The following is a 57671-nucleotide window of genomic DNA, read 5'->3' on the forward strand; positions in this document are numbered from 1 at the left end:
CAGCAGCTCTTGCCCCGAGAGGGTCATGACCTTGCGGCGATCGCCGTCGCGGTAGTCCTTGTAGCTCAGCTCAACGGCGTCCCCATCGAAGTGGAGCAGGCGGCTGTCACTGAGGGCGGTGCGGTGGCTGTAGCGCCCCAGATAGTCCACGACCGTCTCGGTGTGCACCAGGCAGGGCTTGGAGTAGACCACCCACTCGGTGCCCATCAGGCTGTCGAGCACCCGGTCGATCTCCTTGGGGTCGCTCAGCCGCGGCAGGCGCCCGGCCTCAACGGCCCGGCGCAGACGGCTGACGAAACCGCCGCGGACGTGTCTGGACAGCGCCCGGACTGGGAACAGATAGGTGCTCTTGGCCGGATGCCATTCACCTGTCGCGGAGCAAGCCCCGCCGGGCACCAAGCAGTGCAGATGCACATGGCGCGTCAGCGTCTGCCCCCAGGTATGCAGCACTGCGGTCATGCCGAGTTGCCCATCCAGGCGTTTGGGATCGGACCCGAAGGCCGAGAGGGTTGCCCACACGCTCTCGAACAGCAGGTCGTAGATCGCCTTGGGATGGACCTCGACCCAGCCATTGAGCATCGAAGGCAGGGTGAACACGACATGGTGGTAAGTCACCGGCAGCAGCGCCGCGCGTTGTTTCTCGCACCAGTCCAAGGACGCTCGGCGCTGACAGCGTGGACAGTGGCGATCGCGGCAGGCGTGATAGCAGACCGCCTCGGCCGCGCACTGATCGCAGCTCAGCGCCAAGCCGCCGAGGGCGGCGGTGCGGCAGTCCTGGACATGGTGACAGACTTGCCACTGGCGCGGGCTCAGGGTCTGGGTGGTGGCCAGATCGTCGAGACAGGCGCGGATCACGGCTTGCAAGGAGGCCGGCTTAGTCATGGGTCACCTCCAACTGGGCGATGATGTCCAGCGCCCCTTCGCCCTCACGGGCACTGGGCAGCCAATGCACGTAGCGCAGCGTGGTGTGGATGCTCTGATGCCCGAGCAGGCGTTGCAGACGCTGCACCGGTAGGCCGGCCGCGAGCTGATGCGTCGCATAGGCATGGCGCAGCCCATGAATGCCACCGACCTTGTGCACCCCGGCGCGCTGCTTGGCCTGCGTGAACGCCTTCTGCAGCGTGGTCGGTGAGAGCGCCGTGCCGCGACGTCCGGCAAACAGCCACGCGTTCGGGCGATAGGCGCGCCAGTAGGTGCGCAATTGCGTGAGCAAGGTCGGCGAGAGTGGAACGAATCGATCCTTGGCGCCCTTGCCCTGCTCCACGCGCAACAGCTGGCGCTCCCCGTCGATGTCGGCGACCCGCACCGCCAGCACCTCGCTCAGGCGCAGCCCGCAGCCGTAGCAGAGCGTCAGCATCATGCGCTGGCGCGCATCGCGACAGGCTCGCAGGATGGCCGCGACCTCTTCGCGCGTGAGCAGCTCCGGGATGCGCTGCGGGCGCTTGGGCAGCGTCACCTCCAGATTCACCGCGGGCCAGTCCAGGACCTCCAAATAGAAAAAGCGGATGCCGTTGTAGAACAGCCGCACGCTGGCCGGAGCCAGTGCACGCTCGCGCACCAGGTGCTCGAAGTACGCGCGCAAGTCCTCCGGTGCAAGGCAATCGGGCGCGCGGTGGGTGAACTTCGCCAGATCCCGCACGGCGGCGAGATCGCTCTCATGGGTGCGCGGGGAGAAACCATGCATCTGCATGGCCACGATCATGCGTTGACGCAACGCTGTCATCGTCCGGTCCTCTGGCAACGACCCCGATTGGGGCATGGCGAGTGTGGACGACGAGGCGTGGAAGCGCTGTCAGGCGCGGGCGAGTGATGAGCGTCCGCAAAGCCCCGCGGAGCGGATTAGTTCAACGACGCTTATGCTGCGCGCGGCATAAGCGTCGTTGTTGGTGAGCGGCCACTGCGGATTCTCCAGCACCCGGAAGATCGCCTCCCAGTCGTTCCACAGCTCGACGGCCAAGGCGCGCGTCTTGGCGTGACGGTGCCCGAGCAGACGCACGCAGGCGGCGTGCAGCTCGGCGAGCAATGCGGCATGGATTCGCGGCAAATCGCCCGGCGGCCCCTCACGCGCGGCATGGATTGCGCCGATCAGGGTATCGAAGGCGTCTTGAACCTGATGCCCGAAGGCTTGCGCCTCGCGATCGTCGCTATCGATCAACCCCTGTGCTTTGCGCGTGAGGTGCGCCCAGCAGCGCAACCGCTTGGGCAGATGGCGGTAGGCTTGCCAGCCATCGCTCATCAGCCAGCCGTCGAAGCCTGGCAGCAGGCGATCGAGCAGCGCGCGCCCACGCTGGGCGACCATGAAGAGGGTGACGGTGGTGCTGGTGAAGACCCACAGCCAGAGCAGCTCGGCGCCTTGCCACCAGGAGGTCTCATCGGCATGGAGAAGGTCGCTGGCGACGACGGCGTCGATCAGCTCGGCTTCGAGCGGCGTGACGGCCGCGGCGGCCTCGCGCAGGGTTTGATCCAGGGTGCCCACGCTCACGCTCAAGGCGAGCCAGTCGTGGAGAAACTCGCGTATGCGCCGGCGCGACATCCGAAAGCGCAGGTGCAGCGCGACGATCAGCGTCGCCAGTCCTGGCCCGACCAGACGCCATTCGCTCAACGCCGCCGGTTGCAGGGTCGGATCCTCGACCTGGCCTTCACCAGGGCGGGCGCGGGTATGGTGAGCGCAGGCACAGCGGGTGTCGAAGAGACGATGGTCGGTGACCTGCAGGTGCAGACCCGGTTGCTCGGGATCGCCCCACACCAGATCGACCGATTGGAAGCCCGCGTAGGCGACACTCGCCGCCTCTGCCGGCAGGGCCTCGCCGCACGCCGCGCAGACCTCGGGACGATGCTCGCGCGTGCGCTGGGCCTTGAGAACCTGGGTGCGGCCGACACCCGGCGCGCCGGGTTGCTTGCCGGCTTTGCGCTTTGGCTTGTCGGTGTCGGCCGAGGCGGGCGCCGCATCGGAGGACGCGGCAGGCGCCTGCGCCGATGAGTCTGCCTCGGCGCTTGTCTCCTCGGGCGGCTCGTCGGCGTCGTCCGCCGCGGTGGTCGCCTCGGGGCTCGTCTCATCCGTCTCATCCTCATCCGACGACGGGCGATCCCAAGGCGCACGACTGCTCGGCGGACGAGAACTGTTACTGGGGTTCTGCCGCAATCGCTCGCGCGCTTCCTTCAGGTCGTCCAACAGCCGTAGCGACAGACCACGCAGCTGACCCTCGTCCAGGCTCTGGACGTAGGCTTCGTCAAGCTGGTTGAGGCTGTGGTCGCTCAGGTGCATCGGTCAGGGGCGCGGGATGGTGGTGCGGTGACTGGCGCGAACATCCTGATCCGAGCGGGGGCTGCCGGTCAAGAGGGGGGTCTCTGAACGCTTACTCTCGTTGATATCACAGTTCACGGATTTTCGCGACATTGCGGAAACACCCCTTGAAACGGAATGAGCTGCCTGTTCTAGCGCTTTGAACAGGACAATCCGGATTGGTAAGAGCGTCCGCTCGCAGGGCGGAACGACCGCCAAGTTAGGCGCCGCGAGCGGCTGCTTAGCTGAGTTTACATGCCGCTTGAGCGATTTGGCCAAGTGGCCGGTCATGGGCCGGAACGACCGCCGAGGTCGCTGTAGCTAGTGACAGCTTTCCGATGCTTACCGGCCACTGGAGCGGTTCGGCTCGGTGACCGCTCCTGGCCGACTCCGGGCGCTGAGCCCCCAGACGCCGGCGACCGGTAATGGGGCGCAGCCGTCACTCAGCGAAGCGGCTCGATCGGCCGGTAACCGCGTTTTGCAGTCTCCATGCGTCGGCTGTAGATAGGTTGGTTCGTTTCGCCGTGCTCCCGCGACGCCCGCCCCCTCTTGAGCTGGTAGGAAACAGTTACTCCAATCTTCCGCTGCGGATACAGTGGGTTACCGCTTCGTAACAGTTACCGACGAATTATAAGACACGCCTGCTTGTTCTACTCCATCCTAGAGGCGTCGGATGCCATCGGCACGGCGGCCGCCGAGATCTCCTCCGGCCTCTCGTGCCGTCGGCCCGAGATTCAGCGGCTTCGCTGGGCGGATGGCGCGCGTCATCGTCGCGGACGACGCGCAATTTTCCTCAGAGTCCGACTTCGATAGCCGTTTGGGTCGCCCCGGCGCGCCCGCTGAAGACCTCCAGGTCTTCGCGAATGAAGCCGCGGCAGCGCTCGCCGAGGGCGTCGCTGGGGCCAGTCAGCTCGGCGCGCAGATGGAGCTCGGGCTCGAGCAGCCAGATGCGCAGCCAGAGCCGGAGCGTCTTTGGCTCCGGCTTGCCCTTTGTCTCAAGGGTCAGCGTGAGCTCGAAGCAGGCCGTTGAGAGCCGTGGGCGGCCCGTCTCGATACGCGCCAGACTGCATCCCGGGTCCTGGCAGCGCAGTCTCAGGGCATAGCCCAGCTCACGGTCGCAGAGGAGCAGAACCATGTGCTCGATCTCGGCCAGGTGCCGCTGGGCGTCGCGCACCCTGTGCGGTGTCTCCACCTCGCTGCGGATCTGTGCACGCAGCACTCCGCGCAGGCGATCGAATGCCTTGGGCAGGGTGCCCGAATGGAAGCCGCGCCGCAGGAAGCTGCGCAGGGTCTCGCCATGGCTTCCCACCACGGCCGGCTCGACCGGGGCCTTGGCCAGGTCGACCCGCGTCAGGGGCTGGAGGCCGCGTCCGAGCCCGAGGTCTGGCTGAAGACCGCCGTGATTGGCGGCGTAGACCTTCCAGTTCTCCTTCAGCTCCCAGACCAGGAAGCCGCCCAAGCCCGGCAGCAGCAGCACCGTCAGGGTGACGAAGGGCAGGGCGATCCACTTGGGCAGCACCGGCTCCAGCACGCCCACCAGGAAGCCCGTGATGAGGGGCAGGAAGGGCAGCATCAGCTTGTGGGCGATGGTGACCACGGGAAAGTGCTTGATGGGGTTGATCTGGGGCTCGACCAGCACGGTGACATAGAACTGGATCAGAGATTCCAGCAGACGCCAGACCGGGACCAGCAGAGACTTGAGGACGAGCTGGAGTCCTGATTCGCCCAGGTAGTGACTGAGCCGCTCCTCGATGCGATGGAGGCCTTGCTGGAAGCGCCGCGTCAGCTCTTTGAAGAAGCGCATCAGCTCGTTGATCAGGCCGAGCACCAGGGTCTGGTTGAGTCGGCGCACGAAGCGGGCGGAGGCGCTCGCCATGTCGTCCAGGAAGCGCTTGCCGGCCGGCGTGTTGCGCACAAGCACGCCGAGCGCCAGGGTCAGCGCGACCATGGAGACATTGGGCCGGATCCATTCGCCTTCGATCAGGCTGGCCAGCCCGAGCACGGGCAGCATGATGACGGCTCCGATGAAGAAGGGCCGCAGCAGATTGCGGTCCAGGCCCCGGACGAGCTCCGTATCCAGCAGGCGGCTGACTGGGCGCCAGCGGAGGAGGCGGCGCAGCCCGTCGAACAGCAGTAGGCGCAGTCCCCACCAGAGTCCATGCAGGAGGCCACGCACGCCGATGCGTCCGATGCGCGTGTAGGCGATGGCGTTGAGCGCCAGCGCAATGCCGGTGACGGGGAGCAGGCCCGCGAAATGAAAGTCGGGCTTGCCCGACGAGAAGAGCGCGACGACGACGTCGAGCGTCTTGAGTCCGAGAAACGACAGCCCGAGCGGCAGGATGAGGTGGCGCAGCAGGAGCCGGCCTGGCGGGGTGCCGAAGAGCGGGGCGCTGAGCTGCTGCAGCCCCTTGATGTAGAGCTCGCCGCGCTTGTAGACGCCAGGGAGCGCCCGCGCCGCGCAGCGGTCGAAGCGCGCCAGGCGGTCGCCGCGCAGCAGCTCTCGCAGCGAGAGGTCGGGCAGGCGCAGGACGTTGCGCGCGACGATGTCGCGTGTGTCGGTGAACTTGAGGTGGCGCCGGTGCCTGATCACGTCCAGCAGCTCATGGAGCAGCTTGTTGAAGGCCACTTCCTCGCGGTGGGCGCTGGGCGCGAAGCCGGCGTCGCGCAAGGCGCGGCTCAGGTGCGGCTTGAGCTGCTGCTCCAGGTGGTCGGAAATGCGGCTCGAGAGTGTCCTCAGGGGGGCGGCGGATTGCTCCAGCTCGGCAATGGGCCAGCCGAGGCGCTCGACGCGGGCCAGCGCCGTGTCCAGGGCGCGCAGGGCTTTTAGGCTCGCCTGAAAGGGCAGGATCTGGCGGATGTGCAGCCGTCCGAGCGTCATCAGCGCGGCGAAGGGGCGCAGCTGATAGTAGGTCGTGCGGCTCTCGTGAAGGACGCGGTCGAGGTCCCTGAGGATGGCGCGACGGGTGCGCGCGCCACGCGAGCCGAGCATGCTCGTGCCGAGCCGCTTGACCAGGGTGCCAAGGGCGTCGCCATCCTCCGGGCTCAGTTTCCATTTGGCTGCGAGCAGATCGCTCAGCGCCTGCTCGGCGCCGAGTCTGCGCTGGGCAAGGGCGGCACGCACTTGATGTGCCTCGGGCGCGCAGGGCTCGCCCATGGCCTGAAAGCGCCGCTCGGCGACGGCGAGGTAGCGGATGGCAGCGGCGTAGTGGTCCGCGAGCTCGGCGCGCTGGGCGCGCCGGACCGCGTGCCTGAAGAGCAGCAGATAGAGCTCGAGCCTGAGACCGCGCGCCGGTTTGGGCGCGGCAGCGCCTCGCCGCGGCAGCACGCGCAGCCCGAGCAGGACTTCCAGCAGAGGTGCGAGCGCGCCGAGGAGCCAGTCGCGGACGCGGATGCGCAGGCCGGTCCGCTGGAGCTGAAGCCCTTGGCGCAGGGCGGCAAGGCAGCGCGCCTCTGGCGCTCCCCTGTCCCGCGGCGCGAGGAGCGCCGGGTCGCCTGCGGCATCGGCCAGGCGCTGCTCCTCCTCAATGTCCCAGGATGAGCCCGTCGAGGCGCCCCTGGCCTGGGGCGGGCGAAAATCGGGATCCGAGCAGCCGTAGGGCAGTGCTTCGGGCAACAGCGGGTAGCGCGTCGGGTGGCCGCAGCGCTGCTCCGGGCGGGCATGCTCCAGCAGCTGGGGCAGGCGCCCCTTGGGCTTGGGCGGCGGGAGACCCAGACCGCTCGCGATCAGCCAGGCGTCCAGCTGACCCCAGTCGCGAATCGCGGGGAAGAAGAAGCCGCGGGCTCCGGGACAGAAGTAGCGCAGCCGCGTCACCAGCGCCACGAAGGCGCGGCAGAGGGTGGCGTCGTCGAGCCCGGCCGGGAGCACGTTGTCGCGCTCCAGGACCTCGCGGATCTCGGCGAAGCCGATGTCGCCGATGCGCGCGCGCAGCCCCTCGGGTCCATAGGTCTCACGGTCTTGGTTGTCGCGCCGCGCCATGTCCCAGGCGCGGCCGATCTCGCCCTCGAAGCGGCGCGCCCAGTAGTCGCGCAGCAGCCGGGTCATGCTGGCCTCGTCCGGCCTCAGGTCGACCGGCATGGGCAGCAGGATGATCTGCTCGGGGAGATTCAGGCCCTCGATCACGGCGAGTGCCTCGGGATTCTCCGACTCCAGCCCGCGCAGGAAATCCGGGCAAGGCATCAGGTAATAGGGCAGAGGCGGGACCGAGCCGCTGTGTCCCAGCGTCTCGAGGTGCTCCGCGATGAGACGCTCCATGGCGCGCGGATGAAAGAGGAAGACCCCTTCCGCGGGCTTGAAGATGCGTGCGCGAAAGCGCCGCATCGCGGATTCACTGGTGGGAGCGGAGGGCTGTGCAGACACGTGCTCAGGGGCTCTCGAGGGCAGGGGTCGGTGTTGCGGCGGTGCGCCTAAGATGTGCGGGCTCGCCGGGGCTCTGCCGGATCATGTCGTGGTGATCCGTTTTCGCTATGATCCGGAGGGGAGTTCCGGGTTATACTCGCCAGCTTCGGTGGATTTCGGGACGAATCGCACCCGCAACTGAGACGGGGATCATAGCACGCTGTCTGCGGATCCCTGGTCGGCAGCCTGCCCCGCCATCGCGGCGGGATGCTGCATCCGCGGCTGCCAAGCCGTGCGTCGGCGGTTGTGATGCGTCTGCCAGTGAGATGTCGATGAGAGACCGCCCTGACGTCTCTTCCGCATCAGGCTCGAAGGTGACGAGTCACCCGTGCTTGAGCGGGAGCAGCGATCGATCAGCGTCTCTCTAGAGGATGCACCGAGTCGATCTTTACGGAGCCTTGACCCTCGACTATGCACTATCGCGTCTTTTACTTATTCGACCGCTCTGGAGATTCGCTCTCGTCGGCCAGCGCCGTTGAGATGAGCGCCAAGGCCATCTGTGAGCAGCTGCTACCGAGGCTCCAGACCGAGGACGATTATCTGGGGATCATCGATGCCCAGGAAAATGTCTTGCAGGTGCTCTGCGAGCCCGCTGGGGGACGTTACTGGGTCGAGCTTCCCATCGATGCCGCGAAGGCCTCTTACGGCCGCTATCTCAGCATCGACGAGCTCAAGGGGCTGATGATGGAGCTTCCCGAGGTGTTCGACCGCGAGGCCATCCCCGGCCTCGAGTATCGCCCCTGGTAGCCTTTGCACCTAGGGCTCTTGAGCCTGCTTCATCTCGCCTCTGACCAGGCGGACGCGACCGCTCTGCGTCTTGCCGGCCCGATAGTACTGCCCCCCGAAGAAGCTGACGCACCAGGCGCGATCCAGGCCGCCGGTGTCCGTGGATGACGACCAGAAGAGACCCGACGGGGTATTGGGAAAGACCTGGGGGTTGATCGCCGGCCCGAAGTGGCAGCGCTCGACGATTGTCAGCAGCTCCTCGCCGCGCGGCAAGCGCCACTCTCCCCCCGCTTTCTCCGCAAGCTCCCGCGCCTTCTCCCATGAGACGGATTTGGCCCGTCCTCGGCAGCCGTTCGCCTCGGCTTCCCAGCGTTGTCCCTCGGCGCAGCGTCTCCACTCCAGTGTGGTCTCCTCGTGCCGGATCACCGCGCCATCCTCCAACAAGCCAAAACCTTCCGAGGGCGTGGTTTCCTTCTCACCAGGTGCGCAGGCGTCCGTCGCGCTGGGGATGTCATCCGCGGCTAGGCACCAAGGCGGTAGCGCGGCGATCAGGAGGGTCAGACAGGCTCGGGGGAATAGGGCAGCGCTCGACATTGGGCTGTGGATCCTCGGGGATTCGTGACGGATGAGGTTGCGCCGGACTCAAGCCTGGCTTGCGCCGGCTTCGTGGCGGATCCAACATAGCGCGACCGGCTCGCCAGGGGAGGCCAATCTTATGTCTCGCGTCTTCATGTCTCGCGATTTTGCTTCGCACGCATCGCTGCAGCCGGGATCTCGCCAGGACCTGCTGGCCTGGTGTGGGGCCATGCTTCTAACTCTGCTTCAAATCGCGGCTCCGGCCAAGGGGCAGGACGCTGCCCCGCCAGTGGGGGCCGAATCGCCTTCTGCTCAGACCACCGAGGTCGCGATTCCCCCTGCGCTGCGTCCCTGGGCGACCTGGGTGCTGGAGCAAGACCCCGAGGGCGAGGACCGGCGGGCCTGTCCCATCTCGGGTCCCGAGGGCGCGCGGATCTGCGCCTGGCCCGGGCGCTTGCGGCTGGAGCTGGATGCCGCGGGCGGCCGTTTCGAGCAGTCCTGGCGGCTCTATGCGGAGGATTGGGTGCCGCTCCCCGGCGATGCGGAGACCTGGCCACTGGACGCCCGAGCCGGTGCTGCCGCGGTGCCCGTCGTCTGGCGGGACGGGCATCCGGTCGTTCGGCTCCCTGCGGGCCGCCACGCCCTGAGCGGCGGATTCAGATGGAGCCAGCGACCCGAGTCGCTGGTTCTGCCGAAGGAGGTCGGACTCGTCGATCTGAGTCTGGACGGCCAAGTCCAGCCAATGCCCAGGCTGGGGCGCGACGGCCGGCTTTGGCTGCGCGAGCCGGGGCAGGCCGCCGGCGCGGCCGAGGGCGATGCACTACGCCTGGAGGTCTATCGGCTGATCGAGGATCTCATGCCACTGAGGGTGCGGACGCGGCTGGAGATGGAGGTGTCGGGGCGCGCGCGCGAGGTCCAGCTCGGCCCCGTCACGCTCGCCGGCGGCATCCCGCTCAGTCTCGCCAGCGAGCTGCCGGCGCGTCTGGAGCCCGACGGCGTCTTGAGGGCACAGGTGCGGCCCGGGCGCTGGCAGCTGGCGACGACGAGCTATCACGTCGGCGATGTCACCGAGCTGTCGCCTGGTCCGCTGACGGAGCACTGGCCGGAGACCGAGGTCTGGGCCTTCGAGCGTCATCCCGAGCTGCGCCAGGTCGAGATCGGCGGCGTCACGCCCATCGATCCTAGGCAGACGCGCCTGCCGCCGGACTGGGCCAAGCTGCCCGTCTATCTGGTCGCTGCGGGGGATCGCATGCGCTTGGTCCAGCAGCGGCGCGGCGACGCGGACCCCGAGCCGGATCGGCTCGAGCTGTCGCGCGAGCTGTGGCTGGATTTCGACGGCGAGGGCTATAGCGTTCGCGACCGCATCGGCGGCCAGCTCACGCGCAGCTCCCGCCTGGAGGCGACTCGGCGGCTAGAGCTCGGGCAGGTGCGGATCGACGGGGTGCCCCAGCTCATCACCCGGCTGGGGGACGCGCCCGCCTCGGGGGTCGAGGTGCGCCAGGGAAGGCTCGATCTGGTCGTGGACGGGCGTCTCGAATCCGACCCAGGCCGCGTGCCTGCCTCGGGCTGGGCGATGCCTTTGGAGGCATCCCGAAGCCGCCTCCACCTGCCACCCGGGTGGGACCTGCTCGCCATCTCCGGCGTCGACAATCTCCCGGGCAGCTGGCTCTATCGTTGGACCCTGCTCGACCTCTTCCTCGTACTCATTCTGACCATGGGTGTCGGCCGCATCTGGGGCTGGCCCTGGGGCGGGCTGGCGCTGGCGGCGCTGGCACTGACCTGGCAGGCACCAAGCGCGCCTCAGCTGGCTTGGCTGCATGTGCTAGTGGCGGCCGCCCTGCTGCGTCTGCTCCCCGAGAAGCCTGAGCAGACCGGGCTGGCGCGCCTGCGCTGGCTGGTGCTCTGGTACCGGCGGCTGAGTCTGGTGGCCCTGCTGGTGATCGGTCTGCCCTTCCTGGTGACCGAGGTCCGTAGCGGCCTCTATCCACACCTGGATCGTGCGGCCTGGGGCGGTGGCGGTGCTGCCAGCTGGCATCAGGCCGGTGGCGAGGCGACTGGTATGGGAAGCCTCGCGGCGTCAGGCTACATGGCGGATGAGATCGCGGCCGAGGCTGAGCCGAGCCTCGCCAAGCGTCGTGTCGAGGCGCCGCTATCGCGCCCCCTGGCGCCTGCGCCCAGTCCCCTGGAGAGGCTCGACCCCAAGGCCCAGGTACAGACCGGCCAGGGGATTCCCACCTGGCAGTTCAAGTCCTTCGAGCTCGTCTGGAAGGGGCCGGTCGACGAGGCCGAGCAGGCGCGCCTGTGGCTGCTCGATCCGACCGGGAATCTCGTGCTTTCACTCGTCGGGAGTCTGCTGGTCGTGCTGCTGGCGCTGCGCCTGGCCGGCGTGCTTCGCGCGCCCGGTCGGGCGGCGGGCCTGCCGGCGGTGCTCATGGCGTGCGGCTTGGCCGCGCTGGCCCAGCCTGGCCCGGCGCAAGCCCAGGACTTCCCGTCGCCCGAGCTGCTTCAGGAGCTGCGCGAGCGTCTGCTGCGGCCGCCTGAGTGTCTGCCCCAGTGTCTCGATCTGCCTCGCCTGGAGATTCGCGCCGAGCCCGACCGTCTGACGCTCGAGCTGACGCTGGACGCCATGGTCGGCCTGGCTGCACCTGTCCCCGGCGGTCTTGGCGGCTGGTCGCCTGTCGAGCTGAGCCTGGACGGGAAAGCCATCGACCAGCTCGGGCGGGCTCAGGACGGCGGTTTGCTGGTGCCCATCCCGGCGGGGCGTCACCTTGTGGTCCTGAGCGGCGCCCTGCCGCAGGCCAGCAGCGTGGATATCCCGCTTCCGCTGGCGCCGCGGCTGGTGACCTCAGGGGCGGAAGGGTGGCGCATCGAGGGGCTGGACGAAGGCGGGCGTCCGGGCCAGCAGATCCAGCTCTTGCGGGTTGCCGAGAGCCAGGATGCCATCGAGCAGCCCTTGGTCCAGACCGCCTTGCCGACCCTGCTGCTGGTGGAGCGACAGCTGCGCATCGGCGTGGATTGGCGCGTGGAGACACGGATTCGACGTCTGTCCTCGCGCGACTTCCCCGCGCTGCTGCCGGTTGCGCTGCTGCCGGGTGAGCGCGTCCAGACCCCTGGGGTGCAGGTGGACGCCGAGCTGGTGAAAGTGGCGCTGGCGCCTGGTCAGATAGAGGCCGGCTGGGTCTCGAGTCTGGAGCCGGTCTCGGATCTCGAGCTGGAGGCGACGCGCGATCGGCGTCTCACTGAATCTTGGCAGCTGGACCTGAGCACCCTGTGGCATGTCGAGACCCAAGGCATTGCGCCGGTCCATCAGCGCGGCGATGCCAACCGCTGGCTGCCGAGCTGGCGCCCGCTGCCCGGGGAGAGGCTGCAGCTGCACTTCACCCGTCCGGAGGCGGTGCCTGGGCCGACGCTGACCATCGACCGTGTGGACTACCGGGTCGAGCCCGGTCGGCGGGGCTCGGACGCGACTCTGGAGCTGAGCGCGCGCAGCAGCCAAGGCGGCCGGCATGGGATTCGCCTGCCCGAGGGCGCGGAGCTGCGGGAGATCGCCATCGACGGGCGCCGTCTCCCATTGCCGGCCAAGACCGCGGAGATCGAGGTCCCGCTAGTACCGGGCGCGCAGCAGGTACGGATGCGCTGGCACAGCGATCAGGCGCTCACGGCCAGCTTCCAGCCGCGCGTGCCGGACCTCGGGACCACGGCGGTCAATGTCTCGGAGAGCCTGACCCTGCCGCCCGGACGCTGGGCGCTCTTCGTCGCTGGTCCGGAGGTCGGACCAGCGGTGCTCTTCTGGGGTGTGCTCATCGTCATGGCCGGGCTCGCACTCGTGCTCGGCCGCAGCCGGCTGACGCCCCTGCGCGCGCATGACTGGCTGCTATTGAGCATCGGTCTGACACTGGCTCAGGTCTGGGTGGTGCTGCTGGTGGCCGGTTGGCTCTTCGCCCTGGGTCTGCGGCGGCGCCTGGACGAGACCACGGCGCCTTGGCGGTTCAATCTCACCCAGACTGGCCTAGCCTTGCTCACCATCCTGGCGCTCAGCGCCCTGGTCGGGGCGGTGCAGCAGGGGCTGCTGGGGAGTCCCGACATGCAGATCGTCGGCAACGGCTCCTCCGGGCGCTTCTTGAGCTGGTACCAGGATCGGGCTGGGCCGCTGCTGCCGGACGTCTGGGTGCTCTCCGCGCCCATGTGGGTCTATCGCGCCCTCATGCTGGCCTGGGCGCTGTGGCTCGCCTTCCGTCTCCTGGGCTGGCTGCGCTGGGGCTGGCAGGGCTTCTCGCAACCGCAGTTGTGGCGCGAGCGCCTCAAGTCGAAGGAGCCGCCGCGCTCGAGGAAGGGCCGCCGAGGACAGGAGAGCGAGGAGCGCCCTTGGAGCCCAGACTGAGCCTCTGGCTTTGAGGGCGGTCCTTCCACGCTTGATGAGACATGGGCTTCTGGCGCCGCGGCCATGACTCAAGTCAAGGCCGCGGCGCTATGCCGTCAGCAGAATCCGTCCATCTTTTTTCGTTCCGGGGTCGTCTTCCGCAATGTCTTCTGTCATCAAAGATTCCTTCACGCATGACCACCACCGTTGCGATCACCTGCTCGCGGCCGCCGAGACGCGGGTCGAGGCCGGGGATTGGCCGGCGATCGCCACCTCGGCCGAGGGTCTGCTCGCCGCCATGCGGGAGCATTTCCGCGTCGAAGAGGAGCAGCTGTTTCCGCAGTTGGCCAAGGCCTTTCAGCCTGCATCCAGTCCGATCGAGGTGATGTGCTCGGAGCATGCGCAGATGCGCGCGCTTCTCGATGACCTCCGCGCGGCGGTGGAGTCGCGCGATAAGCAGGCGTGTACCGGCATCCTGGAGACGCTGCATTTCCTGGTGCAGCAGCACAACTATAAGGAGGAGACCGTGCTCTATCCCATGGCCGACGGTGCGCTGCGCGAGGCGGGGGAGCGGATCGCGTCACAGCTGCCGGCGGAGTAGGGCATGGCGCCGCGGGTCTTGGATGTTCGCCGGCTTGCGCCGCCCGAGCCGCTCGAGCAGGTTCTCGACGCCTTGGCCGATATGCCCCGCACCGAGCGCCTTTGGGTTCTGCATCGGCGCGAGCCCTTTCCGCTCTACGACCTGCTCAAACGGATGGGCTACGGCTGGCGCACGGAGGGCGCGGACGAGCGTTTCGAGATCCTGATCTGGGCCAGCGAGCATCCGCCCACCGAGGACGAGCTCTCCAGGGGAATGCCTTGCTGAATACCGCGGGACTGAGCCTGGACCAGGCGCCGCCCATTCAGGTGCCCTTCGCCTTTTTTCGCGTCGCGCCGCTCTTCGCGGCCCTCGCCGGTGCCGTCTTGCTGTGGGACGGCGATGTGGTGCTCATCTCGCGCTGGTCGGCGCCCGCGCTGGCCGTAACCCACTTGCTGGCCCTGGGCTTTCTGACCCAGGTCATGTGCGGTGCGCTCTTCCAGATGCTCTCTGTGCTCGCCGGCGCGCCGGTGCCTCGGGTGGTCTGGGTCGGCCGTCTAACCCAGCTCGCGCTGGTGCTGGGATGCCTGACGCTCAGCTGGGGGCTGTACTCGAATGGTCGGGCCTGGCTGATGCTGGGCGGGTTGCTGCTCGGTCTCGGGCTCGCCGCCTTTGTCGTTGCGGTGGGCGTCGCGCTGACTCGGGCGCGTGGCGTGCCTCAGACGCTGCGCGCCATGCGTTTTGCACTAGCCGGCCTGGTCATGACCCTGGTCTTCGGGCTGGTGGTGCTCGCGGGGGTGCTCGGGGCGAGGATTCCCGGCCTCGCGGGCTGGGTGGATCTGCACTTGAGCTGGGCCTTGCTCGGCTGGGTCGGCATGCTCATTATCGGGGTCGGCTACCAAGTGGTGCCCATGTTTCATGTGACGCCGGCCTATCCGCGCTGGCTGACGCGGCTGGCGGCACCTCTGGTGCTGGCGGCGCTGCTGGCGTCGACGACGCTGGTGGGGCTGGGCAACGTCGGGCTTGCGGTCTGGGCGCTCTTGCCGGCGATTCTGGCGCTTGGTGCATTCGCGGTCGTCACCCTTGTGCTGCAGCGCCGCCGTGAGCGCCCTCGGGTCGATACCACCTTGCTCTATTGGTGGTCGTCGATGGGGCTGATCCTGCTGTCGTCCGCTCTCTGGCTGTTGGACGGGCGAGGTGAGGTCCTGGGTGTCCTCTTGCTCGCGGGGATTGGCGTCGGGCTGCCCACCGGGATGCTCTTCAAGATCATGCCCTTCTTGAGCTGGTTTCACCTCCAGCACCGTCAGGTGACCGCGCGGCGCTTCGATGTCCGTCTGCCGCACATGCAGGTCTTCATGCCGGACGGCGTCGCCCAGGCTCAGTTCGGGACCTTCGCCGCCATGCTGGTCCTGCTGACGGCCGCCGGCTTCTCAGCGGGTCAGCCCTGGGGCGCCTACCTGGCGCGGGCCGGCGGCGCAGGACTGATCGCGGCGGCCTCCTTGCTGGCCTGGATGCAATGGCGCTGCTATCGAGCCTATCTGGACATCAGCCGGCAGCTGGGGTGATCTTTCGCCAGCGATGGCTCTCCTCGATCCGCGAGTGCAGGATGTCGACGAGCCCCGGGTGATCGCCGACGAGGGGCGAGACATGGACCTGGAGGCCGGGGTGGCGTGCCATGACGCGCTCGCGGGTCTCCGCGATGTCTCCACCGGGTCCCGCATGGCGGCCGGCGGAGAGAAAGAGCATGGATAGGCTGACGGGCCGCGTTGCATCCTCCTCCGCAAGCCGTCCGAGCAGATCTTCGAGCAAGGGCCCGTTGAAGTCGTACTCAGGTCCTTCGCGGCGCTCCATGACGGCCTGCTCGAGACGCGCCCCGGAACCCAGGCGCTCCTGCAGCCGATCCGCGAGCCAACGGCGCACGGCCGTGACCTCAGGTATGGGCGAGCCATGATCGACCAGAATCAGGCGTTGCGGCGCCGTGCTGTTCGCCGCGCCCGTGCTTTGCAAGTTCTCCTTGAGGATGTCGACGAGCCTGGGCTCGCCCGCTGGCAGGGGACACAGCGGTGGGGCGACGTGCAGGGAGAATGCGTCAAGGTCGCCCGCGACATGCGCCGCCGTCTCCGGCACGAACTGGCTGAGCGCGCGGCTCGGGCCGAAGAAGAGCGGGATGATGACCAGCGCTCGATGCCCTTCGCTCACCAATCGCCGCAGTGCGGGCTCCAGGGTTTCCGCCGGCCGGCCATCGAGGTGATCGGCTGGAATGCGGTTCGAGTGCAGGAGTGAGACGGGATGGACTTGCGCGCTGGCGCGCTGCGACAGAGCCGCCGCGAGTCGTCTGAGATTGACTGTCGACTCGGGTCGCTTCGAGCCATTGTCGGCTAGGATGAAGGTCGGCATGGCTTAGCGTGATCGGCTGGCGGCGGGTTTCGAGGCAGGGCTGTTCCAGCTCCCGGGATCTAGCCTGACCGCGACGCTGGTCGTCGACTTGGGCGGCCCTTCCGGGCGCCTAGCGATCCAGGTCGCGACCGTTGCCAAGATTGCGCCGACCAGCAGGCTCAGCGGCCAGCCTGGGGAGAAGACCAGGAGCCAGATCGAGAGGCTTCCCGCCATGCCGAGGACCGCGGCCTTCTTGCCGGTCCGGCAGATCTCGCCACGCTCCAGGAAGCGTCGGATCGATTCGCCGAAGCGCGGGTGACCGACCAGGAATTGAACCCTGTGCGGGCGGCTGCGCAGCCACAGCCAGGCGGCGCAGATCCAGAAGACGGTGGTGGGCATCAGCGGCAGCAGGATGCCGATGACACCAAGCCCGAAGCAGATCCAGGCGAGGATGTTGTAGAGGTGGTGTCGGCGCTGATGGATGCCCGCTGTCTGGGGCTCTCTTGGCTGTGCGCTGGGCTTCATTTGGGACCTCCGGCTCAGGCTGTCTGGTGGAGGCTGGGTGCTTGGCTCCAGACTCTCGGCGGCTGGTGTGATGCCTTGGCGGTGGTCTTGCTCGAGACGGCACGCGCCAGGCCGGCGCATCATAGCCGAGCCCTGGGTGCGATTTCTTGCGGTTCTGGTGAGGAAATCCGCCTTCGCCTCAGCCTAGAGGCAGCAACGTGAGCCGTAAAGGATGCGAAGGCTAGCACGGGCCGGGCCGATGCACGGCATGTGCCCGAGGCGGAGCCCCCAGCCGCGATGAAGCTGGCGGCTGGGGGCTTCCTGAAGAATCAGCGATGCACGCCGCGATCCGCGAGCCATTGCGTATCGAGCTGCCAGTCGACCCTGTCGACACCATCCTGCGCGAGGATGAGCCCCATGGCCCGTTTCTGGTGGTCGATGAGGTCTTGTTGGGCGGCGATCATCTCGGGGTCGTCCTGGGCCTTGCCAGCGAGCTTGGGATGGATGATCTCGAGGAAGCGAATCGCCGGGATGTCGAAGGATCTGGGGGTGGAGATGACGGCAGTACCGTCCTCGAAGCTTCGTACGCGGAACTGATAAGGGTAGTCGATCAGAGTGGGGTCTGAGGTCAAGACCTCGTCGAGCTCCCAGACCTTGGGCTGCCAGACTGACTGAGCCCAGAAGAATAGCCCGATGATGACGGCTATACCGAGCAAAATACTGTAATTTCGTGTAAAACGATCCATGCGTTGTCTCTCGCTGGCTGGGGTGCCGAATTAAGGAAGTAGTTGCAAGCTGCCCATAAGGTGATCAAGTTTCCTGCGAAACCGCCGAAAAACCCATGAAGAATGTCAATTTCTTGCCGGACGGAATGCCTCGCGGTCATGCAGCACAAAGATAAGCAGTTACTCCTAGCCGGGGTGGCCGGGGTCGTCGAAGAGGTCTACGGAAGAGCCGCCGCCGGGCGATTGGAGGCGACGTTGAGCGAGCGGCTAGGCGCACAGGTCGAATCATTGATGCAGAAGTCACATCCCATCATTGGCACCCAAGCGACCATCCTCATCGCGGATTTGCGCGGCTTCTCCGCCTTGATGGAGTCGCTGCCGCCGATCCAGATGGCGGATATGCTGAACCGATTCTTTTCGTTGATGTCGCAGGTCGTCGAGCGGTATGGCGGCGTGATCGACAAGTTCATGGGCGATTCGGTCATGGCCTTGTTCGGTGCTCCGGTGCGGCGCCCGGACGACTTGCTGCGTGCCTTGACGTGCGCGGTCGAGATGCAGCAGACGATGGCCGACCTCAATCGGCACAGCGAGGCGCGGGGGGAGCCGAGGCTCTATGCGGGGATCGCCGTCAGCTCGGGCGAGGTGATGGCCGGCAGCTTCGGCTCCAGTCTCTACCACGAATATACGGTCATCGGCGCGCCGGTGAATCTGGCGGCGCGGATCGAGTCCTATGCGCTGCGTGGCCAGATTCTGATGAGCGAGCAGACCTATCAAGCCGCGCGGGACCATATCGAGGTCGGTGCGGTGAACGAGGTTATGGTCAAGGGGCGCTCGACACCGGTCAAGCTCTACGAGCTGAAGGCCGTGACGCATCCGAAACTGATGGCGGTGCCCACCATCGAGGTCCGCAAGTCGCCGCGCATCCTGGTCGATTTCCCCGTCGTCTTCCGGCGTGTCGAAGATAAGCGCATCCATGCCGAGCGTTATGTGGGCAAGGTGAACGATCTGGGCTACTACGGCATGAGCGCGGATCTGCCCATGATCCTGCCGGCCTATTCGGAGATCCTGATGTCGCTGTCCCCAGAGCTTGGCTCCGACAAGCCGGTGGAGGTCTATGCGCGCGTGCTGCGGTCGCGCCGCAACAAGGGCGGCTACCGGACCAACCTGCAGTTCACGACCATCGACACGCCCGGGCACAAGAAGGTCAAGCAGTACGTGGACTTCGTGCTCTGGGGCAAGTAGCGGCGCTGCCGCGAGGCTCGCTGGCCGAGAGCGGCGACTCGGGCTTCTTCACCGCGGTTGGCCAAGTCCCTCGAGGAATCTCAGGATTCTCCCTTCGAGCCAATAGACCGGCCGCCAAGGGCGGCTGCCCGCAACGAATCCGACATGACCGCCGCGTGTCGCGACCTCCAGTGTCACGCCCGGCCCCAGCTCATGCTCCCAGGGCAGCGTCGTCGGGAACATGAAGGGGTCGTCCGCCGCTTGAACGACCAGGGTGTGGGTCTCGATGCGCGGCAGGTACTGACGGCAGCTCGCCTGGCTGTAGTAGTCGAAGACCCCTTTGAAGCCGTTGAGCGGGGCCGTGATCTGGTCGTCGAAGGTGTTGAAGTCGTCGATCCTTTCCGGGTCGATGCGCAACGGGAAGGGGCGGTCCGCGAATTTGCGTCTCAGCGCGGCCTTGAGCTTGCTCAGTAGATAGCGGCGATAGATTCGGGAAGCGCCCAGATCCAGTCGCAGCATGGCGTCGCGCAGCACGAAGGGAGCCGAGACCGCCACGGCAGCGCGGACGCGCGGCCGTGGCGTTTCGCCGAGGTACTTGAGCAGCAGGTTGGCGCCGAGCGAGAAGCCGATGGCGGCGATCGGCTCACCTGATTCGTCCGAGCGGAGAGCCTCGAGAACCTCCGCGAGGTCCTCGCTAGCGCCCGAGTGATAGGCGCGATCCAGCCGATTAGGCTCCTCCGAGCATCCGCGCAGGTGCATGAACAGGGGCTGGAAGCCCGCCCGATCAAGGGCCGCGACCAGGTTTCCGGCGTAATGGGAGTCGAGACCGCCTTCCAGGCCGTGCAGGATGAGTACGCGGGGTCCGCGGCTCCGCCCGACCGCCAAGTCGATGAAGTCGCCGTCGCCGAGCTCGATGCGCCGCGCGGTGAGATTCAGCCGCGGGCGGCGTCTCGCGAGGCTCGGCCAGAGCGTCTGCAGGTGCGGTCCCGGAAGCCACCAGGCCGGCTTGAAGTCGCTGGGGACCATGCGCCCCCGAGCGGGCGGAATGCGTTCCATGGTGCTGCGCTCCCCGACTGATCTCGGATCCTGAGACGCCGCTCTGGCGAGCCGCGCGCTCTGGCACGCCTCGATTGAGGGCCCCCCCTCTTGTCCCCTATACTGCCTGCTTTTGCAGGCGGCTGTCTCAGCCTGCTCGACTTCAGGAAGCAGAAAACCATGCGGAGAATTCTTACGGCTTGGATCCTGGTGATCCTCTGTGGTCACCTGTCGACCGCCCTAGCCGAGGATCTGCTGCAGATCTACGACATGGCGGTCGTGAGCGACCCGACCCTGCGCGAGTCCGAGCAAACGCTCTTCGCGACCCGCGAGCTCAAGCCTCAAGCGCGTGCGCTCTTGCTGCCGACGTTGAGCGTACAGGGCGATCTGGACTATCAGGATGTCGACACCAGCGGCCAATCGAGCGTTGGCTCATACTCATATCGCGACGATTACACCACGCGCGGCGTGCAGGCTGTCGTCAGTCAGACGCTCTTCGACCGCTCCGACTGGATGACGCTGAAGAAGTCCGACAATGTCATCGCTCAGGCGGAGGCTCAGTACCGCAACGCCCAGATCGACCTCATGGTGCGCACCACCGAGGCCTATTTCGACGTGCTGCGGGCCTCGGACGCGGTGACGGTGCAGGATGCCCTGCTGCGCGCCAACGAGCGGCAGCTCGAGCAGTCCAAGCAGCGCTTCGAGGTCGGGCTGGTGGCCATCACCGACGTCAACGAGAGCCAGGCCGCCTATGACCGGGCACGTGCCGAGCTGATCAGCGCCAAGAATGCGCTGGGCAACGCCTGGGAGGCGCTGCGGACCATTATCGGTCCCGTCGACTTGCCCTTGGCGCGCCTGGGAGACAAGCTCCCCCTGGCGCCCCCGGCGCCCAACGACATCAAGGCCTGGGCGGAGACCGCGCTGCGCAGCAACTATGGGATCATCGCGGCGAGCGAGTCAGCTGCGGCGGCCAAGCGGGACATCCAGATCGAGCGCTCCGGCTACTATCCCACGGTGGATCTGCAGGCGGGCTACGATGTCTCGCGCACCGGCGCCGAGATCGGCTCGGACTCGGACACGGCCTTCGTCGGTCTGAGCGTGACCGTGCCGATCTTCCAGGGCGGGGCCGTCGCCTCCCGCACCCGCGAGGCCGGCTATCGATTCCGCGCGGCACAGGATCAGCTCGATCAGGTACGCCGCCAGGTCGATCAGCAGGTGAAGGATGCCTTCCGCGGCATCCTGTCCAGCATCGAAGACGTCAAGGCGCGGCAGGCGGCCATCGTTTCGGCCCGCTCCGCGCTCGAGTCCACCCAAGCCGGTCTCGAGGTCGGTACCCGGACCCAGGTCGACGTGCTCAATGCGCAGCGCAACCTTTTCCAGGCCGAGTTCGACTATCTCAGCGCCCGTTACGACTACTTCATCAACGGGGTCAAGCTGCATCAAGCGACCAGCACGCTCACGCGTGACATCCTGGCCAAGGGCAATGCCTGGCTGAATCCCAATGATGTCGTGCCGCCGGTCGAGTGACCATGTCGGGGAATAGTTTCGGCAAGTCCTTCGTCGTCACCACCTTCGGCGAGAGCCATGGACCCGCCCTCGGCGGGATGGTCGATGGCTGTCCGCCCGGACTGGCGCTGACCGCGGACGACCTTCAGCGCGATCTCGACCGGCGCAAGCCTGGCCAATCGCGCCATACCACGCAGCGTCGCGAGTCCGATCGCGTCGAGATCCTGTCCGGTGTCTTCGAGGGGCGGACTACGGGGACGCCGATCGGTCTGCTGATCCGTAACGAGGATCAACGCTCCAAGGACTACTCCGACATCGCGGCGCGCTATCGGCCGGGTCACGCGGATTACACCTACGACCAGAAATACGGCGTGCGTGACTATCGGGGCGGCGGGCGCTCCTCGGCCCGCGAGACGGCCATGAGGGTCGCGGCTGGCGCCATCGCCAAGAAGTATCTCGCCGAGGAGTGCGGTGTCCTGATCCGCGGCCATCTCTCTCAGCTCGGTCCCATCCGGCCGCAGGGGCTCGACTGGGATCTGGTCGAGACCAACCCCTTCTTCTGGCCCTGTGCCGAGACGCTCGGCGAGCTCGAGACCTACATGGACGCCCTGCGCAAGGCAGGCGACTCCATCGGCGCGGCCGTGACCCTGGTGGCCAGCGGCGTGCCGACTGGGCTGGGCGAGCCGATCTTCGACCGGCTCGACGCGGACATCGCGCACGCCTTGATGAGTATCAATGCCGTGAAGGGGGTCGAGATCGGCGCCGGGTTCGCCTGCGTCGAGCAGAAGGGCACCCAGCACCGTGACGAGATGACGCCCGAGGGATTCCTCTCGAACAACGCCGGCGGTGTCCTTGGCGGGATCTCGTCCGGCCAGGATATCGTCGCGCGCATCGCCCTCAAGCCGACCTCGAGCATCCGCCTACCTGGGCGCAGTATCGATCGCTCGGGGGCTGAGGTGGAGGTGATCACCAAGGGCCGCCACGACCCTTGCGTCGGCGTCCGCGCGACGCCGATCGCGGAGGCCATGCTGGCGATCGTCCTCATGGATCATCTGCTGCGTCAGCGCGCTCAGAACGCGGACGTCTCGGCGCCCACCGCTGCGATTCCGGCCTCCACAGGTGGCTGACGGCCCAGCGGCGCCGTGAGGCCGCCTGGAGGGTCCGCAGACCACATGCCCTACTGGCGGCTTTCCAGCTACTACCTCTTCTACTTCGCGTCGCTGGGCGCGCTCGTCCCCTATTGGAGCCTCTATCTGCAGGGCGAGGGTCTGAGCGCGCTCGCCATCGGCCAGCTCATGGCCATCCTCTCTGGCACCAAGATCGTCGCACCCATGATCTGGGGCCATATCGTCGATCACACCGGGCAGCGCATGCGCCTGGTCCGGCTAGGTGCGCTGCTCTCGGTGCTCGGCTTCGCGACCGTGTTTCTCGCCGAGGGGTTCTGGGGCCTGGCTTTGGCGATGTTCTTGTTCAGCTTTTTCTGGAATGCCTCGCTCCCGCAGATGGAGGCCGTGACCTTCAATCATCTGGGCGCCCAGCCAAGCCGCTACGCCTTGGTTCGGGTTTGGGGCTCGATCGGCTTCATCCTGGTCGTCATCGCGCTTGGGCTGAGCCTGGAGGCGGGATCCTTGTCCATGGTGCCCGTCTGGGTGCTCATCCTCGTCTTCGGGATCTGGCTCAGTGCCCTGGTGGTTCCGGATAGCGCCCCCGAGCAGGGCGAGCATGCCGCGGTCTCTCTCAGGTCTCTATTGCGCAAGCCGAGCGTGATCGCATTCTTGGCCGCCTGCTTCTTGATGCAGCTGAGCCACGGAATCTACTACGCCTTCTATTCGATCCATCTCGAGTCGTCCGGCTATTCCAGCGTCGCGGTGGGCAATCTCTGGGCACTCGGCGTAATCGCCGAGGTCTTGATCTTCTTGGTTATGCACCGTCTGCTCGACCGCTTCGGCGCTCGGCGCGTGCTGCTGTGGAGTCTTGCGCTGGCCGTGGCGCGCTGGCTCGCGATCGGCGCCTTCGTGGAGACCCTGGCGATTCAGCTGGTCGCGCAAGTCTTGCACGCGGCGACCTTCGGCACCTTCCATGCGTCCGCCATCCACCTGGTTCACCACAGCTTTCCCGGGCGCACGCAGGGGCGCGGGCAAGCGCTCTATAACAGCGTCAGCTTCGGTGCCGGGGGTGCCGCCGGGAGTCTCATCGGCGGCGTCTTGTGGGCGGAGCAAGGCGCGCTGGTCACCTTTGGTGTCGGAGCGGCGGCAGCGGCCATTGGCTGGATCGTCGCGCTGCTGTGGATGAATGACGAGATGCGTCGCGTTTGATCCCAAGACCGATCGCGACTGGGGCAGCTGATCGCTCCAGGGGCGGGCATCGCGTCGCAAGGCCCTCATCCGACTCATGCTATGCTCTTCGCGCGCTGCGGCGTGCCGGACCCATCGCACGATGTACCGCCCATCGCACAACATCCGACACATCACACAACTGACGAGATCGGCGCGCCCGCCGAGGCGTTTTTGCTATGCCCCCATCCAAACGTACCTATCGCGTCCACCCCGGCCGCCGTTATCCGCCTGGGGCGACGGTCGAAGACGATGGGGTCAATTTCTCCGTCTACAGCCGCCACGCAGTCGGGGCCGAGCTGCTCCTCTACGAGAGCGCCGACTGCGAGGCGCCTTTCCAGATCATCCGGCTGGATGCCAAGCACAACCATACGTTCTTCTCTTGGCATGTCCTGGTCGAGGATCTGCCGCCGGGCACGCATTACACCTGGAGGATGGAAGGGCCGGACGATCCGCGCGCGCATGGCTGGCGGTTCCATCCCGAGATCGAGCTGGTCGATCCCTGGGCGCGGGCGGTGAACGTCCATAGCTGGAATCGCTGGCGGCGCCAGCGCGAGGGGGCGATGCCGCACGATTCCCCACGCGGCATCGTGCTGGCGGAGGAGTACGACTGGGAGGATGATCGGCCACTGCGCCTGCCGACGGAGCAGACCATCATCTACGAGCTCCATGTCGGCGGCTTCACGCGGCATCCGAGCTCGGGCGTGAGGCATCCCGGCACCTTCGATGGGCTGGTGGAGAAGATCCCCTATCTCAAGGAGCTGGGCATCACGCACGTCGAGCTGATGCCCATCATGGCCTTCGATGAGCAGGACGTGCCGGAGCAGGTTTGGGACGCCGGGCTGCGCAACTACTGGGGCTACAGCAGCTTCGGGTTCTTTTCGCCGCATCCCGGCTTCTGTGTGACACCAGAGCAAGGGACCCACAGGCGCGAGCTGCGGGACATGGTCAAGGCGCTCCATCGGGCCGGCATCGGCGTCATCATGGACGTGGTCTTCAACCATACCAGCGAGGGCGGCGCCGACGGTCCCGTCATGACCTTCAAGGGCTTCGGCAACGAGACCTTCTATTGTCTGGACGCCATCGACAAGGGCATCTACCTGGATTTCACCGGCTGCGGGAACACTGTCAACGCCAACCACCCACTGGTTACGCATTTCATCCTCGACGCCCTGGAGTACTGGGTCCGCGAGATGCACGTGGACGGCTTTCGCTTCGACCTGGCCAGCGCCATGGCGCGCGATGCCGACGGACGTCCCATGGCCAATCCCCCCGTGCTCTGGGAGATCGAGCTGTCGGATACCCTGGCGGCCTCCAAGATCATCGCCGAGGCTTGGGATGCGGCCGGTCTCTATCAGGTCGGCACCTTTCCCGGCTACCGCTGGATGGAATGGAACGGCCGCTACCGCGACAGCATCCGCCGTTTCGTTCGCGGGGATCCGGGGATGGCTCCCGAGGTCGCGACGCGGCTGGCAGGCAGCAGCGATCTCTACGAGGCGAACCTGCGCAAGCCGATCAACAGCGTCAATTTCGTCACCTGCCACGACGGTTTCACGCTGTGGGATCTCGTCTCCTACGACCGCAAGCACAATGTCGCGAACCGTGAGGCCAATCGCGATGGGACCAATGACAACCTGAGCTGGAATTGCGGTATCGAGGGCGAGACCAAGGATGCCACCGTGCTCGCCCTGAGACGCCGTCAGGCCAAGAATCTCATGGCGCTGCTGCTCCTCAGCCAGGGCATCCCCATGCTGCTGGCGGGGGATGAAGTGCTGCGGACTCAGAACGGCAACAACAACGCCTGGTGTCAGGACAATGCGCTGAGCTGGCTCGACTGGTCTCTGATGGAGCGCGAGCACGCCATGCTGCGCTTCGTGCGCGGTCTCATTGCCCTGCGCAAGCGCCATCCGAGCCTGCAGAGGCGCCACTTCTTCTCGGGGCAGCCCATGCCTGGCTCGGAGATGCCGGATGTGCGCTGGCATGGGACCGAGCTGGACACGCCGGACTGGGAAGATCCGGATGTGCGCTGGCTTGCCTTCACGCTGGCGCCGGTCGATCAGGACGAAGACGTCCTGCATGTGCTCATCAACATGGACGAGCGCACGCGCGTCTTCGAGCTTCCCGGCCTGGGCGCGGCGCATTGGTATCTGGCGGTCGATACGGGTCGCGCCTCGCCCATGGACGTGGTCGCGCCCGCCGATCAGATTCGCGTCGAGGCGCCGCGCCAGCTGGCGCGGGCGCGCAGCATTCTGGTGCTGGAGGCGCGCTGATTCCCCTCCTCTCGCCTGGGCTGGCGCCCCGTGTGCGACTCGGCTCGGTATCGCCGCCGCACAGGTCGCTTTGACCGCACTCTCCGCATTGTTTAATGTTGAGGCGGCGAGCGCGTGGCCCCGCCGGCCGGTGTGCGCTGCTCGGGTGGGACTTGTCGGGGGCGGGGCATTGCATCGACGGTTGGCTGCATGCCGGCGCAGTCGTTGTGAGGGGTCATGGCCGAGAGAACAGTCTTTCACGCGCTCGGGCTGCACATGCATCAGCCGCCGGGAAATCTGCGGCTGCTGATCGACGCCAAGCCTCGGGAGGCCGAGGAGATCGTCCTGTGCTATGAGCGTGCCGTGCGCTACGCCGAGCGTTACGCGGATGTGGCGCGTCTGCACGTCGGCTTCTCGGGTGTCCTGCTGGAGCAGCTCCTCGATCCGGTCGTCGTCGACCGCTATCGGCACATCGTCGACATCCCCCGGATGTTGGATCGCTATCGGGCGGCCGGCAACATCGAGCTTGTCGGCATGGGGCACTACCATCCGATCTTCCCCTTGATCCCCTGCGATGATTGGCTCGAGCAGCTCGAGCGCGGCCGCGGCATCATGGAGCGGGTGTTCGCCCGCGTCCCACGCGGCTTCTGGCCTCCCGAGACTGCCTTCACCATCGAGATGATTCCGGCGCTCATCCAGGCCGGCTATGAGTATGTCGTGGTGGATGGCGCGCGGGTGATGCCGGAGGACGGCGTTAGTGACGGCCTGAGACCCTACAGCGCCTGTTACGATGGGCTCTGCATGACGGTGATCCCGCAGGATCGGGATCTGTCCCGTGCCCAAGCAGGCGGGCTCGATCCGCAATGGCTCGAGGATGAGCTGCAATGGCGCGCCTCGGTGTCGCCGAGACCTGATGCCGAGCGCCTCTTCACGAGCTGGTCCGACGGAGAGAACGGCGGCTGGCTGAGGCAGACGACCGAGCCCGCGGGCTTCTTCGGGCGTTTCTTCGCGCCCTACATGGAGCTTTGCCGCACTGGACACTGCCGTGTCAGTCCCGTCTTCATCGGCGACTATCTCGAGCGGGTCAAGCCGCTATCGCGCGCGACCATTCAGACCGGCGCCTGGAATGCGGGCCGCGCCTCGGATAGCGATCTCCTCAATTGGGCCGGCAGCTCCGCTCAGCGTGAGGCCATGGCGCAGATACGGCGGCTGAGCCGCTACTACTGGAGCCTCTGCCGGTGTCGGCCCGATGGCTACGAGGTCGCCGGCGACGCCATGGTGCGCGCGCGCCAGCTGATCCTGGAGGCGGAGACGAGCTGCTTCCTGTGCTGGGGGGATGCCTGGATTCCACACCTCTATGCCCGTACGATCCCGGCCGAGGCAGCCCTGGATGACGTGGCGCGCGCGCTGCGCCAGGCCGGCGTGGCGCTCGACTCTGGCAGTGGCGCGGCTGGACAGGGCTGCGCTGTTTGAGGGCGGCGACCGAGATCGCGTCCGCGAGCGGCCAAGCTCCGGCGCGGAGCCCTGACAGACCTGTCCATGTGGGCGTTGCGCCCAAGCGGGAGAACCAACTATCGAACCTGACGACGCCAAGACAACGGATTCTGGCCTCGAGTCCAACAAGAATAACGTCAAGGGTGTATCCGCCTTGGATCCGGCGACGAGCAGCGAAGCAGGCGCGGCTCGCGCGACGCCGGATCTCATTGCACCAAGCTTATCGCTTCTCCCCGAGTTTCCGCTCGAGCGCGACGCGACGAGCCTGGCTCTCTATCCGGGGACCGCGCAGGAGCTGCGTGCGCGCTGGACTCTGAGACCCGACGACTTCATCAGCTATGGTGCTGGCTTCCCGATCGATGCCGGGCGTCCGGAGGCCGTCCTGCGTCTGCGCCGGCTCTCTGCCGAGGGCGGATCCGAGACGGCTCAGGAGATTCGCCTTCGGCTTCAGGGCATTGGTGGGGAAGGGGATGCCGGATTTCGGGTCGAGGGCGACTACAGCGCCTTCGAAGCCGAGCTTGGCCTCTCCAGCGAGGCCGGGGGATGGCTGCTGCTCGCGCGCTCCAATCGGCTTCAGCAGGCAACGGGTATCGGGCTCGAGGCGCTCGATGCATTGCAGCGGCCGATGCCGCCCGCAGCCTCGCGGCCCAGTCCGGTGTCGGTCGAGCCGGGCGAAAGGGCTGCGACTTCTGGCGGGGCGCCGGACGTCGGTCAAAGGTGGCAGGTCCAATCCGGTCTCTTGCCGTCGCATGGCACAAGCGACGCGCACCCAGGGCCCGGGGCGGCCCTGGGGCTGGGCTCCTCGGACAGCGCCACCCTCGGCTCCCAGATGACCGGAGAGGAGGCTGGGGGCATCCCGGCGCTATCGGTGCAAATGCAGCCGGGGGGGGAAGGCGGCGGGAATGCGACGCTCGCCCCAATCGAGCGCCCCAGGCTCATGTATGGTGAGCCGTGCCCGACCGGTGCCGGTCTCGTCGTCGAGGCCGAGCTGCGTATCCGCGGCTGGGCGCCTCCCAACAGCGAGATCGATCTCTTCGGACACCCTTATCGTGTTGGGCCGGGCGGTGGTTTTCAGCTGGTGCTCAAGGTGGACGATGCCGAGCTGCTCAAGCGGGCGCTGGACTTGCACCTGCCGCCCGAGATCGGCAGTCGGCGCGAGCACTGAGTGGCGCATTCGTGGACGAAGGGGAGCTGGCGTATGCAGATCGCCATGGTGAGCGCCGAGTGCGCGCCCATCGCAAAGGCAGGCGGACTTGGAGATTTCGTTCAGGGATTGGCGCATGAGCTGATCAAGTCGGGGGAGGCCGTGGAGGTCTGGCTCCCCGCTTACGACGTGCTGCGGCGCGAGCTCATTTCTGGATTGGACGAGATGGGGCCTAGGCTACAGGTCCACTTCGGTGGACAGCAGATCGAATGCCGACTGCTTCGCGGGAATGTCGAGGGGATCCCCGTGCTGCTCTTCGACCCGCTCTCCGGTCACCGCTTTTTCGGTCGGTCCTGTATCTACGGGGAAGCGGATGACGCAGAGCGCTTCGCCTTCTTTTGCAGCGCCGTGCTCGCGCATTTCGCCCAATTGGAGCGCCCGCCGGACGTTTTGCATTGCAACGACTGGCAGACCGGGCTGCTGCCCGTGCTGCTCGCCGAGCATCAGGGTGAGGAGGCCCAGGCGCGTACCTGCTATACGCTGCACAATGTCGGCTATCAGGGAAAGGTTCAGCCGTCGCTCCTGGAGCAGGTCGGCTTGGATGCCGCGGCCCTCATGACACCTGGGCGCTTGGCGGACCCGCATGAGCCAGGGGTCGCCAACCTCATGCAGGGTGGGATCCGTTACGCCGGATTCGTCAACACGGTCTCGCCACGCTATGCCTGGGAAGTGCAGAGCACCGAGCAGGGCATGGGCTTGCAGTCCCTCTTCCAGGAGAACCGCCACAAGTTCGGCGGCATTCTCAATGGCATCGACGAGAGTGTCTGGGGTCCCGAGGTCGATGCCCACATCCCAGTGAATTTCGGTCCGGGCTCACTGCCGAAGAAGGCGGTGAATCGTCGCGAGCTGCGCCTGCGTCTGGGCTTGCAGGAGACGGAGAAGCCGATCTTCGCCGTGGTCAGCCGGCTCGACCGGCAAAAGGGTATCGACCTCATCCAGCACGCTGTCCGCTATGCGCTCGCCGAGGGCGGTCAAATGGTCCTGCTCGGCTCGTCGCTCGACCCGGCGATCACGCGCGCCTTCGAGTCGCTCAAGGCGGAGCTGGGCTCCGGGCCGGACTGCCACCTCGAGCTGGGCTATGACGAGGCGCTGGCGCACCTCATCTACGCCGGAGCGGATATGATCCTGATCCCGAGCCTGTACGAGCCTTGCGGTCTGACACAGCTCATTGCGATGAAGTATGGCACTGTCCCCATCGTCCGCCGTGTCGGAGGGCTCGCCGATACGGTCTTCGATGCGCACTACTCGGACAAATCCTTCGAGGCGCGCAACGGCTATGTCTTCGATGATGCCACGGAGGATGCTTTGGAAGGCGCCATGAGCCGAGCCATCGCACTCTGGCGTCGGTTCCCGCAGTATTTCCGTCAGCTGCGGGCCAACGGCATGCGCGGCGACTACTCATGGCGCAAGCCGGCCCAAGACTACCTCAAGATCTACAAGAAGCTGTGCGCGCTCTCCGTGCGCGCGGGCACCGGGTGAGCTTGGACGGGAGTCCGCGATGGCGGGGCTAGGTCAGGGCGGCGGCTACGCCTGGCCATCGTCCCCAAGGACTGTGGTCGACCCCGAGGATAGCCTGTGCGGCGATCCGCTGAGGCGATTTCCAGGGAAGCTTATTCCAGAGAGGAGCTCGAGGCGCCGGCTTCATCGCTCGGCCGAGCGACGTCGGGTCGGGTCAGCCGCTCAATCCGTGGGAGCGGCGCCCCGCCGCGGCGCTCCCACGCAATGCCTGACCGATGGTGCGTGATCGGATCGCCTTTGGTAAGAAGACTCTCGGAAATCGCCTAAGGCGATCGCCGGAAATTCTCATACCAGGTGGCGCCGGATTGAGGTCCGCCTTCAAGGAGGGCCGGCAGGCGCATCGCCGAGCGATGTGACTGTCGGCGCGACACGGAAGGCGGGCGTCAAGAAAAGCCAGATGCTATGCGAACTGACAGAAATCGCCTAAGTGGCTCTCAGGCCGCTATCCGAGTCGTGCCTGTCAATTCGTGACGGATGCGGCGCCCCTTGCTCACAGGTCATGAGGGTGCGAATGCTTGTCAGCGCAAGTGCGCCGACGTCCGAGAACTCGATTCCGAGGCACCATTGGTCGTCCTCGCTGGTCGGAGAGATCCAGGCCACCGAGCCGACGGCTTGAATCCCTTCCGGCAGCTCGGGTGATTCCATCTCGACCAGGAGCCGGGAGCGCAGTGCGAAGAGCCGGTCGCTGCAGACTCGCAGCCCGCCCTCGCCGATGTCGCGCCCCGTCACGTCATGCATGCCGAGCCTGGGCGTTCTTGGCTCCAAGCTCAGCGGAAGCAGCCTGGCGTGGCACTCCCAGGCGACTCGGTCGCAACTGCGCCTCTCGTCAGCGATTTTCTCAGACGTCATCGATCGATTCCCTCCTGTCTCTTGCTATGACTTGGGGCTTGGGGCTTGGGACCGTTCCGGCGCGCAGGGCGCTGCGCCGGTGCGCGCTCTTCGGAGTCGATCCAGTTGCTGGAGCAATCTGCTCGGCGAATCTATGCTGCTCGGCGAATCCGTCAAGTATAGGCCGATTCATTCGATTGGCTGCAAACGGATGCCGTATCCCGGGCGACTCGCCGGCCTGGGGGCCGGAAACATGCGACCCAGCCGTCGCTGTAGCCGAGAGGCCGGCCGAGGTTGACCCGCCTAGTCTCTGTGCATCATGCAGTTCGGGGCCAAGCGAACGCGCTCCGTCTGGCCGGAACGGATGTTGACGACCCCGCCACAGTCGTTCAGGCCGATGGAGTAGCCGAGGAGGTACTCGCCTGAATCCAGTCTCACGCGATGGCTTTGTCCCATGCCGAGGCGGTAGAGAGGCTTGCCGTCGAGTGTGACGCGCAGGGTACCGAAGATGCCGACCGGAGACTGGTCGCGGTAAATGATCAGGGTGCCGGCCTCCGAGGGCTTGGCGGGCGGCGGCAGGCTGCCGACCGGGCCACCTGAGAAGGCGCAGCCGGCGAGCAGGATGGGGGGCAGCAGGGGTAATGCTGGGCGGTGCGTGGCCATTGAGACGTCTCCAGTGCGTGTTCATCTGGTCGGGCGGTCCGATGCCCGGGGCGGGGCCTGCGGCGCATCGCGCAGCCGGTCGCTGAGGCGGGCCGGATTCGCTATTCTGCGAAGATCATGCGCGCCCTCGGCGGCGACAGTCAAAACATCCAAGGGTAAGGCGAGGCAATGATGGGCGAGGCGTCCCAGGGATCGAGCGATGGTCCCCAGATCAATGGTCCTCAAGTCATGGGGATCCTGAACCTGACCCCGGACAGCTTTTCGGACGGCGGTCTCTACACGGACCCGGAGCAGGCGGTCCGCCATGCGCTGGCGATGCTCGCCGAGGGCGCGGATATTCTGGACATCGGGGGCGAGTCCACGCGGCCGGGCTCCAAGTCGGTCTCGCCGCAAGAGCAGGAGCTGCGGGTGCTCCCTGTGATCCGCCGGCTGCGGGAGCGGATTCCGGTCTCCACGCCGATCAGCATCGACACGACCTCCGCGCGGGTCGCGCGGGCCGCGCTGGACGCGGGCGCGAGCTGGATCAACGACACCTCCGCCGGGCTCGACGACGGGGAGATGCTGCCCTTGGCCGCCGAGCGTGGCGCTCCTATCGTGCTCATGCATCGCCTGGGTGTGCCGGCGACGATGCAGGAGGCCCCCAGCTATGACGACGTTGTCGCCGAGGTCTGCGATCATCTGACCGAGCGGGCCCAGGCCGCGCTTGCCGCAGGTATTGCGGCCGATCGCATCCTGCTCGACCCAGGTATCGGCTTCGGCAAGCTGGCCGCTCACAATCTGGCGCTCCTGGGGGCTCTGGACCGCATTGTCGCCATTGGCTTCCAAGTGCTGCTCGGCACTAGCAGGAAGCGCTTCATGGGGGCCATCTGCGGGGGCGTCGAGCCAGCCGCGCTCATGCCGGCGACCTGCGCGACGACCACCCTGGGGGTCATGAGCGGCGTGCGGGTGTTTCGGGTCCATGATGTGGCGGGAAATCGGCAGGCCGCCGATATCGCCTGGGCGGTCAGAAATGCCCGCTAGATATCTGGTGCGTGGCGGTCGCGGGCGATGAGTGCGCGGCGCAAAAGGGCGGGGCCGCTGCGCTGGGTCGCCCGGCTAATGCTCGTCTTCCTGCTGTTGTCCGTCGGACTGGTGGCCTTGTTTCGCTGGGTCGACCCACAGCTGTCGGCCGTCATGATCCAGCACTGGGTCGCCGCCCATCTCGAGGACAAGGGGCGGCCTTACATCTATCACGAGTGGGTAGACTGGGAGCGCATTCCGGGCTCGCTCGCCCTTGCCGTGCTGGCCGCCGAGGACCAACGCTTTCCGAGCCATCGCGGCTTCGACTTCGTCGAGCTGCGCAAGGCGGTCGAGACCTACCAGGAGGGCGGGGGCCTGCGGGGCGCGAGCACCATCAGTCAGCAAACCGCGAAGAATCTCTTCCTCTGGTCGGGGCGCGACTTCCTGCGCAAGGGGCTCGAGGCCTGGCTCACGCTGCTTATGGAGGCGCTGTGGCCGAAGGAGCGGATCCTCGAGGTCTACCTCAATGTCGCTCAGTTCGGCCCCGACACCTATGGAGTCGGGGCCGCGAGCTGGCGTTTCTTCCAGCGCCCTGTCGAAGCCATCGAGCCCGGGCAGGCCGCGCTCATGGCTGCCGTGCTGCCGAACCCCAAGATCTATCGGTTAGCGCAGCCGTCTGCCAAGGTGCATCGCAGGGCGGCCCGAATTGCAGCCCAGATGCGGAATCTCGGCGGCGTCCGCTACCTCGAAAAGCTCTCGCAGCAGCAGTCCTGAGCGGGCTGTCCCCGCGCGGCCTCTCGCTCTTGCAGCGCGGTGCGCGCCACGCCTGGGCGGAAGGAGCTTGCCGCGCAGGCGGCTCCAGGTTGGCGGCGCGCCGACTTTCGGAGGGTGTTTCCCGGCGTCTCCTCGCAGTGGCCTTGGTGTACAATCGCGGCGCATCCAAAATGATGAATAGCCCTAGTTTTTTTGGGCCCGGTCGCCCCGAAGGCGGTTGCGGGCGGAGTGGACTTTGGACAAAGAACCGACGCAACCTAGGCGCCCAGCGCCCCCGGCCGCTGGGTCCAGCAAGCCCGGATCCAAGCCAGTAGCAGGCGCTGCCCGCCCGTCCAAGCCGCGCGCCAAGGCCGCGAGCACGGGCAAGCCGAGCCCGCGCAAGGCGCCCAAGTCGACCGCCATGCCGAAGCGACGCCGCCCGCGCCGCGCCTCTCGGGCGCCGCGCTCTCCGCTCGGCTGGCTCCTGCACCTTCTGGGCAGCGGGCTGGGCGTGCCCTTGCAGCTCGCCGCCCTAGGGCTGCTCGGTGCCGCGGTCTTCGTGCATGTCACCCTCCCGGATCTGCCGGACGTGCGCTCGCTGCGCGATGTGCAGTTCAAGGAGCCGCTGCGCGTCTTCAGCGCCGACGGTCGGCTCATGGACCAATTCGGCATCCAGCGCCGCCGCCCGGTATCGATCGTGGACATCCCGCCGCTCGTCATCCAGGCCTTCCTGGCGACCGAGGACAGCCGCTTCTACGAGCATGGCGGTATCGACGCCGTCGGCATGGCGCGCGCGCTCGTCAGCTACATCGCAACCGGTCAGAAGGCGCAAGGCGGCAGCACCATCTCCATGCAGGTGACCCGCAACTTCTTCCTCTCCCCCGAGAAGACCTTCCAGCGCAAGCTCACGGAAGTCCTGCTGACCATGCATGTGGAGCAGACGCTGAGCAAGGACGAGATCCTCGAGCTCTATCTGAACCAGATCTTCTTCGGTCACCGCGCCTATGGGATCTCGGCGGCGGCGGCGCTCTACTACGACAAGCGCCTCGATCAGCTCACGGTTGCCGAGGCGGCCATGCTGGCAGGTATCCCCAAGGCGCCCTCGACCAACAACCCGGTCACCAATCCGCGCCGGGCACTTGCGCGGCGCGACTACATCCTGGGCCGGATGCTCGAGCTTGGCTTCATCGACGGCCTCGAGCACGAGATCGCCCGCAGCACGCCGGACATGGCGAGTCTGCACAGGCGCGAGCGCGAGCTGGATGCCGGCTATGCCGCGGAGATGGCGCGCGCCGAGATCGTGCGCTTCTTCGGCGAGGACGCGATCAGCCGCGGCTATCGCGTGACCACGACCATCGACTCCCGGCTCCAGACCGAGGCGCAGGAGGCCGTGCGCAAGTCGCTGAGGCTCTACGACCGGCGTCATGGCTATCGCGGACCAGAGGCAAGGGTCGACCTCGAGGAGATGACCGAGGAAGACATGGACGACTATCTGAGCGACGTCACGCGCGTTCCCGAGCTGGAGCCCGGGCTGGTTACCAGGGTCGGGAAATCCTCCATCGACATCTACATGGGCCAGGGTGAGCAGGTGACCCTGCGCGGGAGCAAGTTCTCCTGGGCGCGCAGCCGGCGCAATCTCGCGCGCTGGCGCGGTCCGCGGCGCAAGTCGTCGCAGGCGGTCGCCGTGGGCGACCTGGTACGTCTCAAGCGCCTCGACAAGGGCGGCTGGATCCTGTCTCAGATCCCGGCCGTCTCTGGCACTCTGGTCTCGCTGGATCCCCACGACGGTGCCGTGCGCGCCCTGGTGGGCGGCTATTCCTTCTCGACATCGAAGTTCAACCGGGCGGTCGACATGCGCCGCCAGCCCGGATCCAGCTTCAAGCCGTTCGTCTACGCGGCGGCGCTGAACGAGGGCTGGACGCCGGCCAGCCTGCTGCGCGACGAGGCGGTCAAGCTCAAGACGAAGGAGCGCTGGAATCCCAAGAACGCGGACCACAAGGAGCTCGGGCCCATCCGCATGCGCAAGGCGCTGGCGCTGTCGCGCAATCTCGCCAGCATCAATCTGCTGCAAAGTGTCGGCCTGGAAGATGCGCAGTCCTACATCAGCCGGTTCGGCTTCGACTTGGAGGCCATGCCCTTGGGGCTGTCGATGGCCTTGGGGACCGGTGAGCTATCCCCGGTGAAGCTCGCCGAGGGCTACGCCGTCTTCGCCAATGGCGGCTACCACGTCATCCCCTATTTCATCGAGCGGATCGAAGACGGCGATGGCAGCGTGGTCTTCGAGGCGAATCCGACGCGCTCCTGCGCCGATTGCTGGTACAAGTCCGGCGAAGCGGCTGCGATCTCCGCCGGCACCCGGCGCGGCGTGCGGGCCGAGCAGGCGATCGATCCGCGCACGGCCTATCAGATCACCTCGCTGCTGCGCGAGGTCATCGAGCATGGCACGGGGCGCCGCGCGCGCAAGCTCGCGCGTCCCGACATCGTGGGCAAGACGGGCACGACGAACGACGTGCGCGACTCCTGGTTCGCCGGCTACCAAGCCAACTTCGTCACCATTGCCTGGATGGGCTTCGACGACTTCGGCAAGCTCGGTCGCGGCGAAGAGGGCGGCAGGGCCGCGCTCGGCATGTGGGTGGATTTCATGGAAGACGCGCTCGAGGGCCAGCCGGTCGCCGAGCTGGAGCCGCCCGAGGGGCTGATTCAGGTGCGCGTCGACCCCAATCGGGGGGTCGAGACCAGGTCCAAGAGCGGCATCCTCGAGCTGATCCAAGAGGAATATCGCGACAACATCCTCGGCCCCGAGCCGATCAAGGTCGCCGCGCCGCGCAGGTCCACGAGCCGCAAGCGCTCGCGCACGGTCCAGCGCTCGGCACCGCGTGTGATGGACGATCTCTTCTAGCCTAGAAAGAGCCGCCAGCAGCTAGCTCGAATCCCCGTCATGGATCACAGTGACTGGGGCTCCTGGGGGCTTGCCCCCCAGGTCAGCGGGTGTCGGCCTAGAGGCCGACACTCCCAGCGCTGGCGCCGCCGGGATTGATCCTGTGCTCGCCACTCTGGGTGATGAGAACGGCTAGCGCTGACACGGCAACGGCGCCAGGCGCGGCCGCTTCTGCAGCCTGAGGAGATCGTCGCGCAGCTGCTCCAGCCGTTTCTCCAGGCGGGCCTGCTGTGCGGCGTCGAGGCTGGCGTCGAGACGAATGAAGAGCTCGCTGACCCTTGCCTCGATCTCATCGCCCGCGCGCCTCAGGCGCGGGGGCAGGTCGCTGAAGTCGACCAGCCAGGAGGTCATGAAGGCGGCGATCTCGCGCTCGCCCGCGCCGCGCTTCAGCCGTTCGATCAGCTGCCGCCGCTTGCGGGTCCGGTAGTCGACCACGGCGGCCTCGGACTCCGGCATGCGTCCGGTGACGTGTCGCACGATGTGGGCTTGTCCCGGGCGCAGCGGGCCGGTCCAGTCCTCGATCGCTTCAATATAGCGGCGCGCCCGCTTCTCCTTCTCCCAGGCGGTGTCGCGTTTGGCGAGATCGGCCTCGTCCTCCTCGGCCTCCTCGCGGAAGCGCCGCTCGAGCGCCCTCAGCTGAGCTGGGGTCAGGTCCGCCAGGAGTGGCGCAGCCAGCGCGACCGCCAGCCGGGCGTGGCGTTTGTAGAGCGCGAGGAAGGCACTGGTCAGACAGGCCATGTTGACCGCGTCGAATCCGGCACGGCTGGCGCCGAGCGTCTGATCGAAGAAGGCTGCCAGGTGCGGCAGCTCCTGCGAGCGGTGTCGCGCCAGCTCCTGCTCGAGCCGCGGCTCCCAGCGCCTGACCTGATCGCTCGCGAGATCGAGATAGTCGATCGCGTATTGCTTGGCGAAGAAGTCGGCGGTGTTGTAGGCGATGCTGACTCTGCTGCAGCCGCCGATCGCCAGGACGCAGGCCGCCATGATGAGCATGAACCGCAGGGGCGCGAAGCGTGATGGCTGGGGGAGGGGGCGGGGCGCTCTGCGCAGCCTGGACATCTCGGGTCGCCCGCCGAGGCCGCTCGGACGGATCTCGCGAATTCTTAAGAGCCGAACAGGGTTATTTGAATCTGGTCGGTCCGAATGTAGACTTAGATCTTTTAGCCAACTCATCACCGAGAGGTCCTCCGTGGTTGCCCCCGAGTCCGAATTCAGCCGCATCAAGCGGCTTCCGCCCTATGTCTTCAACATCGTCAACGAGTTGAAGGCGGAGGCGCGAGCGCGGGGCGAGGACATCATCGATTTTGGCATGGGCAATCCGGACCAGCCCACGCCCCAGCACATCGTCGATAAGCTGACCGAGGCGGCCAACCGCCGCGATACGCATCGCTACTCGGTCTCGCGCGGCATCCCGCGTCTGCGCCGCGCCATTTGTCACTGGTACAGAGACCGCTTCGACGTCCATTTGGATCCCGATTCCGAGGCCATCGTCAGCATCGGGTCCAAAGAGGGCCTCGCACACCTGGCGCTTGCCACCATGGGCGCCGGCGACACGGTTCTGGTTCCGAATCCGGCCTATCCCATCCATCCCTACGGCTTCATCATCGCCGGCGCCGACGTGCGTCACGTGCGCCTGACGCCCGACGTCGACTTCTTCGAAGAGCTGAAGAAGGCCATCCAGGAGTCCTGGCCCAAGCCCAAGATGCTGGTGCTGAACTTCCCCGGCAACCCGACCACGCAGTGCGTGGAGCTGGACTTCTTCCAGAAGGTCGTCGACATCGCCAGCGAGGCGGGCATCTGGGTCGTCCATGATATCGCCTACGCGGACATCGTCTTCGACGGCTACAAGGCGCCCTCGATCCTGCAGATTCCCGGGGCCAAGGACATCGCCGTGGAGTTCTTCTCCATGTCCAAGAGCTATAACATGCCCGGCTGGCGCGTTGGCTTCATGTGCGGCAACAAGACATTGGTCTCCGCGCTGGCGCGGATCAAGTCTTATCTGGACTACGGAACCTTCACGCCGATTCAGGTCGCCGCCATCGCTGCGCTCGAGGGACCGCAGAGCTGTGTGCGCGAGATCTGCGACATGTACGAGAGCCGCCGAGACGTGCTCTGCAGCGGTTTGAGCGCGGCCGGCTGGGCGGTCGAGCCGCCCAAGGCGACCATGTTCGTTTGGGCGCCCATACCCGAGCCCTACCGCGAGATGGGGTCGCTCGAGTTCTCCAAGAAGCTGCTGCGCGAGGCCAAGGTGGCCGTCTCCCCAGGCATCGGCTTCGGCGAGTATGGCGACGACCACGTCCGCTTCGGACTCATCGAGAACGAGCACCGCACGCGCCAGGCGATTCGCGGCATCAAGGAGATGTTCCGCAAGGATTCCCGCGTCGGGGCCTGATCCTATTCGCGCCTCGGAACATCCGGGGTGCTCAGCGCGCTTTATAGAATCTTCGGGCGCTGCGACCGCCAACCCCCTGCGGCGCGCGCCCCTATTGAACCGAGGTGAGATGTATGGAACCGGTCAAGGTCGGATTGTTGGGTCTGGGAACCGTAGGCGGCGGCACGGTGAGCGTGCTGACACGCAATGCCGCCGAGATCGCCCGCCGCGCCGGCCGTGGCATCGAGATCGCGCACGCCGCGGCGCGTGAGTACAAGCCGGAGGCGATCGACGGCATCGGGCAGATCGGCCAGATCGGTGACGACGCCTTCGCTGTGGTCGAGGATCCGGAGATTCAGATCGTCATCGAGCTGATCGGCGGCTACTCACCCGCGCGCGAGCTGGTGCTCAAGGCGATCGAGAACGGCAAGCACGTCGTGACGGCCAACAAGGCCCTCATCGCCAAGCACGGCAACGAGATCTTCGCCGCAGCCCAGAAGCATGGCGTCACGGTCGGGTTCGAGGCCGCTGTCGCCGGCGGCATCCCCATCATCAAGGCCCTGCGAGAGGGGCTGGCGGCCAACCATATCGAATGGATCGCCGGCATCATCAACGGCACCGGCAACTTCATCCTGACCGAGATGCGCGACAAGGGCCGCGATTTCGCCGATGTCTTGGCGGAGGCCCAGGCGCTCGGCTATGCCGAGGCCGATCCGACCTTCGACGTCGAGGGCATCGATGCCGCGCACAAGCTCACCATCCTCGGCTCGCTCGCCTTCGGCATCCCGCTGCAGTTCGACCGCTGCTTCACCGAGGGCATCTCCAAGATCGACGCCCAAGACGTCGCCTATGCCACCGAGCTCGGCTATCGCATCAAGCATCTCGGCATCGCGCGGCGCTCCGCCGGCGGCATCGAGCTGCGGGTCCATCCCACGCTCATCCCGGAGCGTCGCCTCATCGCCAACGTCGATGGCGTCATGAACGCCGTGCTGGTGAAGGGTGATGCCGTCGGGCCGACGCTCTACTATGGCGCCGGGGCCGGCTCGCTGCCGACCGCATCCGCCGTGGTCGCCGACCTGGTCGATGTGGTGCGCGCGCTGACCACGGATCCTACCAACCGCGTGCCACACCTCGCCTTTCAGCCCGACGAGCTTGCGGATACCCCGGTGCTGCCGATCGAGGAGGTCGAGACGGCCTACTACCTGAGGTTGTCGGCGCTGGACAAGCCGGGTGTCATGGCGCGAATCGCGAGCATCCTGGGTGACCAAGGGATCAGCATCGAGGCCATCAAGCAGAAGGAGCCGGCGGAAGGCGAGTCCCACGTCCCGCTCGTGATGCTGACGCACCGGGTCGTCGAGGGCCAGATGAATCAGGCCATCGCCCAGATCGAGGCATTGGACTCGGTCACCGAGCCTGTCGTGAGGATTCGCATGGAGACGCTGTCGGGCTGAGGGGACTCATCGGCCCATCGGTCGAATGTCGCCCCCCCTCCATCCAGGAACGGGAGTTTGAACCGCAAAGACGCAAGGGACGCCAAGTTAAGGTCGAGAATTGGGCGCTGCTCGCCCTTTCAGGGTTAGGCGAATCCCTGGAATCCTCGTACGAATCGCCCGTCCCATCGACGGCCCTATCTCGGGCTCACCACACTAGGAACAGGATCACCCCGCCGAGCAAGAACCGGTAAATCACGAAGGGCAGCATGCTGATGCGCTCGATGAACCTCAGGAAGAAGTGGATCGTGAGGTAGGCGACGGCAAAGGAGATGGCCGCGCCGAGCCCGAGCGCGAGCCAATCGGTCGGGTCTTGGGCCTCGAGCAGGTCCAGGGTCTCGAGTGCGCCGGCCATCAAGATGGTCGGAATCGCGAGCAGGAAGGAAAAGCGCGAGGCCGCGCGGCGCGTGAGGCCGAGCATGAGCCCCGCCGTGATGGTGATGCCCGAGCGCGAGGTGCCTGGAATGATGGCGATCGCCTGCATAAGCCCGACGACCAGGGCATCGCGCCAGTGCACCGAGTACTCGTCCCGGGCACGCTTCCCGCCCCAGTCAGCCCACCAGAGGAGTGCCCCGAAGCCGATCGTGGTGCCTGAAATCACGAAGGCGATGAGGGTGTCGTCCTGCCGCAGATACTCCAGCAGGGATTTCAGCGGTAGCCCGAGCAGGACCACCGGAAGGGTCGCTAGAAGCAGCATCCAGCCGAGTCGCGCGTCGGGATTCTCCAGACTTCGCGTGCGGGTCGAGCCGAGCACCGCCGCGACCATGCGGACGATCTCGGTGCGGAAATACAGCATGACGGCGAGCAGGGTGCCGAGGTGGACAGAGACGTCGAAGGCCAGGCTCTGCAGCTCGTAGCCGAAGAGCAGGGGCGTGAGCACCAGATGCCCGGAGCTGGAGATGGGCAGGAACTCGGTGATGCCTTGGACGAAGGCGAGCAGAAGGATCTGAATGGTTTCCACTGGACGACTCCTGGATGCGAGGGCCGGGAGTATACACGCTGGTCTTGGCGGACCGATCCTCCTCGCCGCCGCTCATACCGCGGACCTGCAAGGCTGCGGGCGGCCGTGGCGCCATGCCGCCGGGCCAGGCTCAGTCGAGATCGAACGCGCGCCACGCCGCCCGGTGAGGCAGCGTCGGAGAGGCGAGGGCCGCGACATAGCCGTCCTCGGGGATGCAGTTGCGCACCATCGGGCGCGGTGCCTCCGGGGCGCGCGGGCGGAAGAGTCCGCGTCCGTCGCACTTGGCGTCGGCCTCCAGCGCCGTCCAGGCCCGGTAGAAGCGATCCAGTTGCTCGGGCTCGGGGGTCCGGCGAAGCGCCTCGACCGTTTCGGGAGCCAGCATGCGCTCGGCGACGCCGAAGATATCGATGCGCGGACGGATCCATTCGCAGTCCACGCCCAGCTCGCGCTCCGGAGACAGGCCGAGACGCACCCCCACCAAGGCGAGGTCGCCCGTGGTGCTCAGGTTGAACGCCAGGCCGAGATCGCCGGCCTCGAGATAGGGCTTGCCGGCGGGGCCGTAGCAAAAGGCGATCCGCTCGGGCGCCGCGTCGACGTAGCCGGCGAGGATCCGGCGCAGACCGGCCTGGGCGCGGATGTAGCGCTCGCGATAGCCGGCGTGGCGCATGCGCTCGGCGCGGTCGCGCTGGCGGGCTCCAAGACAGGGCAGGCAGCGGCTCAGGTCGGCGCCTCGGCGGTCGGCTCGAATGCGCCACAGATGGAGCTCTTCCGGGGCGAGCGGCGGATGGCTCGCGGCCCTCGTCCAGTGAAGGCTCTCTTCCCGCTTCTCCTCTTCTTGAAGCCCGTCTGCCTGAAGCGCCGTCGTCGACTTGTCCGCTGCCATCTCCGCCGTCATTTTGACCCCAATCGTCATCTTCCTATAATCTCGCCCCACACACTTGGAGGCCTGTCGTGCAGTCCCCGAAAGATTCCCCTATCGAGGCATGCGTCGAGCGACTCTGCAGCAAAGGCTGCCGTCAGGTTCGGCTGGATATCGCGACGCTCGAGGCCGGCGGGGACCTGCCCGAAACGCGCGATCTATCCGCAGCCCAGAGGGCCGCTCTCCTCGAAGAGCTCAAGCAGATCATGGCCGTCTATGGCGACAGCTGCCGTGTCTGACGACGCGCCAGCTTAATGGATGCGCCCCCGGCGCCCAAGTGCCTGAACCTTCCCTGGATTACGCTCACTTCCCGCATCGCATCGATTCCGAAACCCTATGACCAAGATCATCGAGACCATCGCCCAAGAGCTATCGGCCCGTCCGGCCCAAGTCGAGGCGGCCGTTCGGCTGCTGGACGAGGGGGCGACCGTGCCCTTCATCGCGCGCTACCGCAAGGAGGTGACGGGTGGTCTCGACGATATTCAGCTGAGGCACCTTGAAGAGCGGCTGGGCTACCTGCGTGAGCTCGATGAGCGCCGAGTGGCCGTGCTCAAGAGCATCGAGGAGCAGGGCAAGCTGACCGATGAGCTGCAGGCCGAGATCGAGGCGGCCGAGACCAAGCAGCGGCTGGAGGACCTCTATCTTCCCTACAAGCCCAAGCGTCGCACTAAGGCGCAGATCGCGCGCGAGGCGGGGCTCGAGCCCTTGGCCGATGCCATCCTGTCGGATCCGAGCCAGAGCCCGGAAACACTGGCTGAAGGCTATGTCGACGCGGCCAAGGGCGTGGCCGACGGGGCCGCGGCCTTGGAAGGCGCGCGCCAGATCCTCATGGAGCGTTTCGCCGAGGATCCCGAGCTGACGGGCAGGCTGCGGGATCACCTCTGGGAGAACGGCATTCTGGTCTCGCGCGTGGTCGAGGGTCAGGAGCAGGAAGGCAACAAGTTCTCGGACTATTTCGATTACCGTGAGGCGGTCGCCAAGATCCCCTCGCACCGCGCCTTGGCGCTCTTTCGGGGACGTAACCAGGGTGTCCTCACGCTGGAGCTGCTGGCGGGCGAGGGGGATGATCCCGACGCTGTTTGCCGCGGCCTGGTCGCCAGCCGTTTCGAGGTCCGTCCGCAAGGCCGCCCCGGCGACGATTGGCTGATGGAGACGGTACGCAAGGCCTGGCGCGTCAAGCTGATGACGCGTCTGGACCTGGAGCTGAAGCACCGCCTGATGGAGGCTGCGGAGGAAGAGGCGATCCGCGTCTTCGGACTCAACCTCAAGGCGCTCCTGCTGGCCGCCCCGGCCGGGCGTCTGCCGACCATGGGGCTGGATCCCGGCCTGCGCACGGGCGTCAAGGTGGCCGTGGTCGACAGCACCGGCAAGGTAGCGGCGACCGACACCATCTATCCCCATGCGCCCAAGAAGCAATGGGACGCCTCCATCGTACGGTTGGCCGACTTGGCGAAGGCGCATGACGTCAAGCTCGTCAGCATCGGCAATGGCACCGCCTCGCGGGAGACCGATCGCCTGGCCCGCGACCTCATCACAGGCCACCCGGAGCTCGGCCTGAAGTCCCTGGTCGTGAGCGAGGCGGGCGCCTCCGTCTATTCGGCCTCGGAAGTCGCCTCGAAGGAGCTGCCCGCAATGGATGTGTCGCTGCGCGGCGCAGTCTCGATCGCGCGGCGTCTTCAGGACCCGCTCGCCGAGCTGGTCAAGATCGAGCCCAAGGCGATCGGGGTCGGGCAGTACCAGCACGACGTCAATCAGACGCGGTTGGCGCGCACGCTGGACGCCGTGGTCGAGGACTGCGTGAACGCCGTCGGTGTCGACCTGAACACCGCCTCGGTGCCCCTGTTGGCGCAGGTCTCCGGGCTCAATCGGGGGCTGGCGGAGAACATCGTGCAATTCCGCGAGGCCAATGGCGCCTTTCAGAATCGCAAGTCACTCATGGCCGTACCACGCTTTGGTGACAAGGCCTTCCAGCAGAGCGCCGGCTTTCTGCGCATTTCTGACGGAGACGAGCCGCTCGATGCATCCGCCGTCCATCCCGAGGCCTACCCCGTGGTGCGTCGCATCGTCGAAAAGACGGGCAAGACCATCGCCGATCTGATCGGCGAGGGGACCATCTTGCACCGTCTCGATCCCAAGGACTTCACGGACGACCGGTTCGGCCTGCCGACCGTAAAGGACATCCTGGCGGAGCTGGAAAAGCCTGGCCGCGACCCGCGTCCGGAATTCAAGACGGCGCAGTTCAAGGAGGGTGTCGAGACGCTCAAGGACCTGGAGCCCGGAATGGTGCTCGAGGGAACAGTGACCAATGTCACCAACTTCGGGGCCTTCGTAGATATTGGTGTCCATCAGGACGGTCTGGTGCATATCTCGGCCTTGGCCGACCGCTTCATCAAGGACACGCACGAAGTCGTCAAGTCCGGCGATTTGGTCAAGGTGAAGGTGATGGAGGTCGATCTCGACCGCAAGCGGATCGCGCTGAGCATGCGCCTCGGCGAGGCGAGCCAGGGCGGCAATGGCCGGGGCCGTGCGGCGCGCGGCGGCGGACGCGACGCCGCGCCCGCCCAGCGCAAGCCGCGGACGCAAGGCGGCCAGAAGGGACCCGCTGCGCCCCCGCCCTCGGGCATCATGGGTGGCGCCCTGGCGGATGCCTTCGCCAAGGCGAAAAAGGGCTAGGCCGGATCGGGTCGGCGGGCGTGGGCGCTCGCAGATGGACGTCGACGCTGCAGTCCCGGGTCTATGCCGCCCGCTCTCGGATCCACGGATTCGGCTGCTTCGCGCGCATCGGTTTCGAGTCCGGCGATTTCATCGGCAGCTATGCGGGGCCGACGGTCGAGGAGGATGGCCGCTATGTCCTCTGGGTCTATGATGCCGAAGCGGATCGCGTGACCGCCCGGCTGGGCACCAACCTCTTGCGGTGGGTGAATCACAGCGATGAGCCGAATGCGGAGTTCGACGGTTTCGACCTCTATGCCAAGGCGGCCATTGCCGCGGGCGATGAGATCACCTGCGACTATGGGGCCGCGCTCTGAGTCGCTGAGACAGCCGCGCGTCCCTTGGTGATTGCCGATCGTCCCCATTTAGCTGTAGGAACGACTCAGGAGCCCACCATGCAAGATCGTCCCGTCATCAAGACCGCGATTCCTCGCCACCGCTACCAGCTGGGCGGCCATATGGCCGCGCTGCTCGGTGATATCGAAAGCGACGATGGCCGCGCGTACCGCTACATCCTGGCCTTCGTGCCCGCTGGGCAGAGCGAGCCCGTGCTCTATGTGTGCTCCGAAACAGCGCCTCCCGCCGAGCGCGCCGATGGTGCTTATCGGCTTCGGGTGGTTGGCGAGCTGATGTCGGAAGTCGCGGATACCGACGACCGCTGGGGCGATCTGGAGACCTTTGCGGAGCAGGCGCTCAAGACTGGTGCGCAGATGCTGGGGCTGTCCTCGGCGCAGATCGTCAAGCTGATGTGATGCGGCACCTGGGCTGCCGTCTTGCTGGTCGTCTCGACGCGTTCCTGGCGTCAGGCCAGCATCGGCGCTCACCGTGGTGCCGGGGGCTGTCTCGATGTCAGCCAGGCCATGGAGCAGGATCGGCTGCGACGGACGCTCCGGATGCGTGATCCCTTCAGCATTCAGGATCAGCAAATCCAGCCAGGTGAGCGCGCACTCATCGATTTGACGCTCCCCAAGCTGAGCTCCCACACCTTCCTCTCGATGCCCGTGCATGTGGTCCACGGCAAGAAGGAAGGGCCTTGTCTCTTCGTCGCGGCGGCCATTCATGGGGACGAGCTGAATGGTGTCGAGATCGTTCGGCGCTTGCTCGAGGCCAGGGCGCTGCGCCGCCTCTCGGGCACCCTGATCGCCGTCCCCGTTGTCAATGTCTATGGACTCATCCATCAGTCGAGATATCTGCCGGACCGGCGGGATTTGAATCGCAGCTTCCCGGGCTCGGCCGCGGGATCGCTCGCCGCGCGCGTCGCCCACGTCTTCATGGAGGAGATCGTGCGGCGCGCGACCCATGGGATCGACCTGCACACCGGGGCGATCCATCGGACCAATCTGCCGCAGATCCGCGCCAATCTGGACGACCCCGAGACCGAGCGGCTGGCGCGGGCCTTCGGCGTGCCCGTGCTCCTCAGCTCGACCCTGCGTGACGGGTCGCTGCGCGAAGCGGCCACCGGGCTCGGGATTCGCACGCTGCTCTATGAGGCCGGAGAGGGGCTGAGGTTCGACGAGTTTTGCATCCGCGCTGGACTGCAAGGCATCTTGAACGTCATGCGCTCGCTCGGGATGCTCCCCGCGGTGAAGCGCCAGTCGCGCGTCGCCGCGCCTTTCGTCGCGCGCTCCAGCACCTGGACGCGCGCGCCTGAGAGTGGCCTGCTGCGGACCCTGGTGCCCCTGGGGGCAAGGGTCCAGCGCGGCGAGACGCTCGGCTTCATCAGCGACCCATCGACAGGCGCCGAGCACGCGGTCAAGGCCCATACGCGCGGCGTGGTCATCGGGCGTATCCAGATCCCTTCCGTCCACGAGGGGGATGGGCTCTATCACATCGCGCGCTTCAGTGACGACCACGATGAGGTGGTGGGCGAGGTCGAGGCCTTTCAGCAGACCTGTCTCGACGATTCCGCCGCGCTGGATCCGCCGATCGTTTGACTTAGAGCGAGCCGCCAGCTCCCGGCTTCCAGCGGCCTGCCTTTCGCCCGAGATGGGGCGTTCGAGCCACTAAGGCGCAACGGACGCGAAGCAAGGCGAGGGGTTGGCCGAGATGCACCTTCCGCCCTCTGGGTGAGTGAATCGACTTCGCGATGCACTGAGGCTGAAGAGAGCGGTCGGCTAGCTGGTAGCTGGTAGCTGGTAGCTGGTAGCTGGTAGCTATTCCAAGCTCAGGATGAAATCCCATTGCTCCTGGCTGACCGGCATGATGGACAGGCGGTTCCCCTTACGGACCAGGGGCATGTCCTTGAGCCGGTCGGCGCCGTGCTCCTTGAGCTCGGCGAGCGAGATGGTCCGCGCGAGGTGGCGCACGTAGCGGACGTCGACGAGGTACCAGCGCGGGTTCTCAGCGGCGCTCTTGGGGTCGTAGTACTTGGCCTCGGGGTCGAAGGCCGTCGGGTCGGGGCGGGGCTCGCTGGCGATCTCGGCGACGCCGACGATGCCGGGAAGCGCGCAGTTCGAGTGATAGAAGAGGACACCATCGCCCGGGCGCATCTCATCGCGCATCATGTTGCGCGCCTGGTAGTTGCGCACGCCGTCCCAGGGCTCGGTTTGGTCGGGTCTTTCCGCCAGGTGGTCGATGCCGAAGACGTCCGGCTCGGATTTCATCAGCCAATAGGCCACGGGGTCTCCTGCTCGCTGGTAATGGGTTGGTGATTCACAGAGGTTGGCGATCCGCTGAGGCATCCTGAGTCGGCTTGGCTGGCTCCTAGGGTGGGAGCCACCGCCCGGGCTCGCCCCTAGCCCAGCAAATGCTGGAAGTTGGCGAGCCGCTCGGCCGCGATCAGCCCCTCGTCGACCGCGCGGCGCACGGCACAATCGGGCTCGTGGTCGTGTCGGCAGTCGTTGAATCTGCATTTGCCGAGGTAGGGCCGCAGCTCGCGGAAGCCGCGCTCGAGCGCGTCACGGCTGATGTCGCCGAGCCGGAAGCTGCGGACGCCGGGCGAGTCGATCAGGGAGCCGCCCCCGCGCAATCGGTAGCAGGTTGCGGCGGATGTCGTATGGCGGCCGAGACCCGTGGCCTCCGACAAGCGACCGATCTGGACCTCCCGATCCGGCAGCAGCGCCTTGACCAGGGACGACTTGCCCACGCCGGATTGGCCGACCAGAACGCTCGTCTCGCCCGCCAGGGCCTCCGAGAGGGTGGCGACCGAGCCCGGCTCGCGCAGGCTGATCCAGTAGGTCGGGTAGCCGATCGTCGGATAATGCGCGAAACGCGCTTCGAAGGCCCCGCGCGCCTCGCCGCTCAGTAGGTCCATCTTGTTACCGACGAGTATGGCTTCGACCCCGATGATCTCGGCGGCGACCAGATACTGATCCACCAGATAGCCGCTCGGCTCCGGCTCGGGCGCGACGAGAACCACCAATCGGGTCAGATTCGCGGCCAAGGGCTTGGGACGGCCGCTGTAATCCGGGCGGCTGAGCTCGCTGGCGCGGGGGAGAATCGCCGTCACTACGCCCTGGCCATTGGCGGTGCGCTGCCAGACGACACGGTCGCCGCAGACTGGATGGCCGATATTCTGCCGGCACAGGCAATGCACCACGCGCCCCTCGGCGTTCTCGACCGCGAGATTGGCGCCATGGCGCACGACGACGCGGCCTTCCTCCGGCTCCACCTCCGCGTCTGTCTCTGCCAGTGCGCGCTCGGGGCGGGTAGCGAGGCGCTCCCGGCGGCGTTCCTGAATCGTCTTGATGCGCTCGATCTGACGCGCGGAGAGGCGACGTTTCGGCATGTGTCTAGGGCTGAAAGTGATAGAAGCGGCTGTCGAGATAGTCGGCCACGTCCTTGATCTCGTCGTCGAACCAGGTGAGCTGCAGGGACAGCTCGCAGCGCTGAACTTGACGGACGAGCCCGTCGTAGGAGGTCACCTTGCGGTCGTCGCGCGTGTAGACCTCGCTGCCGTGGCACTTGACGCAGTGCTCTTGATAGAGGGCTTCGGCGTCATCGCTGGCCGTGGCGGCAGTCACTGCGCTGCTCGAAACGCAGAGGGCGAGTAGGGCCATGCGGAAGGAGGGCTTTGCATTCATGGTCTTAGCTCCAAAGCTGTTGTCGTGGTCATTCTAGGCGAAGCTGATGTGCCCCGCATCTCGCCTGCCTGCGATAGACTCGGTGGGCATCACAGCCAGTCCGCGATAGGCCACAAGGAGCCGCAGAGCATGAGCAAGAGCGAGAGCAACCTGATCTGGATCGATCTCGAGATGACGGGATTGGATCCGTTCAGGGACCGAATCCTCGAGATTGCCACCGTCATTACGGATAGTCATCTTCAGCTGGTCGCCGAGGGTCCAGTCATTGCGATTCGTCAGGAAGAGGAAATCCTGGCCGGCATGGACGAATGGAACCGCGAGCATCATGGCTGCTCCGGGCTGATCGAGCGCGCGAGCAGCAGTCTCTACTCCGAGTCGGACGCCGAGGCCGCGACCCTCGAATTCGTCTCCAAGCACGTTCCGGACGGGGCCTCTCCCTTGTGTGGCAACAGCATCTGTCAGGATCGCCGTTTTCTAGCGCGCTGGATGCCGAAGCTGGAGGCCTATTGCCACTATCGCAATCTCGATGTCAGCACGTTGAAGATCTTGGCGCAGCGTTGGGCGCCCAAGGTCGCCGCGGGATTCAAGAAGGAATCCAAGCACCAGGCGTTGGACGACATTCGCGAGTCGATCGAGGAGCTGCGCTACTACCGCACCAACTTCGTTCGCGTTAGCTGAGCCCAGCCGCGCGCCAGGCCGCCCTGGGCAGGCCCGGCTCGGTCCCGCTTGGCCCGACTCGGGGCTCGCGGCGATCCTGAAGCCCAGTCAGTCCGCAGCGATCAGCCCCCAGGCGCCGCCAGGCGCTACATGCCGAGGGGGCGGGAGTCTCGCCCCGCCTAAACCATGTTGGCGACATGGTCAACTTGCACTTTTCCTCCTTCCAATTTAGACTCACGGACCTTTTTCCCGGCTGATCCATATCGCCACCCGGATCAGTCCGCGCTTGTCGCGCTGACGCCCAAGGCGGTGTCTATCTCTCCGGAGCCGACCTGAGGACAGGTCCTCCGATGCGGGTGCCTGACGCCCGACGTCCGATTCAGGGCCATTGGAAGCTTGGTCCGATTCCATTTCACCAACTGACAGCCGCGGACTGGCTGAGGGGAGGTTGCTATGTTGACTTTCAATAGCCTCGAAGGAGCTGCGGCTCGCGGCCAGGTCTTACACCCACGCCGATTCCAGGTCTTCACCGAGCGTCAGATCGACAGGATCGATCGGCTCAAGTCGTTGTCCGAGGAGCAGCGCTTCGCCATGCAGGTCGTGGCCAGCGTCATGCCGTTCCGGGTCAATCAATATGTCATCGACGAGCTGATCGACTGGCGCAAGGCGCCCGAGGATCCGATCTTTCAGCTGACCTTTCCGCAGCGGGGCATGCTGTGCGACGAGGATTTCGATCGCATGGCCGAGCTACACCGCCGCGGCGCGGATCGGAAAGAGATCCAGGCCCTCGCGCAGGAGATTCGCCAGCGTCTGAATCCGCATCCGGCTGGGCAGATCGCCTTGAACGTCCCGCTGGAGGATGGTCGGCGTCTGGACGGGCTCCAGCACAAGTACCGCGAGACCGTCCTCTTCTTCCCGACTCAGGGACAGACCTGCCACGCCTATTGCACCTTCTGCTTCCGCTGGGCCCAGTTCGTCGGCGACAAAGAGCTGAAGTTCGCGAGCAACGAGGCCGACGTCCTCCATCGCTATCTGCGTCGTCACACTCAGGTCACGGATCTGCTGCTCACCGGCGGCGATCCCATGATCATGAAAACGAAGAACATGCAGCCCTATCTGACGCCTCTGCTCGGGCCGGGCTTCGAGCATGTCAAGACCATTCGTATCGGCACCAAGTCACTGACTTTCTGGCCCTATCGTTTCGTCACCGACGACGATGCCGACGACATGCTGCGACTGCTCGAGCGCATGGTCGAGGGCGGGAAGCACGTCGCCATCATGGCGCACTACAACCACGCCCAGGAGCTGTCCACCGACATCGCGCGCGAGGCCATCCGTCGGCTGCGGGATGTCGGCGTAGAGATCCGCAGTCAAGGGCCGCTCCTGCGTCACATCAACGACGACGCTCAGACCTGGAGTGGCCTCTGGAGCACGCAGGTCTCCCTCGGCATCATCCCCTACTACATGTTCGTCGAGCGTGACACCGGCGCCCAGCACCACTTCGAGGTGCCCCTGGCGCGCGCCTGGGAGATCTATCGCGGTGCCATGCAGCGCGTCTCCGGGCTTGGGCGCACGGCCCGAGGTCCATCCATGTCCGCGGCGCCCGGCAAGGTCGAGATTCAGGGTGTCGCCGAGATCCACGGCGAAAAGGTCTTCGTGCTGAGGTTCATTCAGGGCCGCAACGCCGACTGGGTCCAGCGGCCCTTCTTTGCCAAGTACGATCCGGAAGCGACTTGGCTCGATCATCTGCAGCCCGCCTTCGGCGAAGATCGCTTCTTCTTCGAGGACGAGCTCGAGGCGATGCGCGAGCGCCGCGTTCTCACGCTCGACAATCGCTAGACTGCGCCCTAGCATCGCCACCATGCAGGCACCGCTCCGCGGTGCCTCTTGCTTTGCGGCGGCCACCGCTTCTTCAGGTGCCTGGGCCGAGCTGTCGTCGCAGCGCCCAATCGACATGCTCGTGCACCAGCGGGCTGGGGTGGGCGCGCTGTGATCTGAGCGCGGTCGAGGCTGTCTCGCTGTCCGGGGCGTTGCCTAGGGCGACGGCCAGGTTGCGCAGCCAGCGCGCGTGACCGAGGCGGCGGATGGCCGAGCCCTCGGTGCGCTGGAGGAAGGTCGCCTCGCTCCATGAGAAGAGGTCGATCAGCGTGGCGGTGTCGAGTCCCTGCCGAGCCTGAAAGTCGTCTTCTCCGGTCAGCCTCGCGAAACGGTTCCATGGACACACGAGCTGACAGTCGTCGCAGCCGTAGATGCGATTTCCGATCTGGGTCCTCAGCTCCTCGGGGATGCTGCCCTTGTGCTCGATGGTCAGATAGGAGATGCAGCGCCTGGCGTCGAGCCGGTAGGGCGCGACGATGGCTTGCGTGGGGCAGACATCCAAGCAGGCATGACAGCGGCCGCAATGGTCGGCGATGGGGCGGTCGATCGGCAGCGGCAAGTCGGTATAGATCTCGCCGAGAAAGAACCAGGATCCGGCGCGCGGATTGATGAGATTGGTGTGCTTGCCGATCCAGCCGAGCCCAGCCTTTTCGGCGAGGGGTTTTTCCATGACGGGGGCGGAATCGACGAAGACGCGGTAGCCGAAGGGGCCGATGTGCGACGCGATGCGCTCGGCCAGACGCTGGAGCCTTCGGCGCAGGACCTTGTGGTAATCGCGGCCGATGGCATAGCGCGAGACGAAGGCCTGTGCTGGGTCCGCCAGCGCGTCGCGGACCTCGGCGAGGTGCTCCGGCAGGTAGTCCATGCGGGCCGAGATGACCGTCAGGGTGCCTGGGATGAGTGCTTCCGGTCGCGAGCGTTTGGTGCCATGCCTCGCCATGTAGTCCATGGAGCCGTGCCACCCGTCATCCAGCCATTGCAGGAGCCGCGCCTCGGCGCGCTCCAGGCGCGTGTCCGCGATACCGAGCTGCTGAAAGCCGAGGGCTTCGCCCCAGGTCTTGATACGCTCGGCCAAGCGGTCGGGCGCATCGCCGGGCTGGACGCCTTCGTGTCGAGGATGCATCTTAGGTCACCTTTTGGCAATGTCTCGGCGGCTAAGCTCGAGCCTGCGCCCCTTCCACTGGGAGTGTCCACGCCCATGACGCGTGCAATGCCGGAGACTGACCGGCTACCACATGCGCTCTACCGCGCAGAGCAAGTCCGCAACCTAGATCGTACCGCGATCGAGGAGTGCGATATGCCCGGAATCGAGCTGATGAATCGTGCCGGGTCTGTCGCCTTCCGCGCGCTGCGCGACCGCTGGCCGGCCGCGCGCCGGCTGACCGTGCTGGCGGGCATTGGCAACAACGGCGGGGACGGCTACGTGATCGCGCGTCTCGCGCGCGCCGCCGGGCTTTCGGTCCGCGTGCTGCAGCTCGGCGATGCCGAGCGCCTGCGTGGCGATGCGGCCCTGAGCTGTCTGGCCTATCGCAATGCGGGCGGGGTCGTCGAATCCTATGCGGCGCTCCCGCGCAACACAGATGTCTATGTCGATGCCATCTTCGGCACCGGCCTCGAGCGTGCCGTCGAGGGGCAGTGGGCCGAGGCCGTCAAGGCGCTCAACCTTCAGCGCGCTCCGGTTCTGGCCGTCGATATGCCCTCTGGCCTGCATTCCGACACGGGCCGCGTGCTCGGCGCAGCCGTGAAGGCGGGCGCCACCGTCAGCTTCATCGGCCTCAAGCAGGGGCTCTTCCTTGGGGCCGGTCCCGAGCATCGCGGCGAGCTGTCCTTCAGTGCCCTGGAGATTCCTGCCACCGTCTACTCGCGCGAGATCCTCTCGCTGCGCCGGGTCGACTGGCCACAACAGGTCGAGCTGCTCGCGCCGAGGTCGCGGTTGGCCCACAAGGGCGACTGCGGTCACGTCCTCTTGATCGGCGGCGCCCCTGGGATGTCCGGCGCCGTGCGCCTGGCGGGTGAGGCCGCGCTGCGGGCGGGTGCCGGCCTGGTCACCATTGCGACTCACCCGCAGCATGCGTCTTGGCTGAATCTCACGCGACCGGAGCTGATGGTGGCGGGCGTCGATTGCGCCGAGGCGCTGGATCCCTTGATCGAGCGGGCCGACGTCGTCGCCGTGGGTCCCGGGCTCGGCCGGGACGCTTGGGGCCGCCAGCTATGGATGCGCGCGCAGGCGCTTGGGCTGCCGCTGATCGTCGATGCGGATGCGCTGACGCTCTTGGCCGAGCAGCCGCTGAATCGGGCGGATTGGATCCTGACGCCACATCCAGGCGAGGCCGCGCGCCTGCTGCAGGTTGGGGCGCAGGAGGTCGAGCAGGACCGGCTGCAGGCCCTGCGCCTGCTCCAAGAGCGTTATGGCGGTGTCACTGTTCTCAAGGGCTCGGGGACCTTGATCTGCGACGGCTCGCAGCGACCGCCCGCCGTTTGCAGCGATGGCAATCCGGGGATGGCGACCGCGGGATCCGGAGACGTGCTGACGGGAGTTGTCGCGGCCCTGCGCGCACAAGGGCTGGACGCAGACGCCGCGGCGACCGCTGGCGTCTGCCTGCATGCGGCGGCCGGCGACCAGGCGGCCCGGTGTGGCGAGCGGGGGCTCATCGCCAGCGACATCATCGCGGCCATGCGGCCCTTGGCGAATGGGATCGAGGCCGCCTGATGGAGGTCCAGCTCGATCGCCCCGAGGCCCAGGAGCGCTTTGGCGCGGCGCTCGCGCGCGCCGTCCAGCCGCCGTGCGTCATCTATCTCGTTGGTGATCTGGGGGCGGGCAAGACCACGCTCGCGCGCGGCATGCTGCGTGGCCTGGGTCACGTCGGAGCGGTCAGGAGTCCCACCTATACCCTGATCGAGCCCTACGCGCTCAGTCCCAGCATGGGCAGCCAGGTGTCGCTCTATCACCTGGATCTCTATCGGCTCGGCGATCCGGAGGAGCTGGACTACCTGGGGCTGCGCGATCTGATGCGTCAGGACGCCCTGTGGGTCGTGGAATGGCCGGAGCGCGGCGAGGGCTTTCTTCCCCAGCCGGATCTGCTGATCGAGATCAAGTACCAGGCCGGGGGGCGGGCGCTGTCTGTGACTGCGCTCACGGCTTGGGGGCGAGCGGCGCTGGCGCGCCTTGGGAATTCTCCCGATTGACAGGGGTGCGATTTTGGTAACGGCGTCTCATGCGCGCGACAAGTCGGTGAATGCAGTCGAAAAACCTAGGCTAAGGCTCCGGAGTCGCTTTGGATTCTGCGCGGGCGAGGTGCTATCTTAAAAGCGACGCTCGCGACGCGTTGAGCTAAGGGTGGCGAATCGTGAATAGGCTGTTTGTACTCCTTCTGCTACTGATTTTCCTGCCGACGGCCGGGGCGCAGGTGGCGGTCGAGTGCTCTGGCGTCTCGACGAGCTCGGACAAGACCCGAGTCGTCCTCGATACCAGCTCCGCCATCTCGCATCGTATCTTCACGCTGGATTCGCCAGACCGCGTCGTCATCGATATCCCGAACGCACGCCTTGTCGGCAAGCTGCCGGCGGCGAGGGCTGGGGATCCCACCCTCGTCGGTCTGCGCAGTGGGGTTCGGAATCGCGGCGATCTCCGGGTCGTGGTGGACGTCAAGCATGCGGTGCGGGTGAAGAGCTTTCCGGCGAGACGCGATGGTGGCGGGCACCGGCTGATCGTCGAGCTCTCCCCGGCCAGTGACTCCCTGCGGCCCTCTGCCAGTGGCGGGACGACGCGGAAGGTGAGTCAGCGCTCGCCCTCGAGAATGGTCGCGCGCTCGAGCCGGGCCAGGACGGCCGTCATCGCCATCGATGCCGGACACGGCGGAGAGGATCCCGGCGCGATCGGGCCGAGTGGGACGCGCGAAAAGGACGTGACCCTGGCGATTGCGCGGCGACTCGCCAGGCTCGTCGGCAGGGAGTCCGGGATGCGCGCCGTGCTTATCCGCGATCGCGATACCTTCATCGCCCTGCGCGAGCGTATTCGGCGTGCCCGCAAGCACAAGGCGGATCTCTTCATTTCCATCCACGCGGACGCCTTCAACAATCCGGAGGCCCATGGCTCTTCCGTCTACACCCTGTCGCAAGGTGGCGCGAGCAGCGAGGCAGCGAACTGGCTGGCCGATCGCGAGAACAGCGCCGATTTGATCGGGGGCTTGGACCTGGCCTCGAGCGATGAGCTGCTGGCGACCGTGCTGCTCGACATGACGCAGAATGCGACCATCGAGCACAGTACCGAGGCGGCCGGGGCCGTGCTGGGCTATCTGAAGCGGGTGGGGGACGTCCACAAGGGGCACGTGCAGCGCGCTGGCTTCGTCGTGCTCAAGTCGCCGGATATCCCCTCGATCCTGGTCGAGACGGCGTTCATCAGCAATCGGAGCGAGGAGCAGCGTCTGCGCTCCAGCGCCCACCAGGAGCGCATCGCCAAGGCCGTTCTGGCCGGGGTCAAGACCTACTTCTCCAAGTATCCGCCCCAGGGCTACTTGAGCGCGAGCGCGGACAGCGGCCTCGATCGGACCGCCCCCCGTTCAGCGAGTGCCCGAGGGCTGCGGCACGTGATCAGTCGCGGCGACACCCTCTCCGAGATCGCCCAGCGTTACCGGGTCACCGTGAGCTCATTGCGCGCGGAGAACGGGATCGAAGAGGGCGACTACATCCGCGTGGGCCAGGTGCTTTCCATTCCTGCGGGGTCCTGACGCGGGCCAGGCGCGCTGCGCTGGGGCACAGTGACGCGAGTCGTCTGGGCTCGCGGCGCAGCTCGGCAGCCCAGATGGCCCCGGGCGTGGGGCTTGCCACGGCGCCTCGCTTTTGTTGTGATGGGCGGTTATGCCCAATCCGATCCGCATCCTTTCCGACCACCTCGTCAACCAGATCGCCGCCGGCGAGGTGGTGGAGCGGCCGGCGTCCGTGCTCAAGGAGCTGATCGAGAACAGCTTGGATGCGGGCTGTCGCCGGATCGACGTCGAGGCCGAGCAGGGCGGCGTCAAGCGCCTGCGCGTGCGCGACGATGGCCGCGGCATCCCGCGCGACGAGCTGCCGCTTGCCTTGTCGCGGCATGCGACCAGTAAGCTGGCTCGGCTCCAAGACCTCGACGCCGTGGCCAGCCTGGGCTTCCGCGGCGAGGCCTTGCCGAGCATTGCCTCGGTGAGCCGGCTGACGTTGACCTCGCGCGCGAGCCAGGTGGATGACACTTCCGACACGGGCGTCTCCGGCTGGGAGGTCTCGGTCGGGATCGACGGCGAGCTCGATGGGCCGCGGCCGGCGCCTCACCCCGAGGGCAGCACCCTGGATGTCCGCGACCTCTTCTTCAACACGCCGGCGCGGCGCAAGTTCCTGCGCAGCGAGCGCACGGAGCTCGACCATCTCGAGCAGGTCTTCCGGCGTGTCGCACTTGCGCGGCCGGATGTCGCCATGTCGCTCAAGCACAACGGCCGTGTGCTCCAGAGCCTGCCATCCGCGGAGACCGATCCGGCTGGCGTGTCGGCGCGTTTGGACCGGCTGCTCGGAAAGGGCTTCGTCGACAAGGCGCTTGCCCTGGAGGAGGCCGCGGTGGATCTGCACCTGCGTGGCTGGGTGCTGCAGCCAGCGTTCTCCCGCAGCCAGGCCGACCAGCAATTCTTCTATGTGAACGGGCGCATGGTGCGCGACAAGCTGGTGACGCACGCCATCAGACAGGCCTATAGCGACGTGCTGCACCACGGGCGTCATCCGGCCTATGTGCTCTTCCTCGAGCTGCCCCCTCGGCTGGTCGACGTCAACGTCCATCCAGCCAAGCACGAGGTGAGGTTTCGCGAGTCCCGCCAAGTCCACGACTTCCTCTTCAGCGCCCTGCATCGGCGCCTCTCGCGGGGTGCCTCCGCGAGCGAGCAAGCCGATGCCGGGCAGCCTGGTATCGGCCCTCCCAATGCTCCTGCGGGCACGGCGTCGAGCACCCCAGCCTCTGCTGCAAGCGACTTCGCGGATCGACCGCAGGGTCGGGATCCCCTCGGCACGCCCTCCCTAGGTAAGGATCGGATCGGCGAGGATCGGCGGGCCTATCAGGCATCGCTGAGCTTTCAGCGTCCCACGGTCGGGGGCTCGGCTCAGGGGGGAGCGCCACCGGAGGCGCCCTCGGGCACTGAGCAGCCGTCGGCGCTGGGCTATGCGCTTGGGCAGCTCAATGGCGTCTATCTCCTGGCCCAGGCAGAGGATGGCCTGCTCCTGGTCGACATCCACGCAGCGCACGAGCGCATCGGCTACGAGCGGCTCAAGGCGGCCTGGAGCCGAGGCCAGGTCGTGTCCCAGCCGCTCCTGGTGCCTATGAGCGTGCACGTCAGTCCGCGCGAGGCCGAGCTGATCGAGGGCCATCGCGACGGTCTCGGGCGGCTGG

General features: G+C 66.6%; 47 protein-coding genes (1 of these 47 running past the window's edge). 29 read left to right on the forward strand and 18 right to left on the reverse strand.

Annotated elements, in window-relative coordinates:
* The 4 genes from G3446_RS03050 to G3446_RS03065 all read right to left on the reverse strand — a co-directional run.
* The coding region (locus G3446_RS03050) for an IS91 family transposase (RefSeq protein ID WP_164450934.1) at positions 1-882 on the reverse strand (882 nt) is incomplete at its 3' end.
* Positions 875-1723, reverse strand: a complete 849-nt coding sequence (locus G3446_RS03055; protein WP_164450935.1) for a tyrosine-type recombinase/integrase — start codon at positions 1721-1723, stop codon at positions 875-877. The genes G3446_RS03055 and G3446_RS03050, both read right to left, overlap by 8 nt.
* 69 nt (positions 1724-1792) lie before the next feature.
* Positions 1793-3265, reverse strand: coding sequence for an IS66 family transposase (locus G3446_RS03060; RefSeq protein ID WP_164450936.1), 1473 nt, complete (start codon positions 3263-3265; stop codon positions 1793-1795).
* An 811-nt stretch (positions 3266-4076) separates the two neighbouring features.
* A complete protein-coding gene (locus G3446_RS03065) occupies positions 4077-7640 on the reverse strand; it encodes a sulfite exporter TauE/SafE family protein (protein WP_342450019.1) in 3564 nt (1187 codons plus the stop codon).
* Positions 7641-8090: 450 nt separating this feature from the next.
* Between G3446_RS03065 and G3446_RS03070 the strand changes: the two genes are divergently transcribed.
* A complete protein-coding gene (locus G3446_RS03070; RefSeq protein ID WP_164450937.1) occupies positions 8091-8426 on the forward strand; it encodes a hypothetical protein in 336 nt (111 codons plus the stop codon).
* A 9-nt stretch (positions 8427-8435) separates the two neighbouring features.
* On the opposite strand, the gene G3446_RS03075 is transcribed toward G3446_RS03070, so the two are convergent.
* Positions 8436-8999, reverse strand: coding sequence for an Lcl C-terminal domain-containing protein (locus G3446_RS03075; protein ID WP_164450938.1), 564 nt, complete (start codon positions 8997-8999; stop codon positions 8436-8438).
* Positions 9000-9210: 211 nt separating this feature from the next.
* Here G3446_RS03075 and G3446_RS03080 point away from each other — a divergent pair, with 211 nt between their 5' ends.
* From G3446_RS03080 to G3446_RS03095, 4 genes are all read left to right on the forward strand, one after another.
* Positions 9211-13362 carry an NnrS family protein gene (locus tag G3446_RS03080; RefSeq protein ID WP_164450939.1) on the forward strand — a complete coding sequence of 1384 codons (4152 nt, stop codon included), beginning with the start codon at positions 9211-9213 and terminating at the stop codon, positions 13360-13362.
* A 142-nt stretch (positions 13363-13504) separates the two neighbouring features.
* A complete protein-coding gene (locus G3446_RS03085; RefSeq protein ID WP_164450940.1) occupies positions 13505-13942 on the forward strand; it encodes a hemerythrin domain-containing protein in 438 nt (145 codons plus the stop codon).
* 3 nt (positions 13943-13945) lie between these two features.
* A complete protein-coding gene (locus G3446_RS03090; RefSeq protein WP_164450941.1) occupies positions 13946-14206 on the forward strand; it encodes a DUF2249 domain-containing protein in 261 nt (86 codons plus the stop codon).
* Positions 14200-15483, forward strand: a complete 1284-nt coding sequence (locus G3446_RS03095; RefSeq protein ID WP_164450942.1) for a hypothetical protein — start codon at positions 14200-14202, stop codon at positions 15481-15483. Before G3446_RS03090 ends, G3446_RS03095 begins: the two co-directional genes overlap by 7 nt.
* Here the strand turns inward: G3446_RS03095 and G3446_RS03100 are convergent.
* The 3 genes from G3446_RS03100 to G3446_RS03110 form a co-directional block, all read right to left on the reverse strand.
* Entirely contained in the window at positions 15464-16315 is an 852-nt protein-coding gene (locus tag G3446_RS03100; RefSeq protein WP_164450943.1) for a sirohydrochlorin chelatase, read from the reverse strand. The genes G3446_RS03095 and G3446_RS03100 overlap by 20 nt on opposite strands.
* A 3-nt stretch (positions 16316-16318) precedes the next feature.
* Positions 16319-16819, reverse strand: a complete 501-nt coding sequence (locus G3446_RS03105; RefSeq protein WP_164450944.1) for a YbaN family protein — start codon at positions 16817-16819, stop codon at positions 16319-16321.
* Positions 16820-17127: 308 nt separating this feature from the next.
* The gene (locus G3446_RS03110) at positions 17128-17544 is read right to left on the reverse strand and encodes a hypothetical protein (protein ID WP_164450945.1); all 417 of its coding nucleotides are present in this window, start codon (positions 17542-17544) and stop codon (positions 17128-17130) included.
* 138 nt (positions 17545-17682) lie between these two features.
* Between G3446_RS03110 and G3446_RS03115 the strand changes: the two genes are divergently transcribed.
* Positions 17683-18765, forward strand: a complete 1083-nt coding sequence (locus tag G3446_RS03115; protein ID WP_164450946.1) for an adenylate/guanylate cyclase domain-containing protein — start codon at positions 17683-17685, stop codon at positions 18763-18765.
* A 48-nt stretch (positions 18766-18813) separates the two neighbouring features.
* On the opposite strand, the gene G3446_RS03120 is transcribed toward G3446_RS03115, so the two are convergent.
* Positions 18814-19800, reverse strand: coding sequence for a hydrolase (locus G3446_RS03120; protein ID WP_164450947.1), 987 nt, complete (start codon positions 19798-19800; stop codon positions 18814-18816).
* Positions 19801-19959: 159 nt separating this feature from the next.
* Between G3446_RS03120 and G3446_RS03125 the strand changes: the two genes are divergently transcribed.
* The 7 genes from G3446_RS03125 (at position 19960) to G3446_RS03155 (ending at position 30044) form a co-directional block, all read left to right on the forward strand.
* Complete coding sequence (locus G3446_RS03125) at positions 19960-21306, forward strand: TolC family outer membrane protein (protein ID WP_164450948.1); 1347 nt, start codon at positions 19960-19962, stop codon at positions 21304-21306.
* A 2-nt stretch (positions 21307-21308) separates the two neighbouring features.
* The gene (gene aroC / locus G3446_RS03130) at positions 21309-22412 is read left to right on the forward strand and encodes a chorismate synthase (protein ID WP_164450949.1); all 1104 of its coding nucleotides are present in this window, start codon (positions 21309-21311) and stop codon (positions 22410-22412) included.
* A 45-nt stretch (positions 22413-22457) separates the two neighbouring features.
* Positions 22458-23600 carry an MFS transporter gene (locus G3446_RS03135; protein WP_164450950.1) on the forward strand — a complete coding sequence of 381 codons (1143 nt, stop codon included), beginning with the start codon at positions 22458-22460 and terminating at the stop codon, positions 23598-23600.
* A 197-nt stretch (positions 23601-23797) separates the two neighbouring features.
* Positions 23798-25888 (forward strand): glycogen debranching protein GlgX, encoded by a 2091-nt coding sequence (glgX, locus tag G3446_RS03140; protein ID WP_164450951.1) that lies wholly within the window; start codon positions 23798-23800, stop codon positions 25886-25888.
* Between the two features lie 216 nt (positions 25889-26104).
* A complete protein-coding gene (locus tag G3446_RS03145) occupies positions 26105-27340 on the forward strand; it encodes a polysaccharide deacetylase family protein (RefSeq protein ID WP_164450952.1) in 1236 nt (411 codons plus the stop codon).
* 175 nt (positions 27341-27515) lie between these two features.
* The gene (locus G3446_RS03150) at positions 27516-28526 is read left to right on the forward strand and encodes a hypothetical protein (RefSeq protein WP_164450953.1); all 1011 of its coding nucleotides are present in this window, start codon (positions 27516-27518) and stop codon (positions 28524-28526) included.
* Positions 28527-28559: 33 nt separating this feature from the next.
* Complete coding sequence (locus G3446_RS03155) at positions 28560-30044, forward strand: glycogen synthase (RefSeq protein WP_164450954.1); 1485 nt, start codon at positions 28560-28562, stop codon at positions 30042-30044.
* A gap of 462 nt (positions 30045-30506) precedes the next feature.
* Here G3446_RS03155 and G3446_RS03160 read toward each other — a convergent pair whose 3' ends face one another.
* Positions 30507-30932, reverse strand: a complete 426-nt coding sequence (locus G3446_RS03160; protein ID WP_245232272.1) for a PilZ domain-containing protein — start codon at positions 30930-30932, stop codon at positions 30507-30509.
* 282 nt (positions 30933-31214) lie between these two features.
* Positions 31215-31574, reverse strand: coding sequence for a hypothetical protein (locus G3446_RS03165; RefSeq protein ID WP_164450955.1), 360 nt, complete (start codon positions 31572-31574; stop codon positions 31215-31217).
* A 171-nt stretch (positions 31575-31745) separates the two neighbouring features.
* Here G3446_RS03165 and folP point away from each other — a divergent pair, with 171 nt between their 5' ends.
* The 3 genes from folP to G3446_RS03180 all read left to right on the forward strand — a co-directional run bounded on the left by folP (position 31746) and on the right by G3446_RS03180 (position 36225).
* A complete protein-coding gene (folP, locus tag G3446_RS03170) occupies positions 31746-32594 on the forward strand; it encodes a dihydropteroate synthase (protein ID WP_164450956.1) in 849 nt (282 codons plus the stop codon).
* A gap of 27 nt (positions 32595-32621) precedes the next feature.
* Positions 32622-33347 carry a monofunctional biosynthetic peptidoglycan transglycosylase gene (mtgA, locus tag G3446_RS03175; RefSeq protein WP_164450957.1) on the forward strand — a complete coding sequence of 242 codons (726 nt, stop codon included), beginning with the start codon at positions 32622-32624 and terminating at the stop codon, positions 33345-33347.
* Between the two features lie 400 nt (positions 33348-33747).
* Positions 33748-36225: a penicillin-binding protein 1A gene (locus tag G3446_RS03180; protein ID WP_164450958.1), complete on the forward strand. Its 2478-nt coding sequence runs from the start codon at positions 33748-33750 to the stop codon at positions 36223-36225.
* A gap of 171 nt (positions 36226-36396) precedes the next feature.
* On the opposite strand, the gene G3446_RS03185 is transcribed toward G3446_RS03180, so the two are convergent.
* Positions 36397-37254 carry a DUF6279 family lipoprotein gene (locus G3446_RS03185; RefSeq protein WP_164450959.1) on the reverse strand — a complete coding sequence of 286 codons (858 nt, stop codon included), beginning with the start codon at positions 37252-37254 and terminating at the stop codon, positions 36397-36399.
* Positions 37255-37450: 196 nt separating this feature from the next.
* Between G3446_RS03185 and alaC the strand changes: the two genes are divergently transcribed.
* Positions 37451-38653 (forward strand): alanine transaminase, encoded by a 1203-nt coding sequence (gene alaC, locus G3446_RS03190; RefSeq protein WP_164450960.1) that lies wholly within the window; start codon positions 37451-37453, stop codon positions 38651-38653.
* Positions 38654-38766: 113 nt separating this feature from the next.
* Positions 38767-40083, forward strand: coding sequence for a homoserine dehydrogenase (locus tag G3446_RS03195; protein WP_164450961.1), 1317 nt, complete (start codon positions 38767-38769; stop codon positions 40081-40083).
* A gap of 187 nt (positions 40084-40270) precedes the next feature.
* On the opposite strand, the gene G3446_RS03200 is transcribed toward G3446_RS03195, so the two are convergent.
* Together G3446_RS03200 and G3446_RS03205 are read right to left on the reverse strand one after the other, a co-directional pair.
* On the reverse strand, positions 40271-41083 hold the full coding sequence (locus G3446_RS03200) for an undecaprenyl-diphosphate phosphatase (RefSeq protein WP_164450962.1): 813 nt from the start codon (positions 41081-41083) through the stop codon (positions 40271-40273).
* Positions 41084-41213: 130 nt separating this feature from the next.
* A complete protein-coding gene (locus G3446_RS03205) occupies positions 41214-41996 on the reverse strand; it encodes a 4'-phosphopantetheinyl transferase family protein (RefSeq protein ID WP_245232273.1) in 783 nt (260 codons plus the stop codon).
* 38 nt (positions 41997-42034) lie between these two features.
* Here G3446_RS03205 and G3446_RS03210 point away from each other — a divergent pair, with 38 nt between their 5' ends.
* The 5 genes from G3446_RS03210 (at position 42035) to G3446_RS03230 (ending at position 46648) form a co-directional block, all read left to right on the forward strand.
* Positions 42035-42241 carry a hypothetical protein gene (locus G3446_RS03210; RefSeq protein ID WP_164450963.1) on the forward strand — a complete coding sequence of 69 codons (207 nt, stop codon included), beginning with the start codon at positions 42035-42037 and terminating at the stop codon, positions 42239-42241.
* 97 nt (positions 42242-42338) lie between these two features.
* Complete coding sequence (locus tag G3446_RS03215; protein WP_164450964.1) at positions 42339-44675, forward strand: Tex family protein; 2337 nt, start codon at positions 42339-42341, stop codon at positions 44673-44675.
* Between the two features lie 20 nt (positions 44676-44695).
* Complete coding sequence (locus G3446_RS03220) at positions 44696-45031, forward strand: SET domain-containing protein-lysine N-methyltransferase (RefSeq protein WP_164450965.1); 336 nt, start codon at positions 44696-44698, stop codon at positions 45029-45031.
* A 78-nt stretch (positions 45032-45109) separates the two neighbouring features.
* Positions 45110-45466, forward strand: coding sequence for a hypothetical protein (locus G3446_RS03225; RefSeq protein WP_164450966.1), 357 nt, complete (start codon positions 45110-45112; stop codon positions 45464-45466).
* A 141-nt stretch (positions 45467-45607) separates the two neighbouring features.
* A complete protein-coding gene (locus G3446_RS03230; protein WP_164450967.1) occupies positions 45608-46648 on the forward strand; it encodes a succinylglutamate desuccinylase/aspartoacylase family protein in 1041 nt (346 codons plus the stop codon).
* A 219-nt stretch (positions 46649-46867) separates the two neighbouring features.
* Here G3446_RS03230 and G3446_RS03235 read toward each other — a convergent pair whose 3' ends face one another.
* The 3 genes from G3446_RS03235 to G3446_RS03245 form a co-directional block, all read right to left on the reverse strand.
* Complete coding sequence (locus G3446_RS03235) at positions 46868-47332, reverse strand: EVE domain-containing protein (protein WP_164450968.1); 465 nt, start codon at positions 47330-47332, stop codon at positions 46868-46870.
* Positions 47333-47448: 116 nt separating this feature from the next.
* Positions 47449-48441 carry a ribosome small subunit-dependent GTPase A gene (gene rsgA, locus G3446_RS03240; protein ID WP_164450969.1) on the reverse strand — a complete coding sequence of 331 codons (993 nt, stop codon included), beginning with the start codon at positions 48439-48441 and terminating at the stop codon, positions 47449-47451.
* 4 nt (positions 48442-48445) lie between these two features.
* On the reverse strand, positions 48446-48736 hold the full coding sequence (locus G3446_RS03245) for a c-type cytochrome (protein ID WP_164450970.1): 291 nt from the start codon (positions 48734-48736) through the stop codon (positions 48446-48448).
* Between the two features lie 129 nt (positions 48737-48865).
* On the opposite strand from G3446_RS03245, the gene orn reads away from it, so the two are divergent.
* Both orn and G3446_RS03255 read left to right on the forward strand, forming a co-directional pair.
* On the forward strand, positions 48866-49414 hold the full coding sequence (orn, locus tag G3446_RS03250) for an oligoribonuclease (protein ID WP_164450971.1): 549 nt from the start codon (positions 48866-48868) through the stop codon (positions 49412-49414).
* 432 nt (positions 49415-49846) lie between these two features.
* A complete protein-coding gene (locus G3446_RS03255; RefSeq protein WP_164450972.1) occupies positions 49847-51232 on the forward strand; it encodes a KamA family radical SAM protein in 1386 nt (461 codons plus the stop codon).
* Between the two features lie 73 nt (positions 51233-51305).
* Here G3446_RS03255 and queG read toward each other — a convergent pair whose 3' ends face one another.
* Positions 51306-52394: a tRNA epoxyqueuosine(34) reductase QueG gene (gene queG, locus G3446_RS03260; RefSeq protein WP_164450973.1), complete on the reverse strand. Its 1089-nt coding sequence runs from the start codon at positions 52392-52394 to the stop codon at positions 51306-51308.
* Between the two features lie 87 nt (positions 52395-52481).
* On the opposite strand from queG, the gene G3446_RS03265 reads away from it, so the two are divergent.
* The 4 genes from G3446_RS03265 to mutL form a co-directional block, all read left to right on the forward strand.
* A complete protein-coding gene (locus G3446_RS03265; protein ID WP_245232274.1) occupies positions 52482-53981 on the forward strand; it encodes an NAD(P)H-hydrate dehydratase in 1500 nt (499 codons plus the stop codon).
* Positions 53981-54457 (forward strand): tRNA (adenosine(37)-N6)-threonylcarbamoyltransferase complex ATPase subunit type 1 TsaE, encoded by a 477-nt coding sequence (gene tsaE, locus G3446_RS03270; protein WP_164450975.1) that lies wholly within the window; start codon positions 53981-53983, stop codon positions 54455-54457. Before G3446_RS03265 ends, tsaE begins: the two co-directional genes overlap by 1 nt.
* 161 nt (positions 54458-54618) lie before the next feature.
* Positions 54619-55998, forward strand: a complete 1380-nt coding sequence (locus tag G3446_RS03275; protein WP_164450976.1) for an N-acetylmuramoyl-L-alanine amidase — start codon at positions 54619-54621, stop codon at positions 55996-55998.
* Positions 55999-56128: 130 nt separating this feature from the next.
* On the forward strand, positions 56129-57671 hold the 5' portion of the coding sequence (gene mutL / locus G3446_RS03280; protein ID WP_164450977.1) for a DNA mismatch repair endonuclease MutL. Its footprint extends 341 nt past the window's final position; 1543 of the gene's 1884 nt are visible here — the first part of the coding sequence; the start codon lies at positions 56129-56131; the stop codon falls past the right edge of the window.

It is taken from the genome of Thiorhodococcus minor (assembly GCF_010820565.1).
In the GTDB taxonomy this organism is placed as follows: Bacteria; Pseudomonadota; Gammaproteobacteria; order Chromatiales; family Chromatiaceae; genus Thiorhodococcus; species Thiorhodococcus minor.

Coding starts and splice junctions, on each gene's coding strand:
- G3446_RS03055 (WP_164450935.1), bottom strand. CDS start 1,723: ATGACAGCGTTGCGTCAACGCATGATCGTGGCCATGCAGATGCATGGT.
- G3446_RS03060 (WP_164450936.1), bottom strand. CDS start 3,265: ATGCACCTGAGCGACCACAGCCTCAACCAGCTTGACGAAGCCTACGTC.
- G3446_RS03070 (WP_164450937.1), top strand. CDS start 8,091: ATGCACTATCGCGTCTTTTACTTATTCGACCGCTCTGGAGATTCGCTC.
- G3446_RS03075 (WP_164450938.1), bottom strand. CDS start 8,999: ATGTCGAGCGCTGCCCTATTCCCCCGAGCCTGTCTGACCCTCCTGATC.
- G3446_RS03080 (WP_164450939.1), top strand. CDS start 9,211: ATGCTTCTAACTCTGCTTCAAATCGCGGCTCCGGCCAAGGGGCAGGAC.
- G3446_RS03085 (WP_164450940.1), top strand. CDS start 13,505: ATGTCTTCTGTCATCAAAGATTCCTTCACGCATGACCACCACCGTTGC.
- G3446_RS03090 (WP_164450941.1), top strand. CDS start 13,946: ATGGCGCCGCGGGTCTTGGATGTTCGCCGGCTTGCGCCGCCCGAGCCG.
- G3446_RS03100 (WP_164450943.1), bottom strand. CDS start 16,315: ATGCCGACCTTCATCCTAGCCGACAATGGCTCGAAGCGACCCGAGTCG.
- G3446_RS03105 (WP_164450944.1), bottom strand. CDS start 16,819: ATGAAGCCCAGCGCACAGCCAAGAGAGCCCCAGACAGCGGGCATCCAT.
- G3446_RS03110 (WP_164450945.1), bottom strand. CDS start 17,544: ATGGATCGTTTTACACGAAATTACAGTATTTTGCTCGGTATAGCCGTC.
- G3446_RS03115 (WP_164450946.1), top strand. CDS start 17,683: ATGCAGCACAAAGATAAGCAGTTACTCCTAGCCGGGGTGGCCGGGGTC.
- G3446_RS03120 (WP_164450947.1), bottom strand. CDS start 19,800: ATGGAACGCATTCCGCCCGCTCGGGGGCGCATGGTCCCCAGCGACTTC.
- G3446_RS03125 (WP_164450948.1), top strand. CDS start 19,960: ATGCGGAGAATTCTTACGGCTTGGATCCTGGTGATCCTCTGTGGTCAC.
- aroC (WP_164450949.1), top strand. CDS start 21,309: ATGTCGGGGAATAGTTTCGGCAAGTCCTTCGTCGTCACCACCTTCGGC.
- G3446_RS03135 (WP_164450950.1), top strand. CDS start 22,458: ATGCCCTACTGGCGGCTTTCCAGCTACTACCTCTTCTACTTCGCGTCG.
- glgX (WP_164450951.1), top strand. CDS start 23,798: ATGCCCCCATCCAAACGTACCTATCGCGTCCACCCCGGCCGCCGTTAT.
- G3446_RS03145 (WP_164450952.1), top strand. CDS start 26,105: ATGGCCGAGAGAACAGTCTTTCACGCGCTCGGGCTGCACATGCATCAG.
- G3446_RS03155 (WP_164450954.1), top strand. CDS start 28,560: ATGCAGATCGCCATGGTGAGCGCCGAGTGCGCGCCCATCGCAAAGGCA.
- G3446_RS03160 (WP_245232272.1), bottom strand. CDS start 30,932: ATGACGTCTGAGAAAATCGCTGACGAGAGGCGCAGTTGCGACCGAGTC.
- G3446_RS03165 (WP_164450955.1), bottom strand. CDS start 31,574: ATGGCCACGCACCGCCCAGCATTACCCCTGCTGCCCCCCATCCTGCTC.
- folP (WP_164450956.1), top strand. CDS start 31,746: ATGGGCGAGGCGTCCCAGGGATCGAGCGATGGTCCCCAGATCAATGGT.
- mtgA (WP_164450957.1), top strand. CDS start 32,622: ATGAGTGCGCGGCGCAAAAGGGCGGGGCCGCTGCGCTGGGTCGCCCGG.
- G3446_RS03180 (WP_164450958.1), top strand. CDS start 33,748: ATGCCGAAGCGACGCCGCCCGCGCCGCGCCTCTCGGGCGCCGCGCTCT.
- G3446_RS03185 (WP_164450959.1), bottom strand. CDS start 37,254: ATGCTCATCATGGCGGCCTGCGTCCTGGCGATCGGCGGCTGCAGCAGA.
- G3446_RS03195 (WP_164450961.1), top strand. CDS start 38,767: ATGGAACCGGTCAAGGTCGGATTGTTGGGTCTGGGAACCGTAGGCGGC.
- G3446_RS03205 (WP_245232273.1), bottom strand. CDS start 41,996: ATGACGATTGGGGTCAAAATGACGGCGGAGATGGCAGCGGACAAGTCG.
- G3446_RS03215 (WP_164450964.1), top strand. CDS start 42,339: ATGACCAAGATCATCGAGACCATCGCCCAAGAGCTATCGGCCCGTCCG.
- G3446_RS03225 (WP_164450966.1), top strand. CDS start 45,110: ATGCAAGATCGTCCCGTCATCAAGACCGCGATTCCTCGCCACCGCTAC.
- G3446_RS03230 (WP_164450967.1), top strand. CDS start 45,608: ATGCGTGATCCCTTCAGCATTCAGGATCAGCAAATCCAGCCAGGTGAG.
- rsgA (WP_164450969.1), bottom strand. CDS start 48,441: ATGCCGAAACGTCGCCTCTCCGCGCGTCAGATCGAGCGCATCAAGACG.
- G3446_RS03245 (WP_164450970.1), bottom strand. CDS start 48,736: ATGAATGCAAAGCCCTCCTTCCGCATGGCCCTACTCGCCCTCTGCGTT.
- orn (WP_164450971.1), top strand. CDS start 48,866: ATGAGCAAGAGCGAGAGCAACCTGATCTGGATCGATCTCGAGATGACG.
- G3446_RS03255 (WP_164450972.1), top strand. CDS start 49,847: ATGTTGACTTTCAATAGCCTCGAAGGAGCTGCGGCTCGCGGCCAGGTC.
- queG (WP_164450973.1), bottom strand. CDS start 52,394: ATGCATCCTCGACACGAAGGCGTCCAGCCCGGCGATGCGCCCGACCGC.
- G3446_RS03265 (WP_245232274.1), top strand. CDS start 52,482: ATGCCGGAGACTGACCGGCTACCACATGCGCTCTACCGCGCAGAGCAA.
- tsaE (WP_164450975.1), top strand. CDS start 53,981: ATGGAGGTCCAGCTCGATCGCCCCGAGGCCCAGGAGCGCTTTGGCGCG.